Source organism: [Flexibacter] sp. ATCC 35208 (assembly GCF_001975825.1).
In the GTDB taxonomy this organism is placed as follows: domain Bacteria; phylum Bacteroidota; class Bacteroidia; order Chitinophagales; family Chitinophagaceae; genus Chitinophaga.
Map to the genome: position 1 here is coordinate 11,931 of NZ_MTKN01000007.1, position 57,671 is coordinate 69,601.

At 46.1% G+C, this 57,671-nt stretch carries 29 protein-coding genes (1 of these 29 only partly in view); 14 read left to right on the top strand and 15 right to left on the bottom strand.

The genetic code is table 11. The annotated features are described in order from the left end of the window. Window positions 1–137 precede the first annotated feature (137 nt). From uxaC to BW716_RS06715, 7 genes are all read right to left on the bottom strand, one after another. The gene (gene uxaC / locus BW716_RS06685) at window positions 138–1,541 is read right to left on the bottom strand and encodes a glucuronate isomerase (protein ID WP_083721757.1); all 1,404 of its coding nucleotides are present in this window, start codon (window positions 1,539–1,541) and stop codon (window positions 138–140) included. Window positions 1,542–1,562: 21 nt separating this feature from the next. Continuing rightward, on the bottom strand, window positions 1,563–3,218 hold the full coding sequence (locus BW716_RS06690; RefSeq protein WP_083721758.1) for a UxaA family hydrolase: 1,656 nt from the start codon (window positions 3,216–3,218) through the stop codon (window positions 1,563–1,565). Then, a complete protein-coding gene (locus BW716_RS06695) occupies window positions 3,215–4,636 on the bottom strand; it encodes a tagaturonate reductase (protein WP_083721759.1) in 1,422 nt (473 codons plus the stop codon). Before BW716_RS06695 ends, BW716_RS06690 begins: the two co-directional genes overlap by 4 nt. 65 nt (window positions 4,637–4,701) lie before the next feature. Continuing rightward, entirely contained in the window at window positions 4,702–6,588 is a 1,887-nt protein-coding gene (locus BW716_RS06700; protein WP_083721760.1) for a glycoside hydrolase family 88 protein, read from the bottom strand. Window position 6,589: 1 nt separating this feature from the next. Then, window positions 6,590–8,776, bottom strand: a complete 2,187-nt coding sequence (locus BW716_RS06705) for a glycosyl hydrolase family 28 protein (protein WP_235643514.1) — start codon at window positions 8,774–8,776, stop codon at window positions 6,590–6,592. Window positions 8,777–8,786: 10 nt separating this feature from the next. Then, the gene (locus tag BW716_RS06710; protein ID WP_083721761.1) at window positions 8,787–10,421 is read right to left on the bottom strand and encodes a RagB/SusD family nutrient uptake outer membrane protein; all 1,635 of its coding nucleotides are present in this window, start codon (window positions 10,419–10,421) and stop codon (window positions 8,787–8,789) included. A gap of 17 nt (window positions 10,422–10,438) precedes the next feature. After that, entirely contained in the window at window positions 10,439–13,396 is a 2,958-nt protein-coding gene (locus BW716_RS06715; RefSeq protein ID WP_083721762.1) for a TonB-dependent receptor, read from the bottom strand. 282 nt (window positions 13,397–13,678) lie between these two features. Here BW716_RS06715 and BW716_RS06720 point away from each other — a divergent pair, with 282 nt between their 5' ends. Beyond that, window positions 13,679–14,458, top strand: a complete 780-nt coding sequence (locus BW716_RS06720) for a hypothetical protein (protein WP_143708761.1) — start codon at window positions 13,679–13,681, stop codon at window positions 14,456–14,458. Between the two features lie 58 nt (window positions 14,459–14,516). Here BW716_RS06720 and BW716_RS38025 read toward each other — a convergent pair whose 3' ends face one another. After that, window positions 14,517–16,244 carry a glycoside hydrolase 43 family protein gene (locus BW716_RS38025; protein WP_235643516.1) on the bottom strand — a complete coding sequence of 576 codons (1,728 nt, stop codon included), beginning with the start codon at window positions 16,242–16,244 and terminating at the stop codon, window positions 14,517–14,519. A gap of 111 nt (window positions 16,245–16,355) precedes the next feature. Between BW716_RS38025 and BW716_RS06730 the strand changes: the two genes are divergently transcribed. After that, window positions 16,356–17,378: a LacI family DNA-binding transcriptional regulator gene (locus BW716_RS06730; RefSeq protein ID WP_083721764.1), complete on the top strand. Its 1,023-nt coding sequence runs from the start codon at window positions 16,356–16,358 to the stop codon at window positions 17,376–17,378. Between the two features lie 113 nt (window positions 17,379–17,491). Here the strand turns inward: BW716_RS06730 and gap are convergent, their stop codons facing one another. After that, window positions 17,492–18,505, bottom strand: coding sequence for a type I glyceraldehyde-3-phosphate dehydrogenase (gene gap, locus BW716_RS06735; protein ID WP_083721765.1), 1,014 nt, complete (start codon window positions 18,503–18,505; stop codon window positions 17,492–17,494). A gap of 83 nt (window positions 18,506–18,588) precedes the next feature. Further along, entirely contained in the window at window positions 18,589–19,581 is a 993-nt protein-coding gene (locus tag BW716_RS06740) for a GlxA family transcriptional regulator (protein ID WP_143708762.1), read from the bottom strand. Between the two features lie 269 nt (window positions 19,582–19,850). Between BW716_RS06740 and BW716_RS06745 the strand changes: the two genes are divergently transcribed. The 3 genes from BW716_RS06745 (at window position 19,851) to BW716_RS06755 (ending at window position 24,893) form a co-directional block, all read left to right on the top strand. Then, window positions 19,851–22,208: an ABC transporter permease gene (locus tag BW716_RS06745; protein WP_083721767.1), complete on the top strand. Its 2,358-nt coding sequence runs from the start codon at window positions 19,851–19,853 to the stop codon at window positions 22,206–22,208. Window positions 22,209–22,211: 3 nt separating this feature from the next. Next, window positions 22,212–24,506 (top strand): ABC transporter permease, encoded by a 2,295-nt coding sequence (locus tag BW716_RS06750; RefSeq protein ID WP_083721768.1) that lies wholly within the window; start codon window positions 22,212–22,214, stop codon window positions 24,504–24,506. A 78-nt stretch (window positions 24,507–24,584) separates the two neighbouring features. Next, the gene (locus BW716_RS06755) at window positions 24,585–24,893 is read left to right on the top strand and encodes a hypothetical protein (RefSeq protein WP_083721769.1); all 309 of its coding nucleotides are present in this window, start codon (window positions 24,585–24,587) and stop codon (window positions 24,891–24,893) included. Here the strand turns inward: BW716_RS06755 and BW716_RS06760 are convergent. Then, window positions 24,890–27,379 carry a glycoside hydrolase N-terminal domain-containing protein gene (locus BW716_RS06760; protein WP_083721770.1) on the bottom strand — a complete coding sequence of 830 codons (2,490 nt, stop codon included), beginning with the start codon at window positions 27,377–27,379 and terminating at the stop codon, window positions 24,890–24,892. The genes BW716_RS06755 and BW716_RS06760 overlap by 4 nt on opposite strands. A 491-nt stretch (window positions 27,380–27,870) precedes the next feature. Here BW716_RS06760 and BW716_RS06770 point away from each other — a divergent pair, with 491 nt between their 5' ends. The 8 genes from BW716_RS06770 to BW716_RS06805 all read left to right on the top strand — a co-directional run bounded on the left by BW716_RS06770 (window position 27,871) and on the right by BW716_RS06805 (window position 43,298). Beyond that, window positions 27,871–31,884 carry a two-component regulator propeller domain-containing protein gene (locus BW716_RS06770; RefSeq protein WP_220388719.1) on the top strand — a complete coding sequence of 1,338 codons (4,014 nt, stop codon included), beginning with the start codon at window positions 27,871–27,873 and terminating at the stop codon, window positions 31,882–31,884. Between the two features lie 135 nt (window positions 31,885–32,019). Further along, entirely contained in the window at window positions 32,020–32,604 is a 585-nt protein-coding gene (locus tag BW716_RS06775) for a YceI family protein (RefSeq protein ID WP_083721772.1), read from the top strand. A gap of 59 nt (window positions 32,605–32,663) precedes the next feature. Next, the gene (locus BW716_RS06780; RefSeq protein ID WP_235643518.1) at window positions 32,664–34,064 is read left to right on the top strand and encodes a hypothetical protein; all 1,401 of its coding nucleotides are present in this window, start codon (window positions 32,664–32,666) and stop codon (window positions 34,062–34,064) included. A gap of 85 nt (window positions 34,065–34,149) precedes the next feature. Further along, a complete protein-coding gene (locus tag BW716_RS06785) occupies window positions 34,150–34,743 on the top strand; it encodes a hypothetical protein (protein WP_083721773.1) in 594 nt (197 codons plus the stop codon). Window positions 34,744–34,906: 163 nt separating this feature from the next. After that, window positions 34,907–37,741, top strand: coding sequence for a TIM-barrel domain-containing protein (locus tag BW716_RS06790; RefSeq protein ID WP_083721774.1), 2,835 nt, complete (start codon window positions 34,907–34,909; stop codon window positions 37,739–37,741). 96 nt (window positions 37,742–37,837) lie between these two features. Continuing rightward, window positions 37,838–40,936 (top strand): TonB-dependent receptor, encoded by a 3,099-nt coding sequence (locus BW716_RS06795; protein ID WP_083721775.1) that lies wholly within the window; start codon window positions 37,838–37,840, stop codon window positions 40,934–40,936. A gap of 10 nt (window positions 40,937–40,946) precedes the next feature. Further along, a complete protein-coding gene (locus BW716_RS06800; RefSeq protein ID WP_083721776.1) occupies window positions 40,947–42,506 on the top strand; it encodes a RagB/SusD family nutrient uptake outer membrane protein in 1,560 nt (519 codons plus the stop codon). A 27-nt stretch (window positions 42,507–42,533) separates the two neighbouring features. Then, window positions 42,534–43,298, top strand: coding sequence for a hypothetical protein (locus tag BW716_RS06805; protein WP_083721777.1), 765 nt, complete (start codon window positions 42,534–42,536; stop codon window positions 43,296–43,298). A 46-nt stretch (window positions 43,299–43,344) separates the two neighbouring features. On the opposite strand, the gene BW716_RS06810 is transcribed toward BW716_RS06805, so the two are convergent. The 4 genes from BW716_RS06810 to BW716_RS06830 form a co-directional block, all read right to left on the bottom strand. Further along, window positions 43,345–44,817 carry a RagB/SusD family nutrient uptake outer membrane protein gene (locus tag BW716_RS06810; protein WP_083721778.1) on the bottom strand — a complete coding sequence of 491 codons (1,473 nt, stop codon included), beginning with the start codon at window positions 44,815–44,817 and terminating at the stop codon, window positions 43,345–43,347. 12 nt (window positions 44,818–44,829) lie between these two features. Next, entirely contained in the window at window positions 44,830–47,949 is a 3,120-nt protein-coding gene (locus BW716_RS06815; RefSeq protein ID WP_179091019.1) for a TonB-dependent receptor, read from the bottom strand. A 307-nt stretch (window positions 47,950–48,256) separates the two neighbouring features. Further along, on the bottom strand, window positions 48,257–52,540 hold the full coding sequence (locus BW716_RS06825; protein WP_083721781.1) for a sialate O-acetylesterase: 4,284 nt from the start codon (window positions 52,538–52,540) through the stop codon (window positions 48,257–48,259). Window position 52,541: 1 nt separating this feature from the next. Continuing rightward, complete coding sequence (locus BW716_RS06830) at window positions 52,542–54,863, bottom strand: TIM-barrel domain-containing protein (RefSeq protein ID WP_083721782.1); 2,322 nt, start codon at window positions 54,861–54,863, stop codon at window positions 52,542–52,544. Window positions 54,864–55,104: 241 nt separating this feature from the next. Here BW716_RS06830 and BW716_RS06835 point away from each other — a divergent pair, with 241 nt between their 5' ends. Then, window positions 55,105–57,671 carry the 5' portion of a two-component regulator propeller domain-containing protein gene (locus BW716_RS06835; protein WP_083721783.1) on the top strand. The gene runs 1,639 nt beyond the window's last position, so 2,567 of the gene's 4,206 nt are visible here — the first part of the coding sequence; the start codon lies at window positions 55,105–55,107; its stop codon lies off the right edge, out of view.

The following is a 57,671-nucleotide window of genomic DNA, read 5'->3' on the forward strand; positions in this document are numbered from 1 at the left end:
GCGCGGGTTGTTATCATAAAATAAGATTGCTTGCAGCGAAGGAGAATCCCGGTGACGCCCTGTTGTCACCGGGATGTGTTTTTTTCCCTAAAAACAGGGTTCATCCTCGTTGGTGAATTCCCCTTTTCATGAATGTTTTATTTCCAATTGAAATATTGCTGTGCATTGTAAAAACAAATATCCTGTATCACCTTCCCTACCCACTCCACATCATTCGGTAATTCCCCATTCTCTATCTCCTGCCCAAACAACTCGCAAACGATACGACGGAAATATTCATGTCTTGGATAAGAAAGGAAACTCCTCGAATCAGTTAGCATCCCTACAAAACGGCTTAGTAACCCCATATTGGACAATGCATTGATTTGCCTGATCATTCCATCCTTCTGATCTAAGAACCACCATGCAGAACCAAACTGCACCTTCCCTGCTACTGACCCATCATTGAAGTTTCCAATCATGGTAGCCAGCAATTCATTATCTGAAGGATTCAGGTTATAGAGAATTGTTTTTGCCAACTGATCCTGGCTATCCAATCTATCCAGGAATTTAGCCAACGCCCTCGCCTGGGAGAAATCGCCGATGGAATCCCAACCAGTATCAGGACCTAACTGGCGCATCATGCGGGAATTGTTATTGCGCAACGCACCGAGATGATATTGCTGTACCCAGCCTTTCTCCCAATCCCAGATAGCCAGTTGTACTAATAAGGCAGATTTGATCTGACGGATTTCGGACAAGGTCAGTTGTTGACCACTTCTTACTTTCGTAAAGATGTTATTGATCTCTGTATCTGAATAATCATCTGCATAGATTTCCTCTATACCATGGTCTGACACAGAACACCCCATCCCTGCAAAGAAATCGTGCCTGCTTTTAAGCGCTGTAAGCAGATCCTGGTAAGTGGAAATACTTGTATCCGCAGCCTGTTCCAGCTTTTGGAGATACGCATTATATTTTGCAGGATCATCTACATTCATTGCCTGATCCGGACGGAACGCAGGCAGAATAGGAATTTCAAAACCGTCCTCTTTTAGTTGTCTGTGATATTCCAGTGTATCTGCAGGATCATCTGTCGTACATACCAGCGCTACTTTCATTTTGCGTAGCAGGTTGCGGGTGGTATATTCTTTTGTTTGCAACAGCTCATTGCAGGTAGCATAAATAGCTGGTGCCGATGATGTATTCAATATTTCATTGACGCCGAAATAACGTTGTAATTCCAGGTGCGTCCAGTGATACAGGGGATTACGTAAGGTATAAGGCACTGTTGCCGCCCACTTTTCAAATTTCTCCCAGTCCGAACGGTCACCTGTACAATAGCTCTCATGCACGCCATTCGTACGCATGGCCCTCCACTTATAGTGATCGCCATACAGCCATGCCTGTGTAATATTTTCAAAAGCGGTATCGGCTGCAATCTGCGCCGGTGGCAGGTGACAATGATAATCAATCACGGGCATCTCCTTTGCATAGTCGTGATACAATTTCCTGGATGTCGCAGTACTCAACAGGAAATGTTCATCTAAAAACTGCTTCATTATTACTGATTAAAATGTTGTTTATAATGAGACTCCTCTCTTCCAGGGAATGAAATCATCCTGTCCGTTCAGGACTGATTTTGCGGGCAATGTACCGCTGGCCACCTGGATCACATGTTCCAGGATCCGCTCCCCTGCCTGTTGGATCGTCTCGTCCCCATCTATGATCGTACCGGTATTGATGTCTATGATGTCCGGCATTTTTTCAAACAACTTTGTATTGCTACTTAATTTGATCACAGGGGTGACAGGGTTGCCGGTAGGTGTACCCAAACCTGTGGTGAACAAAACGATGGTAGCGCCGGCGCCTACTTCGGCTGTGGTAGATTCTACGTCATTGCCGGGGGTGCATAAGAGGTTGAGGCCCGGTTTCTTTACCTGTTGGGGATAATCCAGTACTTCTACTACAGGCGATGTACCACCTTTCTTAGCGGCGCCTGCACTCTTGATGGCATCAGTGATGAGGCCATCCTTGATATTGCCGGGTGAAGGGTTCATGTCAAAACCAGAACCGGCATCTTCTGCCCTGCGTTCGTAAGTACGCATCAGGTCTATGAAGCGCAGTGCATCTGTCTCCTGTACACAACGATCACTCATCTCCTGTTCTACCCCACAAAGCTCAGGGAACTCTGACAGGATCACACTACCGCCTAAGGCAACCAGCAGATCGGAAGTATAGCCGATGGCAGGATTCGCAGAAATACCTGAGAAGCCATCGGAGCCACCGCATTCAAGACCGATGGTCAGTTTGCTTAAAGGCGCCGGCTTTCTTTCTATTGTATTTGCTGCTATCAAACCCGCAAAGGTTTGTTTGATGGCAGCAGATACCAATGCCTGTTCTGTACCAATGGTTTGCTGATCGAGGATGTATAAAGGTTTACTGAAGTCCGGAGAACGCTTATTGATCTCATCCTGCAGCATAGTGATCTGTGCATTCTGGCACCCCAGGCTTAATACTGTGGCACCTGCTACATTTGCATGGGTGATATACCCTGCCAACAGGCCACAAAGGGTTTGTGCATCCTGACGGATACCACCGCAACCACCTTCGTGTGTGAGGAATTTAATGCCATCTACATTTGGAAAAACCTTTGGTTGCTGATAAGCGGGTTCGTTTTCTGTGAAGATGGTTTCGATAATGCTTTCTTTACTGGCACCCTGCTGGAATTGTGTAGCCAGTTGTTTTGCAAAGGCGGCGTATTTTTTAGGCCGGCCATAACCCAAAGCATCTGTGAGGGCTTCTTTCAGTACTTCCACATTCCTGTTTTCGCAGAATACCATGGGGATCACGAGCCAGTAATTGCCCGTGCCCACGCTACCATCTGCACGATGATACCCCTGGAAAGTACGATCTTTCCAATGTGCAATATCAGGTTGATGCCAGGCAATCTTGCGCTGTGACGCCAGCTGAAAATCACTGGCAGCATGTTGTACATTGCTGGTGCCTATCCTGGCGCCCGCAGGCAGATCTTGTTTTGCCTTGCCTACCAGTACGCCATACATGGTGATAGGATCACCTGTTTTAAGGGCTGCTTCCGTAAATTTATGTTTGGCAGGTACGTCATCATACAGCGTGTACGACTGACCATTATCCTGTACGGTTTCTCCTTTCTTCAGGTCGGTTAGTGCCACCACTACATTATCGTGTGGGTGGACTTTTAAAATACTTCTTTTCATATCACGGTTGTTTCTGCTGCTACCCGTTTGATTAATGTAGCGGCTCCTTCATTTATTAAATTATTCAACATGACGGTAACAGCCTGTGCGAAGCCTTTGTATCGGGTTAAGTCTTCGCCCCATAAGGCTTCATTTTTCAGCACTTCCTGTACCAGCGCTTCAGGAGATAATTGCGCCCATTTTTCTTTGAAGTACGCAGCATGATCATCCTGAATATCCTGCTTCATGGTGAGCAGATATGCAGCAAAACCCATGGCCAGTAATGCAGGCACTTCATGTACATGCTGGTAGTATTTTTTCAGAATGGGAATGACACGCATTTTCATTTTGCTCGTATACTGCATGGTGATGCTGAGCCAGCGATGTTGGATGTATGGATTGCGGAAGCGGTCCAATACGCTGATAGCAAAGCGATGCGCAGCATCTTCACGGATATTGATATCCGTAATAGCAGGCACGATTTCATGTTGCATGAGGGCTGCAATCACTGCTTCAAAAGCGGTATCCTCCATTGCTTCGCGCACGGTTTCAAACCCGGCCAGATGTGCTAACCCACAGGTGAGCGTGTGCGTACCATTCAATAAGCGCAACTTCAGTTCACGGAATACATTGATGTTTGGTGCGAGTACCACACCTTCATCTGCTTTAGCAAAAGAAAGTATCTTTTTTACTTTTTCACTATTGGTCTCTATAGCCCATAGCCGATAGACTTCAGACATGATCATGAGTTGGTCTTCATAACCAAGTTGTTTCTCTGTCGCCGCCTGTTCTTCTTTTGGCAATGCACCGGGTACAATGCGGTCTACGAGCGAATTACAGAAGTCGTTTTCTGTTTCCAGCCAGTGGATGAAAGGTTGTTCTAAATGATGCCGTTTCGCCTGTTCAAGGACGATATTTTTCAGTTTCGTACCATTGTCCGGAATGAGTTCTGTAGGGATGATGACCATGCCTTGCTGGTTAAACTGGTAGCGTTTCAATAAGAACGCGAGCAATTTTCCGGGGAAAGAAGATGGCGGGTTTGCATGAATATCATCATCTGTAAGACTAATACCGACTTCGGTTGTATTGGATATAATGATCTCCATATCGGGGTTCTCTGCGCAGGCAAGGATCTCAGCCCATTGCGATGCAGCGGAGAGTACCCGGCTGATAGAAGTATTAATGACATGTTCTGAAATACGCTGTCCGGCATGGATCCCCTGTATACATTGAGTATAGAGATGATCCTGAGCAGCAAAGGTATCCGTACCACCTTTGTCAGTTGATTTGATCACGACAATACGGCCGTTGAAAATACCGGCTTTGTTGGCTTTATCTATGAAATAATCAGGGAGACCACGGAGAAGCACGCCGGTACCAAATTGCAGTACCTTTTCAGGAAGCTCCGGGAGGGCTACGTGATTTTTTGACAATTGCATATAATGAGTTTGATAATTTGAAGTATGGATTGAAATGCAGATAAAATTTCAGGTTACCAGGATGATTATTTCTTTGCCTCCCGAATCATCCAATCTGCCAGATCAGCTGCTGCCTGATAATTTTCAAAATCGGGTGAGAGCCTGCGACCATCAAGGTATTCATTGTAGAACCAGGGATCGCCTACGGCAAATACTGCACCCTTGACTACTTTGGCCACCGCCATGATCACATCTCCTTTATTATTGAAGATGGAGGTAGCGGGTGGCGAGAGTTTCAGCGTCGAGATCTCTTTGATGTAGATTTTCTTTGTGTGGGCAAAAACAGGATTCCCTGCAGGCAGGTATAGAGCGCCCTGTTCAAATTGCTTTCCTTCTACATGGTTGCGGCTATCTTCATTGAAGTGAATACCGAAGCGCTCTGTAAGGATGTTGAATTTTTCTATTTCAGAATTACCTTTGTCGTTTTGCAGGATGACTAAGACACCACCTTTCTTTACCCAGTCATAGATCACATCAGCATAAGCAGGCGTCATGAAATTGGGTTTCGCAGTTTCCTTTTCAGTATCAGGATCTACGATCAGGAAGATATTGGTCTTTGCCAGATTTGCAGCAGTGGGTGCTGCAGGCAGCATGGCGGTACGCACACCTTTGTTGTGGAAAATTTCGCCCCAGAGAGAGTAACCACCATTATCCATCTCATCCCATACATAATGCCAGGTGGTACCATTGCTTCTTACTTCATGGTTGAAGAAATTATCGATGGTGATGGTGAGCCCTTTACCTGTTTTAGGAATGGCCAGCAGGTCTATTTCATTGGCTGCCTGCATGTAGGCGCCGACTCCTTTGGGATCGTTCTGGATCACCTTTTCACTCAGGTAGTATTCATAGCTGCCATCGCGGTAAGGGTCGCCCCCCAGGCCCCCGACGTTAACAGTACCTTCGAGGTTTACGCCACCTTCGGCAGCAGGACGAATGAATTGTTTATTGATCCCGGTGAATCCCTTTTTTGCGATGGATAAATAGGATTCAGGCAGGTAACCTAAGCGGATCCCTTTGGCCAGTGTGTATACAAACATACTGCTTACAGAGGCTTCAAGGTAATTCCCTTTCCTGCCTGCTTTGTCTAAGATCTGGTACCAAACACCGCTGGCAGGGTCCTGGAATTTCTTTACAGCTGCTGCGTAGCGTTGTAAGATCTGTAACAGGCTGTCTCTGCCCGGATGACCGGCAGGATAATATTCCAATACATCTACGAGCGCCATGCCATACCAACCCATGGCCCTACCCCAGAAATTTGGGGAGCGCCCGGTGGTCTTATCCGCCCATTTCTGTTGGCGGGATTCATCATAGGCATGATAGAGTAATCCTGTTTTTGCATCCCGGCTGTTTGTTTCCATGAGCACGAATTGTCTCGTGATATCACGGAAGGCAGTATCCTCATGGAATAAAGCCGCGTATTCTGCATAGAAAGGTTCACCCATATATAAACCATCTAACCACATCTGGTAAGGGTAGCGCTTCTTGTGCCAGAAACCACCGGCATTTGTACGCGGTTGTTTGCGTAACTGTTCCCTTAGTTTTTCAGCAGCCAGTTTATATTTCTCTTCATTCGTCACTTTGTACAGCAACAATAAAGCGCGGCCGTTTTTGATGTTATCGATGTTGTAATCATCCTGTTTGTAAGTACGGATGTTGCCTTCTTTGTCAATGTACGTATCAATGCCCTCCTGGATAAACTGGAAATACTTTCCATCACCTGTGTTTTTCCAGAGGCCTGCAAAGCCTTCCAGTACTACACCCTGGTCGTAAGTCCAGTTAGGCGTTTTGCCGGTTTCCTGTAATGAGTCTTTCCATAATCGCATGACAGTAGTGGCCATCGGGGCAGCAGATTGCGCATTGCCCTGCATGGTGGCAGCTACAGCTAATAGAAAAATTAAGCCTGTTCTTTTCATTTTAGTCTCCCATTTTTATTGCTTTGCTATCCTGCACGTTCATTTTGCCATTGTCGGCAGTGAGCAGTTTTACGTTGGTCAGTTGGATGTTTTTACCTTCTATGCAATCACCGGCTTTGTCTGCTTTGATGGTGATATTATTCAGGTAGATATCACTGATAGGCATTTCTGGTAAGCCCCGGATAAAGATCGCCTTTGCCGCACCATTACACACCACATTATTGATATGAAAATCCCGGAAGCGGGGCGTGCCGTCTGTAACAGGAATCGTCTCCACCTTAGGTGTTTCTCTTTTCTCACCTACCAGTACCACAGGGTCTTTCGCCATGTAGTACATATCAAAGAGGATGGCTTCCGCAGGAATGTTTTCCATATTGATATTACTCACGTAGATCTTTTCTACGATACCACCACGACCACGGGTTGTTTTGAAACGCAATCCGATATCGGTGCCTAAGAAAGAACAATCAGATACATATAAATTGTTCGCTCCGCCTGACATTTCGCTACCGATCACGAAGCCACCGTGAGCATGGTACACCGTACAATTATTCACGATCACATCGGCCGTAGGCACCCCTCTTTTTCTACCCTGTTCATCTCTGCCGGATTTGATACAGATGCCATCATCACCTACATCGAAGGTACAACCTTCGATGCGCGCAAAACGGCAGGATTCAAGATCAAGTCCATCGCCATTCTGTGCATACCATGGGTTCTTTGCATATACATTTCTCAGGGTGATGTGTTCACACAATAATGGGTGCAAACACCACGCCGGAGAGTTCTGAAAAGTTACGCCTTCCAGCAATACATATTTACAGGACGCGATGCTGATCATGTTAGGGCGCAGGAAGTCTTTGATATCATTGTAATCAGCAGCGGTTTTGCCGGGAGCGATCACGCCCGCTTGCTGGGTTTTCGAACCTTTCAGTGATTTCTCAGACGGGTACCACGTTTTCTGGTCATCGCCGGTGATACCGCCGGAAGTGGTCAGTCTCTTCCATTGGCTTTCTGTCAGCTTATCTTTCTTGACGATGCGCCATGCATCGCCGCCGCCATCGAGAATACCTTTGCCGGTGATCGCAATGTTTTCTGCATTGAGTGCAGAAAGAGGGGCCTGGCAGCGCATGGCTTTCAGCCCTTCGTAGGTTGTTTCTATTAAAGGGTATTGGGAAAAATCGGTCGTAAACTGTAAGATGGAATTAGGCGCCAGATAAAGGTTCACATTGCTTTTTAATACGATCGGACCAGTGAGCCATAAGCCGGAAGGAATCATTACCACCCCTCCCCCCCTGTTGCTACAGGTATCGATAGCGGCGTTGATGCTCTGACTATTGAGGGTCACACCATCAGATTTGGCACCAAAGGACAGGATATTCAGCGTATCTCTTCTGAAATGAGGTTCATATATCTCTGGCAGATCAAAGCGGTATTTGCCTTCAAAAGCGGTCTTTTTCAGGAAAGGATCCAGCCCAATGTGTTTCTCATGAATTTCCTTTGCCACCAGCCCTGCAATGAGGGTAGCGCCGTAGGTGTTAAAGTGGGTATTGTCTGTGACGCCATCGGGCAATTTGGTATAGTGCCCTGCCGGTGTGGTTTTAAATAGCTTTTCAGAACCCTGAACACCATGTTGTACAATGAGGGCTTCACTGCTTTTGTGCAGGTCGATGAGGGGCACTTTGTACTGAGCGGCCAGTGCCCTCACTACACCGGGATATTCCCCATGCTGGTCCACGAAATTGCCTTTGTCGTCAAACTTACGCCGCATCACGGGTGTGATGAGTACGGGGTTGGCACCTTTGGCGCGGGCTTCTTTTACAAAGCGCAACAGGTTGTCTTTGTATGCGCCGTTCGGAGCTGCATAACGGGTGGAATCTTCTTTCTTCTGGTCATTGTGGCCAAACTGGATGAGCACCCAGTCACCCTGTTTTAATTGTGCTAAAACAGAATCCCAGCGATGTTCATTGATGAAGCTTTTGGTGCTTCTGCCATTCACGGCATAGTTCTTTACTTCAATGCCATCCAGGAATTGCGGGAACAGTTGACCCCAACCTCTTTCGGGATTATCTTCCAGTGGTTTGTTGGACATGGTGGAATCGCCAATCAGGAAAATACGGGGTTGATCAGCCGGCATCCAGCTGATCAACGGTAACAATAATACCAGTAAATAACGTCTTATAATCATCTGTAACAGTTTATTGGTAGCCAGGATTTTGAGTGAATTCAGCTTTGTTGGTCACGGCATCTATCTGATCCTGCGGAATCGGGCGCAGGTTGTGATAAGACTGGAAGTAGGTGGCCGGATCAGGGCTGTAGTTTTTAATACGTTCTTCCAGTTTGCCGGTACGTTTCAGATCGAACCATCTTAACTGTTCGCCAGCCAGTTCACGTGCTCTTTCATCGAGGATGAAGTCGAGTGTGATGTCGGCATCGGTGATGAGCATATCGGCTTCATGACCGGCGATGGCGGCTCTTTTACGAATCACATTGATGTAGTCGGCAGCTTTGCCATTGTTGCCCAGTTTGAACTGTGCTTCAGCTGCGATCAGGTACATCTCGGCCAGCCGAATGATGAATGCATCGCGGGCGCTTTCTTCTTCATTCATGGAGGCACGGGTAGGATCATCGAATTTCTGTAGAGAAATATAGTGCGTACGGTCTTTACCGCCGCCGTTTGTAGCATATACTATATTCCTGTCGTACGTTCTGTATTTTTTGCCGGCGGTATCTGCGTTGGTGACTGCATATTTAGTGACTACAATCGCGGTATCCCCCAGTTTCATACCAGCTGGCGCTGTATTCAGGTTATTGCAATACCATACCTGTTTGAAGGTAGCTGCATAACGGGCATCAGCATTTTCGTTGAACAGGTTCAGCAGGAAGAGCGATGGCATATACCTGTTGAAAGGACGGCCATTGGTTACATCGCGCTGCATACCGGGCAGGTCATCGTACTTCATGATGAACATGAGGTGACCATTGTTGGCACCGCGGGAATGACCGTTGGGATAAAGGGTGGCATCAACCCGGTCATCGTAGACCAGGTTTTTCATATAGTTCACAGCCCACACCACTTCCTTATTCTGCAGGTTGCTCATGCTCCAAAGGTCGGCATATTTTGCCTGTAAGCTATATCCATAATTGTTAATAACAGAGTCAGCGAGTACAGCTGCTCTTTCGTTGAGATTGCGGGTCAGGCACATCCTGGCCAGAAAAGCCTGGGCTACAGGTTTGGTAGCACGGCCATAGTCTGTTGTAGTGAGTGGCAGGTCGTTGACAGCGACATCCAGGTCACGGAATATCTGGGCGTAAAAGGTATCTACGGGAGTACGATTAGCTGTCGTCTGGACACCTGTGGTTTCATCCACCGTAAAGTGTACGCCGCCCCACATTTCTACGATGTGCCAGTAGTAGAATGCACGCATAAAGTGGAGTTCTGCGTTGCGCTTCTTTTTGACATCATCGGTATAACCTGCTTTGCCGATGCGGCCAATGCCGCTATTGCACAGGTTGATGGCGGCATAGAGTTGTTTCCAGAGTCCACTCATCACGGTATTGCTGGCCTGTAAATTTATGTATTGGGTGATGTCTGGGTATTTATCACCGGTACCGCTGGTCCAGAGGTCGGTCCCCATTTCAGAGATGCTGTACCCTTCTTCTTTGCCGTACCACCAGCGATTGTAGGTGTAGACGGCATTTACCAGGGTTTCAAAACCTTCGGGGGTACTGAATACCTGATCGGTGGTGAGGCCCGATGGATTGTATTCTTCCAGCTGCTTGTTACAAGCGAAGCTGGTTAATAATATGAGGAGGAAATAGTAGCGTTTCATGGTTTACTTTTTTAGGATCAGAATTCTACGTTTAAGCCAGCGACATACATTTTGGTGAGCGGGTTGCTGAGGTCCCCGCCTCTTTCCGGATCGTAGTCTTTCACCTTGCTGAAGGTGAAGAGGTTCTTGCCGGTGACGTACACTCTTACACTGCTGAGGTGTACCGTCTTCAATGCGCCTGCTGGCAAGGTATATCCCAGTGAGATATTCCTGATCTTTACAAAAGAGCCTTCCTGATAACCCAATGTTTTGATGAATGGCGTACCATCTTTTGACACGCTGGCATTGGGTCTTGGATAAGCATTGGTAGCATGGTCCGGCGTCCAGTAGTCCAAAGGAGCACTGTTTTCCAGACCCTGTGGATCGAATTTGGCAGCATATTCAGAGTAGATGTACTGACCGATACGTGCGAATACATAGACGTTCAGATCGAAATTAGCGTAGCGGATATCGTTGTTAAAACCACCGCTCCAGGTAGGTACCTGTCTGCCCAGTACTACTCTGTCCTGTGTGTTGAGCGCACCGTCGCCATTGATATCTTTTACTTTGATATTACCGGGTTTGTAGCCGTACTTAGCGGCTTCTGTGGCTTCATCCGTTTGCCAGATGCCTAGTTTCTGGTAGTCATAATATACTTTTACAGGGTAACCAATAAACCATCCATTGGCAACGTCGTTGGTGTTGGCGTCTGCCAGCGAAACGATTTCTTCTTTGTTTTTGGAGAAGACGATATTGGAAGTCCAGGTTAGTTTGCCGGTACTGATATTCGTCGTATTGATGCCTATTTCAATCCCTCTGTTGCGGGTCTTTCCGATGTTCTGGATCACGGTGGTCACACCGGAAGAAGAAGGTAGCGTCCTTTGCAGCAGCAGGTCTTTGGTATGAGTATCATAGTAATCGATAGTAGCGCCAATTCTGCCATTCAGCACACTAAAATCCAGGCCTACATCCGCAGTGGCAGAGAGTTCCCATTTCAGGTTCTTGTTGCCAACCTGGTTACCGATGCCATATGCAAGGGCAGCGTTGGTGTCATCGTAAGAGAATGGGATCTTGCTCAGGTAACTGGCGGTGGAGTATGGCGATACAGCATCGTTGCCTGCAATACCGTAGCTGGCGCGGAGTTTAAGATCGCTGAATACATTTTGTCCTTTCATGAACGATTCGTCACTGATCCTCCAGGCAGCGGCAGCTGATGGGAAGAACGCCCATTTATTGCCGGGGGCCAGTTTAGAAGAGCCATCAGAGCGGCCGGTGAGGGATAGCAGGTACTTACCTTTATAGTTGTAATTCACACGCCCAGTGAAGGAGATGAGTTTACTGGAAAGGTAGTTCGTACGAACCGCTATACCACTTACACTATTGGCAAGTGCATAGTAAAGCTGCGAGGGCAACAGTTGTCCTTCACCCTGCAGAAAGCTCGAGTCACGCTGGTCGGAGAGCAGGCTGGCTACACCGGTGATACCGATGGAGTGCTGTCCGAACTGGTGTGAATAGTTGGCTACGTTTTCCCAGCTCAGGTAGCGTTGTGCACCTGTGTTGTACTGGGAACGCGAGGTAGAGGCGGTAGACCTGTCGATGGAATTTTTAGCAGCAAAGATCCCCTGTCGGGCATTGTCCAGCGTAACGCCCAGGTTTGAGCGGAGAGACAAGCCTTTGAGTGGTGTAAGCTCTACGTAGGCATTGATGAATGTTCTCGTGACACGACTATTGTTCTGGTAGATATTAGGCTGTTCATCTGCCAGTGGGTTGATGGCAGAGCCATTGTTGGGGAACAGTACGAAATTACCGTCAGCATCGTACGGACCATTGAGGGGTACGATTTTGTTGGCCTGATTTAAAGGGTCGCGGCGCGCATCCTGGTCGTAGTAAGTGACCTGGCTTTGCATACCAGCTTTCAGGATGTTGCTGATGGTCTGATCGATGTTCAGGCGGGCGCTGTAGCGACGGGTACGATCGAGTTTGAATAAACCTTTTTCATCAAAGTAGTCGAGGGAAAAGTAAACCTTTGTTTTGTCGGAGCCACCGGTTACCCCCACCTGATAATCCTGCTGTAAGCCGTTATGAATAAGCAGGTCAGCATAGTTGGTCCAGAGGTTGTTTTGAATAGCATTCACTTCAGCAGCGTTAAAGATGAGTGCATCATCGGCATCGGAGTTCCAGCGGCCGGTGGTGTGGTAGGCTTCTCTTTTGAGGGCAACGTACTGAGGGCCCGTCATCATGGATGGATAGCCGGCTACTTCGTTGTTGCCCACGTAAGTGTTGAGACTTACCTTAGGCTTGCCCAGCGCGCCTTTGCGGGTGGTAATGATGATCACACCGTTTGCACCTCTGGAACCATAGATAGCGGTGGAGGAAGCGTCTTTGAGCACTTCCATGCTTTGAATATCGTTGGAGTTGATGTCCTGAATGTTTTGGTATTGTACACCGTCTACAATGTAGAGGGGGCCGTTGTCTGCGCGGATGGAGCGGTTACCTCTCACGGTGACGTTGATCTTTGCGCCGGAGGCACCGGAACTTTTGGTGATGTCTACGCCGGGGAGTTTACCCTGAACAGATTCCATCACATTGGTAGTAGGCACTTTTTTGAGTTCAGCGCCTTTGACAGAAACAACGGAGCCGGTGAGGTCTCTTTTCTTTACTTCACCATAGCCGATTACGACTACCTCATCCAGTTGTTTGTTATCTTTTGTCATTGCGATGCTCAGGCTTGTGTTTCCGTCAATATTGCGGGTGAGTGCTTCATACCCCATGTAGGTGAATGTGAGCACGCCCTGTGGATTGGGGACATTGATGGAGAAATTCCCAGAGGCATCGGTTTGAGTGCCGGTGGTAGTGCCTTTGAGTTGAACGCTCACCATGATGAGAGGTTCGCCGGTGGTAGCATCGGTCACCTTTCCTTTGATAACATGGGTTTGAGCGAACGCCCAACTGACAGTGCTGAGCACGAGGCAGCAAAACATCAGTAGTTTTTTCATAACGTATCGAATTGTTGTGTGTTTTTCAAATGGGTTATACAGACGTCATGGAATAAGCATTGCTACAGTTGCAATACAGGCAGGCACTGGTTTTGTATCAGATTGATGGGTTGTACCCGTATCCCTGAAACAATTCTACAGCTATAATTTTATTATTGGAAGGGAATGGGCGGATTTATTTACGCAAACGTTTGCGGGGAATATTATCATTAGAATTTTTATTATAAAAATCAAGGAGAAGACTGTATTTTAGTGAAGAAATCCTTAATACCTCATTTTATCATGAAGAAAATTCTTTTGTGTCTATTTATGGCAGGTAGTTTGCCTGCGTTAGCCCAGTATGACACGATATCTGTTGGTTACCTGGGAGTGGGAACGTACGTAAACAAAACTTTTAATTTGAATGTAGGTGGTAAATCCCGTTTTGCTAACCCTGCTCACTTTGGCGAGTCGTTTGATGATACCCCGTATGGTTATGGCATACAGGTTGCCAGACCAGCGAATCAGGGTGATACCCGTTTCCATTTATCGTTTGTAAGAGCTGGTCAATGGGTAGCTGGCATGGGCTTTCTACAGTCCAGCAATACCTTTGCGATTCAGAACTATGGAAACAACTCCGTTTCTACTGGTATCTTTATTACCTCCGCCAGTAATGTTGGTATTAATAACCGTACTCCCGCTACCGCGCTGGATGTGAATGGAACTGTCAGGGCTGAGACTGGCATGGTTGTAAATATGGCTTCTTTGCCTACTGGTTACACCCTGGCCGTGAATGGCACTATTGGCGGTACCAAGCTAAAGGTAACGCAGAGTTGGGCGGATTATGTGTTTGCTGCGGGTTATAAATTACCTTCATTAGCTGAAGTGGAAGCGCATATCAAAGAAAATCACAAATTACCTGATATTCCTTCAGAGAAACAGATTGCTGCAGAGGGGCTGGATGTGGGAGAAATGCAAAAATTACAGATGCAGAAGATCGAAGAGCTGACATTGTACATCATTGATTTGAAGAAACAGCTGGAAGCGCAGCAAAAAGAAATCGAAGCGTTGAAAGCGAAATAATATTTTTTTACAGGGGATTTTTTAAAAAGGGTTTGCCGCGCGGCAAACCCTTTTTAATTTATTCTACTCTAAACCAATCATAATCTGCATATCCTGCATCATTGATCTGGCCGGGTCGTATGCAGAAGAGCCCTACTTTGGCACCAATCCAACGTCCGGGTTTGGCAGTGAAAGTTTCTTTGATTGGGATAAAGTCATTGCCATCATTGCTGTAGCTAAACTGGCAGATGGCGCCTTCGGTGATTTTCACCCTGAAATAGCAGGTGCTGTCTTTTAGTGTAGTAATGAGCTGTTGGCTTTCTGCTTTGCCTTTGTCGGCGTTTTTGCAGGTGCTGTACAAGAGTTGTAATTCCTTTTCTTTTTTGAGGATGGATAGTGAAGCGTAGTCAGCACCCATGATGATGAGGCCCGTGCGTTCTCCTTCCAAATTGGGATTGGGTGTGAACTTGCAGACAGTAGTCACTGTGAAGGTATCGTTTGGAAATTTCTGTAAGAGTAAGTTTGGTACATCCCAGTAGTTGTGCAGGGAGTCAGGGAGTTTCGCGGAGAAGAGTCTCAATACACCTTTTGCAGGAGAAAGCATACCCCAGGTAGGAAGTGGGTTTGCCTGCCATTGCCATTGAAGTCCGAGTGTGCTGGTATTGAATTCATCGGAGGTGAGGGGCGTACTAAAAACATTGCCGGTGGGTGGTGTATTAAAAGTATTACCAGTGGTGGGAGGCGTCATAAAAGTATTGCCGGCAAGTGGCGTTTTAACACTATTGCCAGTGGTGGGTAGCGTTTTAACAGTATTGCCGGTAAGTGGCGTTTTAACACTATTCCCTATGAACGGCTTTTTGTAAGTGAGCACCGGCTCTCCTTTTCCATCCCCATCTTTATCTATCCCAATCACCGGCCAGTTATTCACCCACTTCATGGGTTGTAAATGTACTACACGACCATAGGCGTCTTTGTCCTGGAAGTGCAGGAACCAGTCAGTACCAGTAGTTGTGGTCACCCATGCGCCCTGATGAGGACCATTGATGGGAGTATTACCCTGATCCATGACGATCTTTTCTTCGTAAGGGCCTTCGATCTTTTTCGCTCTTAAAACCAGTTGCCAGCCAGTACTCACTCCGCCCGCAGGGGCGAAAATGTAGTAGTAGCCATTGCGCTTGTAGAGCTTTGGCCCTTCCAAAGTCGGATTGGATGGATGGCCATCCACGACAAGGATACCCGCATCTGTGACAGTAGTGCCTGCGGCATTCATATGATGCAGGGTAAGCACGCTCTTGATACCTGCACGACTCCCTGCGTAAGCATGAATGAGATACACCTGGCCATCCTCATCCCAGAAAGGACAGGGATCGATGATGCCCCTGCCTTCTTTTACGAGAACAGGGTCAGACCATGGACCTTTTGGAGACTTTGCTTTTATCATGTAAATACCAAAATCCGGATCCGGGTAGTAGATATAAAATTCCTTGTTGTGGTAACGGATAGCCGGCGCCCATACCCCACCCCCATGCTGCACTCTGGAAAAGTGATCGTAAGGTGGCAGGCGATGCAGCGCATGACCGATAAGCGACCAGTTGACCAGGTCTGTAGAATGTAAAATGGGCAACCCCGGGATGCAGTTAAAGCTGGAAGCTGTCATATAAAAATCGGAACCAGCTGCACAGACATCAGGGTCAGAATAATCAGCGTTGATGACAGGATTACGGTAGGTACCGTTCCCAGGATCCTGTGCAGTGGCGTAAGTACAGAACAGGCACAGGATGAGTGTACAAAGAGTGGATGGTGTCATTGTTTTTCAAATACGTGTGAATATGACAACTAAAGTAGGGGAATTTTTTCTATTGAATGTGATATACGGGTTTCAGGTAATGTTAAAATAAATTATATTTACGAAGACGTTATGAAATTCGAAGCAGCCACTATAAAAGATATTGCGAACGCACTGGGCCTTTCCACCTCCACCGTTTCACGCGCATTGCGCGACAGTCATGAAATCAGTATAGCTACTAAACAGCTGGTACTGGAATATGCAACCCGTATCAATTATCATCCAAATCCTATTGCACTGAGTCTGAAAGAGAAACGGAGCCGGTCCATTGGGGTGATTGTAGCAGAGATCGCCAATAGTTTCTTTTCTCAGGCCATTAACGGGATTGAATCCGTAGCAAAAGATAAAGGGTATAATGTAATTATTTCCCAGACGCATGAATCGTTTGAGAAAGAATTGATGACCTTACAATACCTGGCTTCCAGGTCTATAGATGGACTACTGATTTCAGTAAGTAGTGGCACGCAGAACCTGGAACACCTGAAGGCGCTGCATGACAGAGGATTTCCCATTGTGTTTTTTGACAGGATTGTGGAAGATCTGCAAACGCATAAGGTGATGGTGGATAATTTCAGGGGGGCGTATGATGCGACTTTACATTTGGTCAATAAGGGGTATAAACATATTGCAGTGCTGGCGGGACCGGAAAATCTGAGTATCAGCAGGGAAAGAGTAGCGGGATACCTGGAAGCGCTGGCACAATCGAGAATGAAGCCATCGAAATCGATGATCAGGTATAGTCAGTTTGCCGGGTTGTATATCGATGAGGTGGAGCAGACCATGAATCAGTTATTAAAGCTACGACCCAGACCGGATGCGATCTTTACAGCGTCGGACAAGTTGACGACGAATTGTATGCGGATATTAAAGGAAAAAGGGATCAGGATACCGGAGGAGATGGCGCTGGTAGGATTTTCGAATTCAGATCTGGTAGAGTTACTGAATCCGCCATTGACAGTTGTGAGGCAACCGGCGTTTGAGATGGGGCAGATAGCGACGGGAATGTTGTTACAGCTGGTGGAGAGTAAGAAGCCAGTGAAGGAGTTTGAACGAAAGATATTGGCGACGACACTGATTGTACAGGCATCGACATAATCCGGCCTGCGGCAGCAAGGAAGAGGTCTTTTATTTTTTACCGCAGGTATAGCCCCGATGGCATAAAATTAACTGGGGGCATGGCGGTACCCCCAGTGTTGAAATGTTTTATTTTAAGCGGTTTGTAAATCCTTCCGGGTCAGTTTCGCCAGCGCTACTGTCATTTCAGCTAAGCGATTAGAGATTCCCACTTCATTATCATACCACGCTACAACTTTCACCAGATTACCAATACTGCGGGTCAGCGTACCATCCATGATGGAGGAATGCGTATTCCCTAAGATATCAGCAGACACCAAGGGTTCTTCTGTATATTCCAGCACACCTTTGAGACTGGTGTCTGCATAGGATTTGAAGAGATCATTGATCTCCTGTGCAGTAGCAGGTTTGATCAGGTTCACAGACAACTCTGCAATGGAGCCATCTATAACAGGTACCCGATAAGAGAACCCATCCAGTTTACCTTTCAGACCAGGCAATACATCACCGATCGCTTTGGCAGCACCTGTGGTAGTAGGAATGATGGATTGGGTAGCGGCACGGGCTCTTCTAAAGTCTTTGTGCGGGCCATCCTGCAACATCTGGTCCATCGTGAACGCGTGGATGGTGCTCATGAAACCGGAGGTAATACCGTATTCTTTTTCCAGGATATATAATAATGGCGCGATACAGTTGGTAGTACAGGAGGCGGTGGAGAGGATCTGATCGTCTTTGTCTATGATATCGTCATTCACGCCAACGACTACTGTTTTTACACCACCCGTAGCAGGTGCAGTGATCAGTACTTTAGCTGCACCGGCTGTAATGTGTGCCTGTGCTGCTTCTTTTTGGGTAAAGCGGCCAGTGGATTCGATGACTACATCTACCTGCAGCTCGCCCCATGGCAATTTTTGCGGATCTCTTTCACTGAGGAAAAGGATCTCCTGATCGTTTACGATTATTTTATCATCATGCTGTACGATAGTGCCGGGGAATTTTCCATGCGAAGTATCGTACCTGAGGAGATGCGCCAGTAGTTTTACATCTGTGAGGTCGTTGACAGCCACTATCTGAACATCATTTTTATCCTGTAATGCTCTTAAGGTCATTCTGCCTATTCTGCCGAAACCATTGATGGCTACTCTCATAACTTAAATTTTAAAGTGATAAATGTCCACCTCATCACATAAGATGTGATGCAGTAGTTATTTTAAAAAATTTCATTTTGCTTTTAGTCAGCGAAAGAGGTGCGGAAAGTGCGCCGGTAGTCGCTGGGGGTGACATTCATATGTCGCAGAAACACTCTTCTCATTGAGACCACACCTCCCAGCCCACATCTGGCGGCGATCTGCTCCATGCTGTAATCGCTGTCTTCCAGGTATTTTCTGGCTATTTCCACACGCAACTTTTCTACGAATTTGGCAGGTGTCATACCTGTTTCGCGGGTAAAGACGCGGGTGAAGTTGCGGAGACTCATGTTCAGGTGGTTTGCCAGTTCTTCCACGCCGAGTTCTTTGTCAAGGTGCTCCAGCATCCAGGGGCGCAATTTTCCGGCGAGGGAGTTAGCTACGCTATGGAGTTGGAGGAGGTTGGCAAACTGAGACTGAAAGCCGGGGCGTTTCAGGTACAATACCAGTTTGCGGGCAACCTGTATGGCGACTTCCCGGCCATAGTCTTCTTCGACGAGGGCCATGGAGAGGTCTACGCCGGAGGAAACACCACCAGAGGTATAGACATTGCCATCTTTGGTATAGAATGGGTTGGTGTCTACATGGATGGTGGGGTATTTTTCCTGGAAGGATCGGCTGTGTTCCCAGTGAGTGGTGGCATTTTTGCCTTCGAGTATGCCAGCTTCGGCGAGGGCGTAGGTGCCGACACAGATGGAGCCAATGCGACGGAGGCGTGGGTAGTTGTTTTTAATCCAGTTAATGAGCCTGCGGTCTCCTGATTGGAGGAAAGCCATGGGAAAACCGGCTACGATAAGGGTATCGATGGGTCGGGTGATTTCCGCAAGGGTGACGGGGCAGGTCATGGTGATGCCACTTTTGCTGACAACGGTTTTTTCATCTCCATAGGCAGCGAGCAGGATTTCGTAGCCGGTGCCTTCGGTGCCGAGTCCTTCGTGGAGGATGCTGTCGGCAGCGGCAAAGACGTCGCAGGGGGCTGCGACATCGAGCATGTAGGTACCGGGCATAGGTACGATGACTACTAGTTTTTTTGCCATGGAGGTGAATTGTGATATAAAGGTAAGGGGTTTTGATGGTGGCGGGAAGGTCATAAATGATACAATTCCGGCCAAAGAGGGTTTTAAGGCGCCCGTTACTATCTAATTGAAAATCAATACCATTAAATATTACCCTGTTCGCTTTCGAAACGTATCATGTACTGAAAACGGACAGTTTACATATTTTAATATATATATATTACTGATAAGACTCTTCTAAAAGTATGGCATTTGTTTCGTGCTGCAAGGTTAACCGCTAAAACGATCATATGTTCAAAAGTATCTTTACTATTGCCTGGCGCAATCTTCGCAAAGACCCCCTGTTTACACTACTCAACCTGTTGGGGCTTTCTACGGGCTTAGCCTGCGCGCTCCTGATCTTTTTATGGATCAGAGATGAAAAACAGATCAATCATTTTAATACGAAAGATGATCGCCTTTACCAGGTGCTCATCAACAATAATGATCATGGCCAGATAACCACACTGAGTCAGACACAGGGACTGCTGGCGCAATCTTTAAAAAACGAAGTATCGGGTATTGAATCTGCCACTTCTGTACTCCCCGCCTCCTGGTTTCAGAATGCCGGTGTATTGAGCTATGGAGAAGATCATCTCAAAGCCGGCGGACAATTCATCAGCAAAGATTTCTTCAATGTATTTACCTGCAAAATTCTGTATGGAAATGCACTTGCTGATAAACAAAGTATCCTGATTTCGGATAGAATGGCGCAAAAGTTATTTCCAAAAGAGCAGGATGCCATTGGAAAATCTATCCATTGGGAACAGGGTGACTTTAGCGGTGATTATGGCATTACAGGCGTGTTTCAGGCCCCGCCAGCCAATGCGACGGAACAGTATGACCTGCTACTTGATTACGATCTCTTACTCGAAAAAAGAAAGGAATTAACGCAGTGGTCCAACTTCGATCCCAATACTTTTATCATCGTTAGTAAAGATGCAGATGTTGCGGCATTGCAAACCCGCATCAAAGACTTTGTTAAAACAAAAGACAAAGAAAGCAATGCATCTTTACTACTCACAAAGTACGCCGACTATTATCTCTATAGCAAATATGAAAATGGTAAACAAAGCGGTGGCAGAATTGCCTATGTACAACTCTTCTCTATCATTGCACTGTTTATCCTGATCATTGCCTGCATCAACTTCATGAACCTCAGTACAGCAAAAGCTGCCACCAGGGTGAAAGAAGTAGGTGTAAAAAAAGTAATTGGCGCCGGCAGGGGCCTGCTCATTTTACAATACCTGAGTGAAAGTATCTTACTCTCCCTGCTGGCCTTATTCATTGCCATTGTATTGATCTTCCTGCTATTGCCTATGTTCAATCACATCACAGGCAAGCAATTGCAGATCTGGCCAAGTACTTCTCTGGTCTTTTCATTTTTAGGTATTACCCTATTGACAGGACTGGTAGCGGGCAGTTACCCTGCATTGTATTTATCCGGTTTTAAACCAGCTGTGGCATTGAAAGGAAAACTCCGTACCGCTTTTGGGGAAGTACTGACACGCAAGGGATTGGTGGTATTCCAGTTTGTTTTGTCCGTGAGCTTCATCATTGCTGTTCTCATTATTTACAGGCAGATGGCGTATATCCAAAATAGGAACCTTGGTTATAACAGGTCACATCTCGTACATTTCGAAGTACCTACCGAACATATTGAAAACATGGTCACCTTCCTTGAACTGGTCAAAACCCAACCGGGGGTACAGGACGCATCCAGCTATTACCATGACTTCACCGGCAATCATGGAGGCATGGGTGGCATGACATGGCCGGGAAAAACAGATAACACGGATGTAAATTTCAGCAACCTCGAGGTAGGATATGGTTATCCCGAAGTAATGGGAGTACAACTAAAAGCAGGCAGGTATTTTTCTAAAGACAGCCGTGCTAACAATGAGATTATTTTCAATGAAACTGCTATCCGTGATATGGGAATCAAAGACCCTATCGGCAAAACGGTTCGCTTTTGGGACATGGAAAAAGTGATCATTGGCATCGCAAAAGATTTCAACTACGAATCATTGTATCAACCTGTCAAACCTGCATTTTTTCAAAGTTATCCGGTAATGCCTAACTTCGTTGTAAAGATCGCACCGGGCAGAGATGAAGCGACCATCAGTCGGCTCAAAAAACTGTATGAACAACAATTTCAGGGACTTACTTTCGATTACAAATATTTAGATGAAGACTATCAGGCACTGTACGCATCCGAAAAAAGGGTGAGTGATCTATCCCGTTATTTTGGAGGACTGACGATCCTGATATCCTGCCTGGGATTGTTTGGCCTCGCGGCTTTCACGGCACAAAGAAGACAAAAAGAAATTGGTATCCGCAAAGCCATCGGTGCTTCTGCCGGGAATATCGTTACATTGTTATCAGCAGATTATCTGAAACTCATTGGTATTGCTATCATCATAGCTTTTCCACTCGCAGGCTGGATGATGTTACAATGGTTACAGACCTTTGCCTATCGTATTCATGTAGGTGCAGATGTTTATTGCATAGCAGGTATAGCGACCTTATTGATTACATTCACGACCATCAGTTATCAAAGTATAAAGGCTGCACTGACCAACCCGGTAAAGAGCCTGCAAACTGAATAAACTATGTTTAAAATGAACCTGCGCCGGCTGATGCACGACCGGCAATCAACCATCCTCAACCTCATTGGTCTCTCTACGGGGCTAGCCTGTGCATTGCTGATATGGTTATGGGTACATGACGAATTGCAAACGGATCGCTTCCATGCCAAGGGTGACCGGATCTACCAGGTGATGGTCACACAGCAGCAGGGAAACCTGAAGAATACCAATAGTGGTACTTCAGGGGGATTAGGTCAGGAACTGACACGTACTATTCCGGGTGTTGAACAATCCGTGACCATGGCTCCTCAAATATGGTTTGAGCCTTTTAGTCTCAGTATTGGGAATAATACACTCAGTGCTACAGGAAATTTTGTATCGAAAAATTTCTTCTCTGTTTTCTCTTTTGATTTATTAGAAGGAAATAAAAATACCGTGCTTACTGATAAGCATTCAGTGGTGATTTCAAAATCACTGGCACTGCGGTTATTCCATACTACTGAAAATGTAGTTGGTAAAACACTGACCTGGAAACTATTTGACTTTACGCACCCCGCCATCATCACCGGGGTGTATAATGACATGCCTGCAAATAGTACTATCCGGATGGATTTTGTTTTAAACTTTGGTGCTTGGGTAGACCAGATACCCGTATCTGGTGAGCTGGGAAACGGAACAGGTCCATTCGAAACATATGTTTTATTGAAACAGGGTGCCGATGTGCAGGCGGCGATGGGTAAATGGCCGTTTAAAACAGCACTCTCACTTCGCAAATTTACAGACAGATATTTACAGGAAGGCAGCAAAATGGCTTATGTACGTATGTTTAGCCTGATTGCTATTTTCATTTTAATCATCGCATGTATCAATTTTATGAACCTGAGCACGGCCAATGCCGCTGGCAGGATGAAGGAAGTGGGTATCAGGAAAGCCATCGGTGCTTCCAGAGCAAGACTGATCAGGCAGTTTCTCGGAGAGTCTTTGCTGCTTAGTTGTATGGCATTGCTATTGGCGCTTGGCATTGTGCTTCTTCTAATGCCTGCTTTTAATACGATTACCGGGAAGCAACTGTCTTTAAAATTAGACTATGTGGTGGTGGCGATCCCCCTGATCACGGGCCTTTTAGCAGGTAGTTATCCTGCATTTTATCTCACTGGTTTTCATCCTGTCGTTACTTTGAAGGGGAAATTTTTACAGACTTCCGGCAATGCATGGGCCAGAAAAGGATTGGTGATCTTTCAGTTTGTAATATCCGTCGTGTTTATCATTGCTGTATTGGTCATCTATCAGCAGATAAAATTTATTCAACAAAAAAGCCTTGGTTTTAATAGAGAAAATGTCATTTATTTCCAGGCCGATGGTCCTGCAATGGAGCGTAAAGATGCAATGATAGCCGGCATTAAGCAAATACCGGGAGTAGTGAATGCTTCCAGTATGATGCGCAATATCATCATGCCAGCGGGTATACCTGAGTCGCATATAGAGTGGGATGGTAAAAACAAAGATCAACAGATCCGGTTCACTCAGATGCTTGTCAATTATGACCTGCCAGAAACCCTGGGTATGACATTGCTAAAAGGCCGTTCTTTCAGCCGGGATTTCAGTACTGACCAGCAAGGTGTGGTGCTGAATGAAACGGCGGTGAAAGCCATGGAGCTCAAGGATCCCATTGGGAAGACGATTTATACAGAGAATGTGCCGGTACAGATTATTGGGGTCGTGAAGGACTTCCATTTCAATTCACTGCACGATGCTATTCAACCCTATATCTTCAGACTCTGGCCGGAATATGCCATCATCACCATGGTGCGTGTACACGATGTACAAACGATTGATCGCATTGCTGCTTATTATAAGCAGTTCAATCCAGGATATACTTTCAATTACAAATTTCTGGATGATGCCGTGCAGGCGCAATATAAATCAGAGCAGGTGATTGGTAGTCTATCCCGCTATTTTGCAGGATTGGCGATATTGATTTCCTGTTTAGGATTATTTGGACTGGTTGCATTTACTGCTGAGAAAAGAAAGAAGGAGATTAGTATCAGGAAGGTATTGGGCGCTTCTGTGAAGCAACTGGCGTTATTGTTATCCGGCGATTTTTTACAACTGGTGATGATCGCCATTGTGATTGCGTTTCCGCTGGCTGCATGGATGATGGAAAAGTGGTTGCAGGGATTTGCTTATCGCATTCACCTGCAACCCGGTATGTTTGTGCTGGCGGCAGTCGCTACTTTGCTTATTACCGTCTGTACAGTTAGTTTTCAATCTTTGAAGGCCGCGTTTTCAAATCCCGTGAAGGCTTTGAGTGCCGAGTAGTGTCTGGTGGGGTGTTGACATGCAGGAGGGGGTGTTTACGCAATCGGGGGGAAATAGAATTGAGTTTGATTTTCATAAATGAAAAAATCGCTTTCACCTTTGGTAAAAGCGATTTTTTCCGGGTGCGTCGAAGAGCAATCGAAGAACGATCGAAGAGCGATCGAAGAGCAATCGAAGAGCAATCGAAGAGCGATCGAAGAGCAATCGAAGAGCGATCGAAGAGCAATCGAAGAGCAATCGAAGAGCAATCGAAGAGCAATCGAAGAGCAATCGAAGAACGATCGAACACCAATCGAAGAAGCATCGAAGAACAGTCGAAGAGCAGTCGAACAACAGTCGAAGAACGATCGAACAACGATCGAACAACAGTCGAAGAAACCTTGTTAGCGTTGTACCCTATATAATGTATAAGACTGACCTGCCTTTGTTTGCAATGCATACACAAAACCATGATCTGCATCCTTTGGCTTTACAGGCGCTAATTGTGCATTTCCATCAGCTTTAATACGTTGCGGTACACGCAGCATACAGGTTCCATCTTTAGTGGCGTGAATAGTAACACTGGTGAGCTGACCATCTTTCCATTTCATATCTACAGTGTAACCACCTTGTGCCAATAAGCCACTAATCTCCCCTGTACTCCAGACATCAGGTAATGCCGGTAATAAGTGGAGCGTACCTGTCTGACTTTGCAGCAGCATTTGCGCGATGCCTGAGGTACCACCAAAGTTACCATCGATCTGGAATGGCGGATGCGCACAGAAGAGATTTGCATAAGTACCACCGGCATTATGCATATCTACACCTCCTTCACCTGTGAGGTGTATTAATTCTTTCAGGAGTTTGTGTGCATGGTTGCCATCCAGCAGTCTTGCCCATGTATTGATCTTCCATGCCTTACTCCAACCGGTACCTCCATCGCCACGAATTTCAAGGCTTTTTTTGGCGGCAGCTGCCAGCTCAGGTGTTGTAATGGGAGAGATCTGATTGCCCGGGAAAAGGCCAAATAAATGAGAAATATGACGATGTTGAGGGTCTTCATCCTCCCAGTCCTTATACCATTCCTGCAAATTGCCTTTTTTACCAATTTGTAATGGGTATAGTTTCGCTAATGCCTGTTTCAAAGAATCTGCAAAGACAGCATCTTTACCTAAAACATCAGCAGCAGCGATCACATTCGTGAATAGATCATGAATCACAGAAAGGTCCATGGTGGAAGCCATAGATACGGCGCCATGTTCTCCCTTTTCAGTAATAAAGATATTTTCCGGTGAAGTGGACGGTGCGGTCACGAGACGACCTTGTTTGTCAGGAACCAGCCAGCCCAAACTGAATTGTGCTGCTGCGCGCATTACAGGGTAAGCGGTATCTTTCAGAAAGGCCTTGCTGCCACTAAATTCATAGTGCTGCCAGAGGAACTGACAGAGCCAGTTTCCCCCCATCATCCAGTTGGCCCAGTTAGTATCACCTTTGCCAATATCGCCCACAGGATTGGAAATTGCCCAAATGTCTGTATTATGGTGCGCTACCCAGCCATTCATATGATAGAAGTTCTGTGCAGTATGTCTACCGGTCACGGCGAGTTCCATGAGCAGGTCATACAGCGGTTGCTGCATTTCCATCAGGTTACACTCTTCTGCTGGCCAGTAGTTCATTTCCGTATTGATATTAATGGTGTAGTTGGAGCTCCAGGGGGCACGCAGTTCCTTGTTCCAGATGCCCTGCAGATTGGCAGGAGCCCCTTTGGTGCGGGAACTTGAGATGAGTAGATAGCGACCGTACTGGAAATACAATGCTTCCAGAGAAGGGTCTTCCCCTCCTTCGCTATAGCGGCGCAAACGTTCATCAGTTGGCAGTGCTGCCACGGCTTCACTACCAGCTATTGCAAAGTGTACCCTGTTGAAAAATCTGGTGTAGTCCTTTATATGACGGGTACGTAAATCGCTCAGGGAACGGGCTGCGGCCTTTGCCAATTGTTCGGAAGCGATCTTATCTTCATTCAGTCCATCTTTGTCAGGACATTTGTCATAGCCATTGAAACTGGTTGCACCGGAAACGATTACAGTGACATCTGTTGCATTTTTGACAGTGATGCCAGCTGTATCTGTTTTAATTGTACCGTCGACACTGATAGCTCTCAGTCTGACTTCGAAGCGCATACCTTTGCAACTGCCGGGTTCCTCATATATAATAGGTTCCTTATTATAATTGATATAACTGGGATCAGCCTGAGAAGGTGCTTTGCCTTTGAGGACCAGGTCTTTGCCGTTTACAATGTTCTGATAATGCAGCTGACTGTTGGCGCTGAGGGTAAAGTTCAGCTTTCCTTTCTTACTGGCTTTCAGATGGTAAACGATTACCTGATCTGCTGCAGAGATGAACATTTCACGGGTATATTGTACGCCGTTGCTGGTAAAGCGGGTGTTCGACTGAGCTTTGTTCAGGTCCAGGTCGCGATAGTAATCCTTTACAGAGTTAGCATCGATCTGCTGGCGAAGGTGTAAGTCTCCCATGGGGAGGAATGACTGTGAGTAGACGCCCTGCATTTTGCGGAGCAGGCTGTCGGCCTGGTGGTAGTTTTCATTGAAGAGGGCCGCTCTTACCTGCGGGAGGTATTGAGGTGCATCAGGATTGACGTTGTCTTTTACCGGACCACCCGACCAGAGGGTGGCTTCATTGAGTTGAATCAGCTCGTCGCTGACTTTTCCAAATACCATTGCGCCAAGGCGTCCATTGCCGAGAGGCAGGGCCTGGGTCCACTCCCTGGCAGGAGTGTTGTACCAGAGCTTTAATGAATCGGCAAGCTGTTGAGACCTGACTGTTCCGGCTGATAAAAGGAGCACGGATAGCAGTCCTATTTTGTTTTGTTTCATAAAGAGTGTAAAATAAAACTATATTGATCTAAAAGCAAGGTAAAAGTAATGGAAAGAAACATGTCGCAAACGATTGCACAAAAAAGTTTGCTAAACCTTTGGTAATCATTTTAGCCCTCGTTACATTTGTTGTATAATTAAAAACAGCCACCCAAGGGGAAGTGAACAAGAAGAGAGAATGGTTGTTTCATGATGGAGATAAATTACCTTATTACATATAGCAAGCGCTGGAAGATTTTATGGACCTGAGTACCATAACGTGGAATTTTAGCACAAAGGTCGAATTCTTTCGACCTTTCTCTTTTTATATAGGTGATGGAATGTCCTGCGGCAGCAAGGAAGAGGGATCTTTCCCTGGCTGGCGCCAGATGGGCGGGATTGATAGTGAAGAAGCCTGATGCCTATTTTGATGCCTACATCCCTTTAACAGAAATTAAATTGTATTCCCGACATTTAATTATATTACACCACGTTTATGAAAATTTCTTAGTGTGACCATCCACAAATCGTTTTTATTCATCCTGCTGGTATTACCATTTACGTTACTTTGGGCACAAACACCACAGTCCCAATACCAATTCACCCGTATCGACATCACCCAGGGCCTATCCGCCAACCAGGTCAATTGCATTTATAAAGACAGCCAGGGCTTCATGTGGTTCGGCACCATGTCCGGCCTCAACAGATACGATGGTTACAACTTCCAGATCTTCAGACAAGATATCAGAGATACCACCACCATCGCCGACAACTTCGTCACCAGCATCATGGAAGGGCCCGAAGGCCTCCTCTGGATCACACATAGGAACGGACAAAACGTATTCAATCCGCAAATGGGAAACTTCCAGCGCGATCCGCGCCAGGCCCTCAGCAGATTTGGCGTACCTGTAGACAGCATCAATAATATTCTCAAAGACCTCGATGGCAACTTCTGGTTCGTCACACCCAAAGATGGCCTCTACCGCTACTCTCCTTCCAACAAAAAAACACTCCATCTCCTCCCGGGCACTCAAATATCGGATATGGCACAAGCCCCATCTGGCTTTTGCTGGATCATCCACACCAATGGCCTGCTGGAAAAAATGGATCCACATACCCAACAAATCGTTTCCAGAAATCAACTCCCTGCCTCCACTCCCAGCCCTTATCAGCTCATGGCTGACAAAGACGGCGACTGCTGGCTGTTCAGCAACAACGATGTGCAGGGTATTTACTGCTTTAACCAACGCTCAAAAACATTCACCCACTACGATCAGAACAATGGCCTGAATAACAACATCGTCCGCGGTGTTGTACAGGACAACCAGGGATTAATATGGGTTGGCACCGACCACGGTGGCCTCAACATTATCGATAAAAAACAACAAACCTTCCACTTCCTCACTAACAATAGCGAAGATCCTAAAAGCCTTAGTCAAAATAGTATTACCACCCTCTATAAGGATAACGCCGGTATCATCTGGATTGGTACCTACAAAAAAGGCCTCTGTTATTACCATGAAAACATGGTAAAATTCCCCCTGTACCAGCACCAGGCATTTGCATTAAACAGCCTCCCCTACGACGACGTAAATCGCTTCGCAGAAGACGCCAACGGCAATATCTGGATCGGTACCAACGGCGGTGGTCTCATTTACTTTGACAGAAATAAAAACACCTACAAACAATACCTGCATAACCCATCCAACCCTAACTCACCCAGTGGCAATGTGATCGTTAGTCTCTGGATCGATCACGAGCAAAAACTATGGGTAGGCTCTTACTTCGGTGGACTGGATTGCTTTGATGGAAAACGTTTTATTCACTACCGTCATGATGCCAATGATACCAACAGTCTAAGCGATAACAGCATCTGGGAAATATTTGAAGACAGTCAGCAAAGACTCTGGATCGGGACTTTAGGTGGAGGATTAAATCAGCTCGCAAACAACAAATTCATTCGCTACAACAATAAAGTACACTCACCCTACATCTCCGCATTTCTCCAGGATAAAAAAGGGAACCTGTGGATAGGCACCGCCGAAGGCGTAGATGTAATGGATCAAAAAGGAAATTTCACCCACTACGATGCCGATCCTAAACAACCCGGCAGCCTCAGTCATAAAAACGTCCTCTGCCTGTTTGAAGACAGCCAGGGACAAATATGGATCGGCACCAGGGAAGGATTAAACCTTTTTAATCCCAACACAAAGCAATTTAAAATTTTCAGAAGAGAAGATGGTCTCCCTGACAATACTGTACTAAACATTTTAGAAGATAATAACCACACGCTCTGGATGAGCACCGCCAATGGTTTATCCAATATGCGTGCACAACAACAGTTTAAAAATTACGATCAGTCAGACGGATTACAAGGTAGAGAATTCAACGAAAACGCAGCGCTAAAAACGCGCAATGGAGAACTCCTTTTCGGTGGTGGGAACGGCTTCAATTTATTCTATCCACACAATATCGCTGTCAACTCAAACATTCCACCAGTCGTACTCACAGACTTCCAGGTCTTCAACAAAAGCATGTCTCCCGGTGAGTCGCTGAATGGCAGAACACTCTTATCTGCAACCATCAATCAAACAAGACATATCACTTTAAAATATAAGGAAAACGAATTCTCTGTCAGCTTCGCTGCATTGAATTTCTTTCATCCTGAAAAGAACCAGTATTCCTACATGCTGGAAGGCTTTAACCACGAATGGCTCACGAGTGATGCAGGCGCACGCACTGCCACTTACACGAACCTCGATCCTGGTGAATATATCTTCAAAGTAAAAGCCTCTAACAACGATGGTATATGGACACCACAACCACTGGAATTACGCATCACCATCTTACCACCATTCTGGCGAACACCGCTGGCATTCATCATTTATGCCCTACTCATCATAGGCGCCTTAATCATTGGCAGGCGTGTAATTCTTGAAAGAGAAAGATTCCGTGCACGCATTGCACAGGAAAGACAGGAAGCACGGCGCATGCATGAATTAGATTCGCTGAAGATCCGTTTCTTCACAAATATAAGTCATGAATTCCGCACGCCGCTAAGCTTAATTATTACGCCTTTAGAAAGACTACTGAAAAAAGATATCGAAGGCAATGTACAGCAACAACTCGTGCTTGTACAGCGCAATGCACGCCGCTTACTCAACCTGGTAAATCAACTCCTCGACTTCCGTAAAATGGAAGTACAGGAAATCAAATTATACGCTACAGAAGGTGATATCATTGCGTTCATCAAAGAACTCACCACCTCTTTCTCGGACCTGTCCGAAAAGAAACAAATTCATCTCGACTTCCATAGCAATGTGCCAGTGCTGACCATGCTCTATGACCCTGACAAGATTGAAAAGATCCTGTTCAATTTACTCAGCAATGCATTTAAATTTACCCCTGACCAGGGCAATATTTCCATTGACTTACAACTGCAACAAAACGGTTTGCTGGCCATCATAGTAAAAGATACTGGTATTGGTATACCTCCCGATCAACAAGAACGTATTTTCGAACGTTTTTTCCAACACGACATACCCGGTTCACTCGTCAACCAGGGCAGTGGCATCGGCTTAAGCATCACCAAAGAATTTGTAAAACTCCATGGTGGCAGTATCAGTGTAGAAAGTGCCCCCGGCATGGGTAGCGCCTTCACGGTGTTACTGCCTGTGAATGGCATTCAGACCGCTACCAAAGGAGCTACACAACACACCTCCATTATGGAGCCGCAAATACCTGACGCCACACCTATCTATACAGGCAAAAAGCCCGTTATTCTCCTGATCGAAGACAGCGAAGATTTTCGTTTTTATCTCAAAGATAATCTTGGTCAGTACTTTCACATTGTCGATGCGCCAAACGGCCTGGCTGGCTGGAATATTTTACAAAATACCCTACCCTCGATCGTGGTCAGCGATGTAAGTATGCCCGAAATGGATGGTTTGGAGCTCTGCCGTAAGATCCGGCAACAGCCCCGTACGGCACACCTTCCTGTCATTCTCCTCACAGCCCGTGCTGCGGAGGAAGACCAGCTGGAAGCCCTTGACAATGGCGCGTCTGAGTACATTACCAAGCCATTCAACTTCGAAATGTTGTTATCACGCATAAGGAATATCATAAATCAGCAACAATCCCTCAAAAAGACCTTCCAACAGCACATAGAAGCACATCCGGAGGAAATTGCCATCTCCTCACAGGACGAACAGTTTATTCAGCAGGCATTACAGATAGTAGAGAAGAATATTTCCAACCCGGACTTCTCTGTAGAAGAGCTGAGCCGTGAACTTTTCATGAGCAGAGTCTCTGTTTACAAAAAGCTACTATCATTAACAGGTAAGCCCCCGATTGAATTTATCAGATCCATAAGACTCAAGCGGGCAGCCCAATTGCTCGAAAAAAGCCAGTTAACCATCGCCGAAATAGCCTACGAAGTCGGCTTTAATAACCCCAAATATTTTTCCCGCTATTTTAAGCTCGAGTACGGTGTTTTGCCCTCTGCCTACAAGGGCCGCAACGATTAAGATAACCACTGTCAGGCATACCCCAACTCCAATCAGTTACAGGAATGATGTCCATCATTTCCCGCCAACCTACTTATCACCAACTTGCACTCAGAACGGAACGATATCCGTCTAACGCTTTAAATCCAATTTACCATGTATCACTCAGCAATCATCAGAAAAGGAATCGCCACATTACTGTTCGTACAACTTATCGTAGCGGCAGCATTTGCACAGAATAAAACACTGGTAGTAAGCGGCATTAGTCTCAAAGTAAACGGTACATCTACCCTTCACGACTGGGAAATGAAAGCTACTTCCGGAACCTGTACAGCTGACCTTACCTTCAGCCCTGCCGGCCAGCTGACCGGTATTACTGCCCTCAGTTACACTGTAGGTGCAGAAACGCTGAAAAGTGAACACAGTGGCATGGATAGCAATGCATATAAAGCATTAAAGACTAAAAAGAATCCAAACATCACGTTCAAAATTACTACTTCAACTGTAGCTGCAGATGGTTCCATCAAAGCACAAGGTCAACTGACCATTGCTGGTGTAACCAAAGCAGTAGAACTGACAGCGAAGAGCACTGTAGCAGCCGGTGGTAAATCAGTAGTTATCAAAGGAAGCAAAGTTATCAATATGACTGACTTCCAAGTGGATCCTCCATCCTTCATGATGGGTGCCATGAAAACTGGTAACGCTGTAACTATCAGCTACGAGTTTACACTTCATCAATAAGTTACACTTCATCAATAATAAAACCACTAACCACTACACATTATTTTAAATCGATTGCCATGAAAACAAAAATGCGTCTGCAACATATAGTGTTGTTTTGCGTCGGCTTCTTCCCAATTACCTTGATGGCGCAGGACCGGAACATTCCAAACTGGAGACCATACGATAAAACTGGTATCAACGTATTCGAAGGAGCAAAGGATACTTCCACCTACTTCGACGGTATCAAACCTAGAATCGGTGCTGGTTTTACCATGCAGTTCCAAAATCTGAAACACGAAAATCCCACTGCACTAAACAATACAGTAGGTTCTTATTCCAGCTCTACAGGATCTGTAGCTGGTAACAAACTGAAAGATATCACCGCAGGGTTCCAGACAGCACAGGCTAACCTGTACTTCGATGTACCGCTGGCTCCTGGTATCACCATGAACTTAACTTTATACCTGTCTTCCAAACACCATAATGAAACATGGGTAAAAGGTGGATATATCCAGATCGACAGACTTCCATTCAGAAACGAAGTGCTTGATGGCATCATGAAATATGCAACCATCAAAGTGGGTCACATGGAAGTAGACTATGGTGATGCTCACTTCCGCAGAAGCGATTGTGGCCAGACCCTGTACAATCCTTTCATGGAAAGTAACATCATGGATGCTTATGCTACAGAAATTGGTGCTGAAGTTTACCTGAAACACAATGGCCTGTTCGGTATGGTTGGTGTAACCAACGGTATGATCAAAGGTAACGTAGACTCCCTCTACTACAAGAACAACGCTGATGGCAAACTGCACAAGTCTCCATCCCTGTTAGCTAAAGTAGGCTTTGACAAGAAACTGGCTGAGAAATTCCGTTTGCGTGCAAGCCTGAGCTACTATGGCAACCAGAGTAGCGGTAGCAACACACTGTATGGTGGCGACCGTTCCGGTTCTAACTACCAATACGTGATGGAAGAAGCTTCTTCTAACCCAAGCAGCACTACCGGTGCAGGTACTCCACTCGCATTCTCTGGTCGTTTCAATCCTGGTTTTACCAAGAAGATCAACGCAGGTATGTTCAACGTATTTGCTAAATATAGCGGCCTCGAAGTATTTGGTACTTACGAAAAATCAAGTGGCCGTAATGCTTCCGAAGCTAAAACAAGAGATGCAAGCCAATATGCAGTTGATGCAGTTTACCGTTTCTTCCCTAAAGAAAATGTTTTCCTGGGTGTAAGATATAACGAAGTGACTGCACGCCCTGCAAACAGCACAGCTGGTACCGGTGCAGGTGCAATCACCTACACTCAGGATGTGAAAATAAATCGTGTTGCTTTAGCTGCTGGCTGGTTCGTAACAAACAATATTCTGATGAAAGGTGAATATGTGGTACAGAAATACAAAGACTTCCCTACAGCAGATTATCGCTCTGGTGGTAAGTTCAATGGATACGTGATTGAAGCAGTGGTTGGGTTCTAATCTTTCAATGTCTGATAGTGTATCAATTTGAAAAAGGCCCTCCCCAAAAAGGAGGGCCTTTTTTACTTCCTTCTTCCTTTTAACAATGCGCACACTTACCTTCATACTGACAATTTTCTGCCTCCTGGCTTTCAAAGTGCCAGCCCCCCGGGGTGTAAAATGGGTAGTACTCAACAACATCCTCGTTCGGGTAAGCGGCAGTACCAACGTGAACAAATTCAGTTGCGAAATCAAAAACTATCCAAACCGGGATACCCTCATTTGCTACCAGAGCAACGGTTCCGAAGTAGTACGCCTCAGTGGTAAACTGGAAATGGCCGTATTTGACTTCGACTGCCTGGACAAGATGATGACCCACGACCTGCGGGAAACCCTCAAAGCCCGTCAACACCCAGCCCTTCGCATCGCCCTCTTATCCCTTCAGAAATACCCTGCCCTCAATGGCAACTCCGAACAATTGTGCGGGAACGTTGCGATCGAACTGGCCGGGGTGACTAAAGAAATGCACCTTTACCTGACCACTAATACCGACGATCAGAAAATGGTCCATATGACCGGTTCCAAAAATATCCACTTCTCCGACTTCGGCCTGGTACCCCCCCGGAAGTTTGGCGGCATGATCCGCGCCAAAGACGACCTGGTGGTGACCTTCCAATTCAACTTTAAAGTAATCGATTGATAATCAATACAAGGTTATCAAAACAGCCCCTTAAATTTTCTTTTTAGTTAACATTTTGACCCCTAATTGAAAACATTCGCCTACCCTCTGTCTGGCAGCAGTAGGCTACATTTGTCCGCACTCGAACATCGACCAACAACGAGTAAAGACAAATTCCACAGATATGAAGAAAATCCGATTCCTACCGATTGTGATTGTTTCCTGTTGCTTTCAATTTTGTCACACTGACCGTGTTGAAAAATTGAAAGATGGCTTACTGATCAGAACAGAAGGCGATGTAAAACAGGTAAGACTACAAGTGATCAATGACAAAATTATCAGGGTATCCGCCTCTCCTGAAGACAAAATTTCTACTACCCCCAGCCTGATATCGGTAGTAGGTAATAACCAGGATGTAAAATGGACATCCACAACAGAAGGAAATGTAGCTACATTGAAAACCAATGCCTTAACAGCTACCGTAGACATTACTACCGGTGAAGTGCAATTTAAAGACGCCCAGGGTAACACCATCATAAACGAAGGAGGGAAAGCTTTTACGCCTGTAACTATAGACGGTAAAAAGCTTTTCCGACTTCAACAACTCTTTGATTCTCCGGCTGATGAAGCTTTTTATGGACTGGGCCAGCCACAGACAGGTCTTATGAACTATAAAAACCAGGACGTAGACCTTACACAATATAATAGCCAGGTAGCAGTACCTTTTGTTTTGTCCAGCCGCCATTATGGTATTCTGTGGGATAATTATTCCATTACCCGCTTTGGAGACGACCGCCCATATGAAGAGCTGGCCACACTTGATCTGACCGATAAAAACGGCCAGAAAGGGGCTTTAACGGCTACTTATGGACTGCGCTATCAAAAAGACAGCGTATTCCTGCAACGGGGAGAGTCAAAAATTGACTATTCCTTTATCCCCTCCCTCAAAACGATCCCTGCCGGTTACCCAATGGCAAAAGGCATCGTAACCTGGGAAGGAAAGGTAAGCCCCAAAGAAGCGGGCGATCAGAAATTTTACATTTCGGCTTCCGGTTATATCAGAATTTGGATCGATGGAGTATTGATGCTAGACAAATGGCGGGAGGGCTGGAACCCTGGTCCTTCCGTCTTTAATAAGACCATGCAGACAGGTGAACAGCATGACCTGAAGGTAGAATGGATCCCTGAATCAGATCAGGCCTTTATTTCCCTGAAACACCTCTCTCCCACCCCGGAACGCCTGAAAGATAAAATGGCCTTTACCTCCGAAGCCGGTGAAAAGATCGATTACTATTTTATATACGGAGAACATCCTGATGAGATCATCAATGGCTACCGCACCATTACAGGCAAAGCCGCCATCCTGCCCAAATGGGCCATGGGTTTCTGGCAAAGCCGTGAAAGATACAAGACGCAAAGAGATGTGATCAGCACCGTTCAGGAATTCAGAAAACGACAGATACCGCTGGATAATATTGTGATGGACTGGTCTTACTGGGAAGAAAATGCCTGGGGAAGCCAGGACTTCGATCCTGCCCGGTTCCCGGATGCGAAGGGAATGATCGACTCCCTCCACGACCTGTATCATACCCACTTCATGATTTCAGTATGGCCTAAGTTCTACAAGGATATCCCGAACTACAAACTGATGAATGACAAGGGTTATCTCTACACCAAAAGTATCAAAGACACCATCCGCGACTGGATCGGCAAAGGCTATGTATCTACCTTCTACGATGCTTTCAATCCGGATGCCAGAAAAGAATTCTGGTCTATCATAAATACACACTTATTCAGCAAAGGGGTAGACGCCTGGTGGCTGGATGCGACCGAACCGGATATCTATTCCAACTCAACTATCGAATACCGCAAACAACTGATGAACCCTACTGCCTTAGGGTCATCCACACAATACTTTAATCCTTTCGCACTCATGAATGCAAAAGGCATCTATGAAGGTCAGAGAGCACAGAAACCTGATCAGCGTGTGTTTATCCTTACCCGCTCCGCGTTTGCCGGATTACAACGTTATAGTGCTGCAACATGGAGTGGCGACATCGCTGCCCGCTTCGATGAACTGGCCAGACAAATTCCGGCTGGTCTGAACTTTTGTATGTCTGGTTTACCCTATTGGACTACGGATATTGGGGGCTTCTATGTAGAGGATAAATATGACAAGCCTGATCCACAGGGGGATAATTTACAGGAATGGCGGGAACTGAACACCCGCTGGTATCAATACGGGGCCTTTTGTCCATTGTTCCGTGCACACGGACAGTATCCATACAGGGAAGTGTACAATATTGCACCTGATAACAGCCAGGAATATCAATCAATCGTTTATTACGACCGGCTTCGTTACAGGTTAATGCCTTACATCTACTCTCTTGCCGGACAGACTTATCATAACGGCTACACACTGATGCGTGGGCTGATCATGGATTTCGACCAGGATACTTCCGTTCGTCATATAGGAGACCAGTTCATGTTTGGTCCTGCCTTCCTGGTTAACCCGGTTTATGCTTACAAAGCCCGCTCCCGTGAGCTGTACCTACCAGCAGGACAGGGTTGGTACAACCTGTATGATGGTAAGTATACCGATGGCGGTCAGCACATCACAGCTGCTGCACCACTGAATCGTATTCCACTGTATGTAAAAGCGGGCAGCATTGTACCCTTTGGTCCGGAGCTGCAATACACCGGCCAGCAACCTGCTGATACCATTACCTTATATGTTTATGGCGGTAGCAATGGCACATTCAGCCTTTATGAGGATGAAGGGTTGAACTATAACTATGAAAAAGGCATGTTCAGTACTATCGCATTTACCTATAATGATGCCGACAATACGTTGCAGATTGGCAAGCGCGCAGGTGAATTCCCTGGCATGCTGCAACAGCGTAGTTTCCGTATTGTAAAGATAGATCCAACACATCCAACAGCATTTGACCTGGCGGCCAACAAAGGTCAGCTGGTACAGTATAATGGCAATGAACAAATGATCCATATAAAACTTTAAAACCTAAAACCACATCAACATTTAACACGTTGTGAACAACACAAAATTCGTCGACCATCAATTCTTACATCATCCAGAAACAAACATTCTAACATTATGAAAACTGCTTACAAAATCCACGATTTTGTGGCTGCATCCTGGGGGATCAGGGGCATACTGCTTATAGCAATGCTGCTGACCGGTACTATGACATTTGCACAGACCAACTCTCACCAGCTCGAAGGAAGAGTATCCACAGCTGGTAAAGATGAACCACTCACCGGCGCCAGTGTGCGCGTAAAAGGCACGAACAATGGTGCCATTTCTGATATCAACGGCCGCTTTCACCTGCAGACCAAAGATGGAGATACCCTGGAAATCACCCTCATGGGTTTCAACAAACAGGTGATCGCTGTAAAAGGACAAACAACCATCAACATCCAGTTAACCGAAGGCACAAAGACTATTGACGAAGTAGTAGTGATCGGTTATGGTACGGAGAAGAAAAAACTTGTAACAGGCGCCATCGACCATGTGAATACCAAACAACTGGAAGAAAACCACTCCCTGCGTGTAGACCAGGCCTTACAGGGTCAGACTGCCGGTGTGCAGATCGCTACCGTATCCGCACAACCCGGAGAATCCATGAAAGTACGCATACGCGGTACAGGTACTGTGGGTACTGCCGATCCTATTTACATTGTAGATGGTGTGCAGGTTACGGACCTTTCTTACCTGAACCCTTCTGACATTGCCAGTGTGGACGTTCTGAAAGATGCCGCTTCCTCTGCTATCTATGGTTCCCGTGGTGCGAACGGGGTGGTATTGATCACGACTGCAAAAGGTAAAAACACACCTACTAAATTGGCATACGATGCTTATTATGGTGTGCAGAACCCTTCTCACAAAATGGCGTTGCTGAATGCACACGACTATGGTGTGATCATGAATGAAACTGCGATCAACTCCGGCAACAATGCGTACTTCACCACCGAACAACTGAAAGCACTGGGCAAAGGTACCGACTGGCAGGAAGCGATGTACAACAAGAAGGCGCCGATGATGAACCATAGTATCTCCATGTCTGGAGGTAATGACCGCTCTGTATACTCTGCTTCCCTGTCTTATACCAAACAGGATGGTATCATTGGCTTCAAAGGACAATCCAAATATGAGCGTATCAACTTCCGCGTCAACTCTGAACATAAAGCCTACAAGGACCTGATCGTATTTGGTGAAAACCTCACTTACTCCCGCTCTGCAAAAAGTGGTGTAGGTGTGAGTGGTATTTATGACAATACGATGCACGGCGTACTGAATGTAAGTCCGCTCTTCGATGTGTATGACTCTACCGGGGCTTTCGGTAAGTCTACCTGGAACGTGGGCGAAGCCAACCCCGTAGCTGCCATGTACTATAAATACCAGAACAAGAATACCTACGACAACTTCATTGGTAATACTTACCTGCAGGCCACACCGATCAAGGGACTGAATATCCGTTCTGACTTCGGTATTAACCTGCAGTATGAAAATACCAATAGCTATAAACCCACTTACGACCTGTCTACCACTGAATATAATATTCACTCACAGGCCAACCAGGGTATGTCTCGTACTGCTATCTGGAACTGGGATAACACCATCAACTATGTGCGCCAGTTTGGCAAGCACAACATCAATGCACTGGTGGGTTTGAACTCCATGGAAAATACCACCTTTTATATCAATGGCTACAAACAGGACCTGACTAAATCAGGTCTGGACAATGCCATCATCAACAATGGTACGACAGACAGTACACAAAAGGTATATGGTTCCAAAGGTTCTTCTGCACTGCTTTCCTACTTTGGCCGTTTTGGCTATAACTATGCGGAAAAGTATATGTTCACTGCCGTATTCCGTATAGATGGTTCTACTGCATTTGGTGCAAACAACCGGTACGGTCGCTTCCCTTCCTTCTCTGCGGGCTGGGTACCTACCAACGAACCATGGCTGAAAAAATACTGGCTGGACTTCCTGAAGATCCGTGCCGGCTGGGGCCAAAACGGCAACCTGCCATCTGCTCAATACCAATACCTGTCCACCCTATCTACCCAATACCTGGGTTACTACTTCGGTAGTGGTGATGTAGCTTATGTAGGTGCGGCACCGATTAAAACTGCCAATCCTGATCTGAAATGGGAAACTTCCGAACAGACCAACTTTGGTATCGATGCGGTGCTCTTCAATGATTTCACGCTGACCATCGACCTGTATAATAAACTGACAAAAGACTGGCTGGTAAGTGTGAACACGCCTGCTATATCCGGTGCCACCACTGCACTCGTAAATGGTGGTGACGTGCGCAACAGAGGTATTGAAGTAGCTCTGGGATGGGATCACAAATTCAATGAGTTTTCTATAGGACTGAATGGTAACCTGACCGTGAACCGTAATAAGGTGACAGACATTCCTAACAAGGAAAAGATCATCAATGGTTCTACTGCCGTCACCTATGCCAGTATGCCAGAGTTCTACCGTGCACAGAAAGGTTTCCCAATGGGTTACTTCTATGGTTACAAAACGGATGGTCTCTTCCAGAATACAAGCGAAGTCGCTGCTTACAAAGGTAAAGACGGTTCTCCTATCCAGCCGAATGCACAACCCGGCGATGTACGCTTCAAAGACCTGAATGGCGATGGCGTGATCGATGCGAACGATGAAACCATGATCGGCAATCCATTCCCTAAGTTTACTTATGGTTTCAATGTGAACCTGGGTTACAAGGGTTTTGATTTTACTGTTGCGATCTATGGCTCACAGGGCAGCAATATCTGGGATGGTACACACGACTTCTCCAGCCCGCTCAATAACTATTCTGCTGAGATCCTGGGTCGCTGGACAGGCGAAGGTACCTCTAACAAAATACCTCGTGTTACAGATGGTGCTGAGTTGAACCAAAACTGGATCCGCTCTTCTGACCTGTATATTAAAAACGGTTCCTTCCTGCGCATAAAGAGTGTGAACCTGGGTTATGACTTCAAGAAGTTATTCCCGCAAATACCTATTCAACAATTAAGATTATACGTTTCCGGCACCAACCTGTTTACGTTCACAAAGTATAAAGGTATAGACCCTGAAATTGGTTATGGCTCTTCTTCCTGGGCTTCCGGTATTGACGTAGGTACCTATCCACAGCCTAAGACACTGTTACTGGGCCTGAACGTAAAATTCTAAAACATTCCACATGAAAAAAATATTCTTAGCAGCTATAGCAATCGCGTTCTTTGCCGCTTGTAGCAAGAGCTTCCTGGAACGCTCCCCTGTTGATGAACAGACGGAAGAATCTTTCTATAAAACGCCGGAACAGGCATTGCAGGCACTGGTATCCGTATACAATCAACTGGAAATCGGTGACTATGATAATATCCACCTCGTATCTGAAATAGCCAGCGACGACTGTTTTGGCGGCGGTGGTACCTCTGACCTGGTATGGAAACAATGGGACCGCTTCGAAGCGTCTTCCAATATGAACCTGAGCCTCTGGGAGAAATATTATACAGGTATTTACAGGGCCAATATCCTCCTGTCAAAAATAGATGGTGTAAGCTGGGGTAGCGATACCACACTGAAAGTACAGTATACTGCCGAAGCCCGTTTTCTGAGAGCGTACTTCTATTTTGACCTGGTAAGGTTGTTTGGAAACATCCCTATGACAACCACTCCGCTCACGCCCAGTGAACTGGGTCTGCCACAATCTGATCCTGCTGTAGTCTATGCGCAGATCGCAGAAGACCTGAAGTATGCAGCTGATCATCTGGCAGCTACCCCTTATGCCAGCATCTCTTCTTCCGATTATGGCAGGGTGACCAAATGGGCGGCTGAGTCCCTGATAGGCCGTGTATTTTTATACTACACCGGCTATTATAGTCAGACAGACCTGGCAGGTGTGATTACAAAAGCAGAAGCCATTACTTACCTTGACAACGTGATCAACACCGGCGGGTTCGGATTGGTAGATAACTTTGCGAACCTCTGGCAGTCAGCACTCACCAACTTTGTAGGAGAAGACAATAAAGAAACCGTATGGTCTATTAAATTCACATACAAAGGGCTGGGCAATTGGGATCAGCACAATGGTAACCGTATGCAGGTAGACATCGCTATTCGTAATCAGGTACTGGATCCTTATTACAAAGGATGGGGTGCCGGTACAGTGAGCACAAGTCTCTGGAATGCGTATGACAATAATGATACCCGCCGTGGTGGTTCTATCGTATCTATTGAAAATGAAAACCTCACGGCTTACTCAAAGGGCGATCAGGCACAATACACCGGTTACTTCTGGAAGAAATATACACCAATGAATGAAGGCAATGCCGTGGATATGGGTGGTGATTTCCAGATTGACAACTACTATGATGATGTAGTGATCCGCTATGCCGATGTATTGCTGATGGCAGCAGAGCTAAACCTCGAAAGCAACCTGTCTAAAGCACAGGATTACTATAACCAGGTACGCGACAGGGCCTTCTTAAGTACCAGCTATCGCAAAACGCTCACTGCCGATGCAACTGGCAAAGCCCTCATCATGAATGAGCGCAGACTGGAACTGGCACTGGAAGGACAACGCTACTGGGACTTACTGCGTCAGGGTATAGATGTAGCAAAGGCAGCGATTGACAATTCAGGTACTACATCTGATTTTACGGTGAGCTTCCCTTCTGCCACAAAAGGCCTGTTCAAAATTCCGGAGCAGGAGATCAGTTTGTCTAATGGCGTGTATCAGCAAAACGCTGGTTGGTGATTTTATAATTCCACAAAACTGTTAAAAATGAAAAACTATATTATACTGTCACTCCTGGTACTGGCTTGTGCTTTTACTGCCTGTACCAAAGAAGATGAGGAGAGCATGGGGTCTCCGACCATAGCACAGTCAGGCCTGAAATATTCTATTACACAGAAAGACGGGCACGATAATATTATCTATCTGAGTAGTGAAACCAGTGGCGGGTATATTCCTTTCTGGCAATATACCGGTGGGTTCTCCAGGAAAATGCAGGATACCATCAATTTACCTTTTGCAGGTGATTATTGGATCAAGTATACTATCTATACCCATGGCGGCCCTGTAGGCGATTCTACAAAGATCACCGTATCAGAGAACGACCCGGAATATTTCAGTAGTGCATTGTGGAACCTGCTGGCGAATGGTGCAGAAGGTAAGACATGGGTATGGGCGGTAGATGTACCGACTTTGTATTGCTATGGGAATGGCCCGGGCGATGCGACTACACCAGCATGGTGGACGAATGGAGAGAGTTACCTCGTGTCACAGGGCGTAGCTGCTGATGAAATGACTTTTGACCTGGATGGTGCGAAGAACTTTACTTTTAATCATAATGGCACGAAAACCAAGGCCATCTTTGATCTGGATACCACGGCGCAAACAGTAAAGATAACGGGTAGTGATATTAGTTTGGGTGCGAAAACGACGTATACGATTGTGAAGCTGAATGAGAATGAACTGACGCTGGTGCAACAGGGAGATGGATGGAGAAATATCTGGTTATTCAAAAGAAAAGGATATAATTATTAAGGGTGATATACAGGGGCTGGTTATTTAACCAGCCCCTTATTTGTGTTTATTCATAACCGGGATTCTGGTAATACAGGCCCGGTTTTATTTGCATTTCAGATTGAGGAATTGGATATAATTCCTGTGTCACATCTATCGTTTTTGAATAGTTTGTTTGTAACCATGGATTCATTACTTCCAAACATCTTCCTGTTCGTACTAAGTCTCCCCAATACAACCCTTCCCACGCCAGTTCATGTCTTCTTTCAGTTTCTAATATTAGCCTGAATTCAGATTGAGATACACCGGAGATACCTGCAAGTCCCGCTCTTGCTCTGATCCTGTTCACCAGATTCAGTGCTTCTGCTGTAGGACCACTTGTTTCATTCACTGCCTCGGCATACATGAGCATTACATCTTCCGGTCTTAAGATGGGGAAGTTGATGCCCCAGTCAGCGCTACTGAGAATAGAAGCGGCGGCAGAGGAGTCGAGGTATTTTTTGAAATAGTTCCGCTTCGTTAGTACACCAGATTTGTTTCTGTATATCGTATCCAGGATCACAAATTCCCGCTTATCCCCTGCTTCAAAACTACTGATCAGATCATCGGAAGGGAAGCCCTGCATGTAGTAGCTGCCGTAAGGAGTGATCTTTGTATCCATGTCCAGCGGAATCACTTCGCCCGGTACAGGATTGCCTAAGCCTTTTCCTCCTGACAGGTATTGTACTTCGAAAAGATAGTATTTATTATCACTGGCTGTTTTGAAGATCTCTGCATACGTGGAGGCAAAGGTCCAGCCGCTATTCTCTGCATCCAGCACCTGTTTGAGCACATTGACCGCGTTGGTATAGTTTTCTGTTTTGTAAAACGGATACCCTGCCATGAATAGGTATGCCCTGCCTAATAAACCTAAAGCAGCCAGCTTTGTAGCACGGCCTTTATCTGTGCCACTATAGCTGATGGGTAATAAAGTAGCAGCTGTTGTGAGTTCGCTGACAATGAAGTTGTAGATCGTATCTGCACCTACACGGGGATAGTTGAGCGCTTCTGCTGAAGAAACCGTTGTTTCGATCAAAGGCACTGCACCAAAGGTTTTTACCAGTTCAAAATAAGCGAGCGCACGGAGAAATTTACATTCTCCTTTCATCCTGCTACGTTTGGTGGTATCTGCGAAGGAGATATTATCTATCTTGTCCAATACCTGGTTCGCTCTTTCTATCATTTCATAATCATTCGTCCAGGCAGTTTGCAAAGTACCTAAGGCAGATGTGATTTCAAATGCAGAAAGGCTGAAGTAATCCCTCGCAGCATCCTGTCTGGCTACATAGTAGTTGTTGGAACGTACCTCTGACAGGTATAAATTATTCACGTCAGGGAAAGCGAGCAGCTTGTTGTACACCCCGCTTACAGCCTGCACAATATCGTTTTCCGTTTTGTAAAAACTGCTTTCATTCTGATTGGAGATGGGCGCTGTATCCAGGAAATCTTTATTACAGGCCGCTAATATGGTGATGCAAATGATTGCGATAATATATTTCATGTAACTTATTTTTTATAATCCGATATTAATACCCATGCTGTATGTGCGTGCGGTCGGGTAGCTGGACCAGTCACTCAGATAGTCGGACTGAAAGGCTTCAGGAGAATAACCACCGGAGTAGTTGTCATGCATCCAGAGGTTATCTGCGCTGAAATACAGCCGCGCATTACGGATACCTTTCACAAAACCCGGGCGGAAAGTATACCCGACGGTGAGGTTTTTGATCTTGTAAAAAGCACCTTTGTAGAGCCAGCGGGTATCGTACAAACTGGCGGTGGATGCATCGATGCGGGGTGTCTTTCCATCGCCGGGTTCACTCACGCTACGGAATCGGTTCACCCACACCTGCTTTGCATTGTAGTTACCCAGCCCGGTGGTCGGACGGTCGATATTACGGCCAAACATGCTGAAGATCTGGTTGCCCCATTGTCCCTGTAATAAAAGAGACAGGTCAAAGCGTTTGTAACTGAAGCGGTTGGTCATGCCCCAGGTGTAGTTGGGATCAGGATGGCCCACTTCTGTCATATCATTGGCGTTGATCGTACCGTCTTTGTTTACGTCTCTGTACACAGGGTCCCCAATGATCGTACTGCTTCTTTTAGGCAGGTTTTTCAGCTGTTCTTCCGTTTGATATACACCTATAGCATCGTAGAGCACATAGGTGTATAATGGCCTTCCTACGGCTATTTTAACGGTATTCTCCCAACCGGTGTAGATAGGGGTGTTGTCGTTGTTCAGTTGTACCACCTTGTTTTTGTTCCAGGAAAAGTTGAGGGCCGTTTCCCAGCTGAAGTCTTTACCACGGAGGTTCCTTGAGTTCAGGTTGATCTCATACCCCCAGTTCCTTACAGAACCGATATTGGAGTTTTCTTTTGTAAAGCCGGTAGCACGGGCCACGGGTACGCTTAGTAACAGGTCTCTGGTGATCTTGTCATAATAGTCAAAAGAGAGGGTGAACCGGTCATTCAGGATACTCGCATCGAAGCCGATATCGTTGGAGGTCGTCTTTTCCCAGCGAAGGTTAGGATTGGTGATACTGGTCACTGAGAAACCGGTGCTTTGTGCCTGTGTTTCTCCAAATACGTAGTTGGTGCTGGTCACCAGGCCGATGGAAGGATAATCCCCACCTATCCTGTCATTACCGGCAATCCCCCAGGAGTAGCGGATTTTGAGGTCACTAAAGATGTGTCGCAGGCCACTCATAAAGTTTTCATCACTGATCCTCCAACCGATAGAAGCGGCAGGGAAGGCGCCCCAGCGGGAGTCTTCGCCAAAGCGGGAACTACCATCCTGCCGGAAGCTCACTGATAATAAATACCGGCTGTTGAAGTTGTAATTGACACGACCAAAGAAGGATGCGAGTGTGCGCTTTGATTCTGTCGTGCTGGATGTAGTCACAGTAGAGGAACCCTGGTCAAAGGTGTACAGGTTATCATTGGCAAATACCTTGTTGGTTTGCGCCGTATTCGCCGCGTTGTTGTTTTCTGTACTTGCACCGGCTATGAAGTTAAAGCCGTGTTTGCCCAGTTGCTTATCGTAGGTGAGCAATGCCTGGAAGAGGTAGTATTGTGTACGGGCAGTCTTGCGGGTGGCCGTACTCTGAGAACCTTCGGTAGCAGTTCTTCTGGCGGAAGTCACGGAGGTAGGCTGGTAATATTTGTAATCACTGCTACTGCTGTTCCAGGCACCGGTCAGGTTCAGGCGAAGGCCTTTTGCTAATGCCGCATTGATATACATTTGTGAGAGCAACTTCGTCAGCTCTGTTTTGTTCATCGTCTTTTCCATCACTTCTACAGGGCTGATCTGGTCTGCTACCCAGCGATAAGCATCCGAGGTGATCGCACCGGAGTGTACACCGACGCCCTTCTCCTGTATGGGAGCCGTACCAGCTACAGATGGACCAATACCACTACGGCCATCGATGCCTGCACCAGTTGTCCATGAAATGGAAGGTGATAATTGCAGTCCGACTTTCACGCGTTCGCTTACCTTAATTTCCATGTTGGAACGGAAGGTGTAGCGTTTGTAACCGGTGTTCACAGCCATCCCATCCTGATCCATGTATTCGCCTGATAAGAGGTACGTTACATTTTCATTACCTCCTGAGGCAGAGAGGTTGTACTTCTGCATCCAGGCCGGCCGGAAAAATTCATCCTGCCAGTTCACGTAATCGAGACTATCTGTACCGTACGCCCAGTAAGGATCATACATATAGGTGGTGCTGGCCAGATCATGGGTGTTCGCAACGGTGCCCCCTAATTCGGAGGCACGAAAATCCATGTTATCACTGGCCGTATAGCTCTTTCCTTTTGTTCTGCCAAGAGCTACCCAGGAAGAGTCGATAATGTCTTTTTTGAATTGGATCCATTCTGTGGGCGACATCATGGCGACTAACTTTTCAGGTTCCTGTCTGGCATAGGTGGCGGAGAAAGCGATGATGGGTTTACCAGTCTGACCTCTTTTGGTAGTGATGAGCACTACACCGTTAGAACCTCTGGCACCGTATATCGCAGCAGCCGATGCATCTTTGAGCACATCTACAGATTGTATGGTAGCAGGATCGATATCGCCTAAGTCATCAACGGGTACCCCATCTACAATGTACAACGGATCATTGCTGCCGGATACGGAGGCGGCGCCTCTTACCCTGATCTGTAGCGCAGCACCGGGTGTACCTGTGATGGATTGTACCTGTACGCCGGGCATCTGAGCGGCGAGTGCCTGATCGATGCGGGTGATAGGCCGGTCTTTGATCTGGGTTTCACCGATGGAAGCGACGGCGCCTACCAGGTTCTTTTTAGCCACGCTGCCGTAACCAATTACGACGACTTCATTCAATCCTTTGTTTGCTTTTGATAAACGAATGGTGAGGTGTGGACCACTCACAGTAACTTCTTTCGGTTCATAGCCGACGTAAGAGATGACGAGTACGATATTGTCTGGTACGTCGAGTGTGAATTGTCCCTGCGCATTGGTGGTAGTCCCTTTATTGGTGTTTTTCACCTTTACACTCACACCAATTAATGGTGTCTGATCGGCATCGTCCACGATTTGTCCTGTGACCGGGGCGAATGCCGCATGGAGGCATTGCCCGAGGAGGAGCAAAGCTGCCAATAATAAAATTTGTTTCATAACGCTTTCGTTGGTTGATACTAATTGAAAAAGAATAGCCATGCTACCAGTGCGGTAGCCGATATGATAAGAATGAGCAATAGTTTTTCTAAACGTTTAAGACGCGCGAGCCGTTGTTGTTGGTAATGCGATTCCATTGGGTAAAAATAGAGTTGCAAGGAAGGGAGAACAATGGAGGATTGTACTATTTGATGGAAAATCTGTTATCTGTTGGCAAAAAAATAGCTTCCGCCTTCGGCGGAAGCTATTTTTTTGCGGACGGCGTGGCGGCGTTGGCCTGCGGCCGGCTAAAAGGCCAGACGCTGTATTAATCTGTTTTGAATGGACTAGCTGGTAGGCCTGCCTTGTTATATAAATTTACTGACGGATTGCCGGCCCATCCATATCTTACAATGGTAGGTTTTGTTATTTCTGGTGCTGATACGATCACCGTATTCCCATCTATACGTGCATTTGCAAATACAAAATGCTGATCTGCACCTGCTATCGCAAACCCTTTCAATGTATCACCTTTTGCCATCAATCCTCCATCTGTATGTTCAAAATATAACCTGATCTGTTTGCCTTGCACTTCCATTTTTGAAAATACCGGACCACTATAGGCGACCTCTTTATGATACACATTTGCATCAGCAATTAACCCTAACCGCAACCCTATCTCCTGCTTATTCTTTGGATGTATATTCCCCGGATCTTCAGGATTCGCATTATCTATCGCCACTGCCATCCCACTATTTGGAATGCTTAAATTTTCCAGCTGTGCCTGTCTGATCAACACCGTTCCATTTTCTCTCACCGGCAATGAATCTGGTTTACCATAGTTCGCTAACTGCACATAATAGAAAGGAAAATCTCCCTGATGCCACTCAGCTCTCCAACTGGCTACCAATGTCTCCATCAAAGAGCGGTATATGTTTGGATTGTTGGCATTAGACTCTCCCTGATACCAGATAGCCCCTTTAATGGTAAAAGGGATCAACGGTGCGACCATCCCATTGTACAATACAGCAGGACTATGCTGATCGTGCTCAGGATTAGGATCTTTTGGATTCCGGGGAGGATCTTTATGCTCCACCTTTGCGATAGCCGCATCTGCCACCCAGCGTTCCATCGCCGTTTTATATTTTGCACGCGCTGTAAAGCTGGTATCATACACAGCCTTTTTCTGCGCATACGCATCCAATAAAGACTGGAAGTTATGAGCGGCTAATTCTTTTCTACTTACCCATGCTTCCGCCGTACTGCCACCATAAGCAGTGGTGAGCAAACCTATTGGTACCTGCAACTGCTGTTGCAGATGCCTTGCAAAGAAATACGCGGCGGCAGAGAAGTGACCTACTGTAGCTGGTGAACAAATTTCCCACTTGCCTTTTACATCCGTTTGAATGGTATCAGTTGGTGTAAAGTCGGTATCAAAAACACGGATCAATGGGTAATTAGCTGACGCAACTTCTGCTGCTTCATTGTACACGCCACACCAGTAGCGATCTTCGCGTGCTACTGTCATATCCATATTTGATTGTCCGGAACACAACCACACTTCACCCAAATAAATATCAGATAAGCGGATATTATTTATCGCCAGTGTATACGGCCCACCTGCTTTGGCAGTAGGCAGCACCGCCTGCCAGCGGCCATCTTTACCCACTGTGGTCGCAATGGTTTTATTATCCCAGTTATTCCGGATCGTCACCTTCTCACCAGCTATACCCCATCCCCAGATGTTTACATCCGCATTTTGTTGTAATACCATATGATCGCCTACTACTGTAGGTAACCGTAAAGCAGTCGGCTTCAATTCATCCGGACTATCCTTCGTATACAGGTTTACTTTCTTTGATGCACCCGGTCTGAACAATTCCTGTATCACAGGCAGCTTCACATCTACAGCTGGTTTGAAGTTGGCAGACTGCATATACTTCAATAAACTATACTTCAACTGGCGGGTGACTATTCCTTCTTTATTCAGATCAATACTACTGATGATCAATCTTCCCTTCCCTACTTTCGCTTCCACGATCATTCCTAATCGTCTGTTCAGGAACCAGGTATCTATATTTTGTACCAATGGTGTCAAAGTAGCAGGGAAGTTGGACAGCTCCATGACCTGTGTATTATTCACCAGCTCCCACCATTGATAGTTGCTATAATAGTCTGTAGGAAAATCTGCAAATACAGGATGTGTAGGATTACATAAGATGCCTAATGTATGTGGCGGACGCATCTTAAACCAGGAGGTATTCCAGAATACAGGGGTAAAACTCTGTACGACTTCTTTTCCTTGTTGTACCTTTCCTGCTGCCAGCAACAGTACCTTCCCACCATCCTGCAATACCTTTTGTGCAGCGGCATCCAATGTATCGCATACATAAATACCTTTTTCAGAAATATCCAAAGTTGGCGCATATACCCACAGCTGCCAGCTGTTGCTGATATCCGTACCATCGAGACTAATTTCCACATTGATATTACCTGTAAATTTTAAAGGCAGGTGTAAGTCACCTAAAGGGATATTATCACCCAATGGAATATCTGTGACCGGGAATGTACCTTGTTGCAATATCTTACCGGTTTTGTCTTTTACCTTCCAGAGAGGGTGCATCGCCGATAAAGATTTCTCTCCAAAGTTCGTCACAGATATAGCTGCATGCAAAGTATCGTTACTGGTGTATACAAATTTCTTTATCCTCGCCAGCAGTACTGTCGGACTACAAAAGTGCCGCCATTCTTTGTCACTGATATAAGGCTTATCATTCCAGAACGGATCCAATACACCTACCAATGCAGTGCCCTGTCCCGGATAATCATTGATGGATAATAACTGAATACCCGCTAAACCCGGTGTACGTAGAGCTGCCTCTATTTCTGCTTTATAACATAATACCTGCAATTTTCCGGAAGCCATAAAGAAATCATGTGCCTGCGCACCCATATGATGCGCTATGAGCTGATCACGGAATATCTCAAAGTTCTTTGCTTTGTATACACCTGTATATTTAGGTATTTCAGTAAAGTCGGGATATACACACCACTGACCCATTTCATGACTCACATAAGGTACATGAAAATCTTTGATACGATCATAGTAATCAAAATCACTACCCGGCAACGTAGACCAACGTAGACCACGGGCGCCGGCTTTCACCATGTACTCATTATCCGGCACCAATGGCCAGCTATTGCCTACAGAAGCGCCTGTATATACCCGTCTGTTATCCTTCTCTTTCCAATAAGCAATAAACTGTGTGAGGTAATCTACCTGATGACCACCTTTGGGTTCATTGCCATATGCCAGCATACAAAAAGAGGCGTAGTTACCATATGCTTTTGCAATGCGGTTCGTCTCATCATAAATATATTGATCTACAGGTAAGCCATCTCCTAAAGATGTACCATGGTTCGCCCAGCTGGGGCCTTCCGGCTGCAGGTAAAAACCAACTTTGTCTGCTGCACTGAAAGCGGCTTCCGGTGGGCACCAGGAATGGAAGCGCATGTGATTGAGGCCGTATGATTTTGCTTTCTGAAAGATGCGTATCCAACTTGCTTCATCCATAGGTGGATAGCCTGTTAAAGGGAAGACGGCATTGTCTACTGTACCACGCAGAAATACAGGTTTACCGTTTATGAAAAACCGGGTATCAGCAATTTTGAATTCCCGCATACCAAAGGTGATCTTTTTAGTACTGGCCTCCCCTTCGGCTGGTATCATCTGAATCTTTAGCTCATACAAATCAGGATGGAACTCATCCCACAACAATACATCATTGCCCATTGGGTAATCAATCTCAATAGCAGTGGTATCTTTATTCAATTGAAAAGGAACTTCCTTTAAAGGGGCTTTAATATTTTCACAATTTGCCGTAATTAAAAACTTACCAACCACATTCGAATGACCCTTTTTGCCGACCAACAATTTCAATCTGGCAATTCGCCCCTTCACATCCGGATACACCTGCACATCTTCCATCCACATCATTCCCCCCGCATTCAACTCCAACTTCCCGATCGTACCATTCCAATTCCCCTGCGTATGATCCGTCAGACTATGTGAATCCGGCCCTACATTAATCTCCTTAATCCTATTATCAATCCGCACTAATATCGTATGCCTCCCCGGACTTAATAACCCGGACAGATCATACACATGCGGTGCACTCATACTATTCTGCATCCCGGCCCGCTGTCCATCTACATACACCACTGTTTCCCAGTGTGGCCTTTCCATCGTAAATGTAATTCTGCGATCCGCGTAGTCTGCCGGAATATCCACCACCTTCTTATACCATGCCGGCCCTACATACGTCTTTGCCGGTGTGAGCCAGAATGGAAACTTAATATTCCCCGGCACCCGGTATTTCGCCATTTCAGGATTGAAGTACCAGGAGCTATCATAGATACTCCCCGTCCACCTTGTATTCACCGACACCTCCTCTCCTTTATTATTTTCCAGCATAGAACCCGGCAATTTCACGGTGCTCCATTGTCCGGCAGAGTCGGTGGTGAACTGCCATTCTCCCTTCAGGGAGATCGTTTGTGCTTTTACAGACAGCATACAGCCAAGCAGCAGTGCTATCAATCCTGTTTGTTTCATATCAGTTGATGAGTATCGTATTTTCTTTGGTAGCATCGATGCCTTCAATCGTATATACCTGATTAGTAGCATCGTATTGCCCCTTGCCATTGGCAGGAGCTTTCTCTACATGTACCCTGAGGGTAAAGGTTTTGGTGGGAGCGTGGTATTTTCCTTCAGGTGCACTGATGTGTATGCGGCAACCGCCATTCTCTGTCCGCTGATCTATGTGGGTAATGGAATAAATACCCTGCTGGTATTGCAGGCTTTTACCATCATCGGTATATAGGTCAGTACTACCTATGCCCGGGTAAATTTCCAGTATTACATTGTCTATCACACGCTGGCCTACGTACTGAACAACCTGTTGTTTCGGGATAATACTGCCTGCTTTGATGAAGATAGGTACTTTGTCAAGCGGACATATGGCATTCAGGTAACTTTTACCATCGTAATGTTTGCCAGTCCAGTAGTCGATCCATTCGCCTTTGGGCAGGTAAACAACACGGGTCGCAGCGCCTTTTTCCGTAACCGGACATACCATGATATTTTCTCCTAAGAGGTACTGATCTGTGATGTTATACACATTCACATCATCCTGGTATGCCAGTACAAGGGCCTGCATAATGGGCGTACCTGTTTTATACTGATGATAGCTGGCGCTATAAAGGTAAGGCAGCAAACTATATCTCAGTTCATCATATTGCTTAAAAATATCTGTCGCCTCCTTACCATAACGCCAGGGTTCTTTATAACCAGGATGATCCATGCCGAACAATAAGGCCACAGGACTCAGCATACCAAACTGCACCCAGCGAACATACAACTCAGGATCTGCAGGTTGCTCAAAACCACCCATACAATGCGCCCAGTAACCTACACCAGATACACCTATATTCAACCCCGCTTTGATCACAGGACCAAAGTACTGCCATTGACTGGGCCAGTCACCCGCAAAGATGAAAGGGAATCGCTGAATACCTGCATACCCTTCGCGGGTCTGGTTCAAACCACGCAGCTGGTTGTAAGCCCCAAACTGTTCGTACGCCGCCTTCGCATATGCTATCGGAAATACATTATGTAATCGCTGTGCCTCAGGGCCAACAGGCCCCGTCTTCGCACTTTCATTGGCCAGCGCACCAAAGGCACTACCTTCATCTGTCTTGAAGAACCGTGCTCCTACAGCCGCCACTTTCATCGCTGCATGGTTCCACCACCAGCTCACAGCAGCAGTATCAAAGTAGTTGATAAACTCCCCGGGGTTATTGGCCTCCGGATAGGTATAATGCAGATCTCTGGCCGTGTCTAACAACTTAAACCGGGTGCCATTGTCTATTCTTGGACGAATGTGCAGCCCCACCATGTTATAATGCAAACTATACAGGGTGTCGAACATTGCCTTCGGGTTATGGAATGTCTCTCTCCATTCAAAAGAAGTAGCCCCCTTGCCCCCGTTCTTGCCAAACTGTCTCCATGTAGAATCCAGGAAGAGAATATCTACAGGAATACCCATTTTCCTAAACCGGCGGGCCAGTTCAATCACATACGCTGCAGAAGTCAGTTCCTCATGCCCCCATGTACCTCCACTATAAGTGCCCACATGCAAACCGAGGGCAAATTGTGGCAGTAAGGGCGACTTGCCGGTCAACTGGGTATACAGATCCAGTATTCCCGTAAACTGAGGTCCATATATAAAATAATATTCCAGCGGCCCCTGAGCTGCTGAAAAACTATATGCATCTGATTCCGTATTCCCCATATCCCAGGTGGAATTATAGGTGGTATGGAGGAAAATGCCGTATCCTTTCGTACTCATGAAGAAAGGTACCGGGCTATAATTCGCCTGCAGTACATTGTAAGCTCCCACGATATGTGGCTTCTCTTTTCCCCTGCCTACCTCCATTTGCACTTTCTTTCCGCGCTGATCAAGGAAGTCCATTCGCTCTCCAAAGCCAAAGAAGTGCTCATCGGATTGAAGCACCTTTTTCACCCCAAGGGAATCGGCGCTTTTTTCGGAAGAAATGAGCTGACCATTGGAGGAATAGACTTCCAGGTGGCCGGCAGCACTGATGATGAGCCGAAGACTGGCAGTGCTGAGTTCCAACCTGGGCCCCTCGCTTTTGACCCATACATCCACACTATCCCAATCGTACCTGTTCACCATCAACGGCTCTTTGAAGGGCGCCCCATAGCTGACCCTGAACATGGAAGATGTACAAAATTCCAGCTGAAAGGATTGCGTAGCGGTGTGGATTTGAAATGCATTCTGTTGCCGGGTAAATTGCTGTGCCCGGGCCGGCATTATCACATACAAACAAATAATCGTAACTATAGACCTGATCATACCCTCAAATCTATCTCCTATATCAATATTGTGCAATGGATAATTGTAGTAAACCCTGTAAATATGTGGTCAGTGGCATGGATAAATTGACAAAAGGATGGAAAAATGTGCGAAAAAGTGTTGCTAAGACACTATAGGATAATGAGTAGGGGTTATTTTTTTATATTGCTCATACGAACTGATTTCACGCTTTATAAATTCCATCCGGCGATTTCCACCAAGGCCGGCAAAGAAAAACGTTATGCGACTGCAACAATACTTCCTCATTTTATGCGGCTTTCTATGGCCGTCGTTAACCGGGCTATCCTTTTCGTCGGCCGGCCCGACACATCCCTATACAGATCCGTCCGGCAATATCAGGCTGGAACAATTAACCACTCATGACGGGTTGTCCCAGAATACCGTGCGATGCCTGCTCCAGGACAAAAAAGGGTTTATCTGGGTAGGGACACTGAATGGGTTGAACCGGTATGATGGCAGGAAATTTACCGTATACCGCACGAACCAGGGTGTACCCCTGCCTATTAGTGACAATCGGATCCGGTCATTGTATGAAGATCAATCAGGGATTATCTGGGTCAAGACAACCGAGGGACATTATCATTGTTTTGACCCCCAAAAGGAGAGTTTTGTCAATGTAATACCTGGCAGCGCAGACCTGACCTATGATCATCTGTACGAAGCCTCACAGGGAGTATGGCTATATAGTAAAAATAACGGATGCCTGCACAATGGCAAAAGATACGCACTGGGAGCTGTACACTTTGTATTTGAAGACCCGCAACATGAACAATGGATAGGTACGGATAAGAATTTATACAAACTGGATGCCCGGGGCAATGCTATAAAGATCTGTGAAGGGAACTTTATTAAAGCAATAGCGAAGGACCAACAGTTGTATTTTATTAAAAAACAGGGGATAATAATATATAACCTGTCTACAAAACAATCCCTGAAAAATGATTTAGCTTTCCTCCCTGCCGGCGTGACATTGACAGATGCTGCTATTTTAGCCAATAACAGGATCTTATTAGGTACCCAGCAGCATGGCCTGCAAATAGTAGATTTAAAATCAAACCAACTGAGTGCTATAACAAAACTCTTTGGGGAAGAAATACCCGGTCATATCGATATAGAAACTGACCAGGACCATGGCATCTGGGTCAATAACCATTCCGGCAATGTCTGGTACTTCGATCCTGAACAGGAATTCAGCCAGCGCATTTCCCTCATTCCTGCCAATGTCATGAAGGTCATAGACGATTGCAGGTTTGTCTTCGCAGCAGATCACAAAGGCAAGGTATGGATCACCACCTATGGAGGCGGTCTGTATTGCTTTGATAAACTCAACAGGCAGGTACAGCGCTTTGTATACGATCCTGACAATCCCAATGGGTTAAGTACAAATTACCTGCTCAGCGTAATCGCTGATCGTTCCGGTTTGATATGGGTAGGCGCGGAACATACCGGTCTGCAAAAACTAACCCCGCAATCCCTGCATGTCACCCATATTTTCCCGGAGACACAGACACCTGAAAGGTATACTGCCAATGGGGTAAAGACCATCTTCGAAGACAGCTATCACCGCATATGGGTAAGTACCCGCAATGGTGCGTTGTATCTGTATAATGATCACCTCGAAAAGACACGTTCTTTAGAACACCTGCTACCCGGACAATGCGCTAATATCTATTGTATCACAGAAGACGCCCGGGGATACCTCTGGATAGGTACCAAAGGCGATGGCGTGTACATTGTACATCGTGATTCACTACAACATAAGGCAAGACATTTTCTGTTGCCCACAGGTGACAACCGGCTCGTGTACACCATCATGCAGGACCGCCAGCAGCGAATGTGGGTAGGTACCTTTGGGAGTGGTTTATACCTCGCTACTTACAATGGTGGCAATTCACTGGATTGGAAGAGTTTCTTTCATGATGGGGTAAACCCCGTTTACATTCGTTGCTTAATGCAGGATCAACAAAACCAGATATGGGCAGGTACAAACAATGGTATACTCGTATTTAATCCTGACTATTTACTGTCGGGTCAAAATAAAGTGACCACCTACCAGGCAGGACTAGGGAGTAATGAAATCAAAAGCCTTTGCGAAGATCATACTGGTAGGATCTGGATAGGTACTACCGGCGGTGGTTTCAGCCAGTTTGTACGAAACAAAAGGAAGTTTATTAATTATACCACCGAACAGGGACTTTCTCATGATGTTGTAAATAGTATGCTCGAAGATGCACAGGGAAATCTATGGGTGAGTACCGAAAACGGCCTGACCCGGTTCAATCCTGAGAAGAGCACCTTCGAAGTATTTTATTTTGCCAATAATGCACTGGGCAATTTATTTTCTGAAGGTGCCTGTTTTAAAAGAGGAAACGGGCAGTTGCTATGGGGTAGCATGAATGGCTTTTACAGCTTCTTTCCTGAGCAATTGAAAAACGGCAATAGCGATGCCCCTGTATTCCTGACAGGACTCAGTGTGGCAGGCAATCCTGTGCCTTTAGAAGAATCTATCAGTACAGCCAAAGCGATCACTTTAGAACCCGGACAGAAAGTATTCAGCATTTCATTTGCCTCTCTGGCATTCAGAAATCCGCAGCAGAATAAGTACACCTATATCTTAGAGAATTATGAAGATGAATGGAATGCACCTTCCAGTTATAATGTGGCTACTTATCGTAATCTTCCTCCAGGAAAATATACATTCAAAGTAAGGGGTACGAATGATGATGGTACATGGAGTAGGCAGGTAGCACGTATACAACTCATCGTACTGCCCCCTTTCTGGCGTTC

What these genes read in the sequence shown, in the direction of transcription:
- BW716_RS06700 (WP_083721760.1), bottom strand. Translation starts at nt 6,588, where the DNA reads ATGAAAAGAACAGGCTTAATTTTTCTATTAGCTGTAGCTGCCACCATG.
- BW716_RS06785 (WP_083721773.1), top strand. Translation starts at nt 34,150, where the DNA reads ATGCGCACACTTACCTTCATACTGACAATTTTCTGCCTCCTGGCTTTC.
- BW716_RS06825 (WP_083721781.1), bottom strand. Translation starts at nt 52,540, where the DNA reads ATGAAACAAACAGGATTGATAGCACTGCTGCTTGGCTGTATGCTGTCT.
- BW716_RS06780 (WP_235643518.1), top strand. Translation starts at nt 32,664, where the DNA reads ATGAAAACAAAAATGCGTCTGCAACATATAGTGTTGTTTTGCGTCGGC.
- BW716_RS06705 (WP_235643514.1), bottom strand. Translation starts at nt 8,776, where the DNA reads ATGATTATAAGACGTTATTTACTGGTATTATTGTTACCGTTGATCAGC.
- BW716_RS06795 (WP_083721775.1), top strand. Translation starts at nt 37,838, where the DNA reads ATGAAAACTGCTTACAAAATCCACGATTTTGTGGCTGCATCCTGGGGG.
- BW716_RS06800 (WP_083721776.1), top strand. Translation starts at nt 40,947, where the DNA reads ATGAAAAAAATATTCTTAGCAGCTATAGCAATCGCGTTCTTTGCCGCT.
- BW716_RS06815 (WP_179091019.1), bottom strand. Translation starts at nt 47,949, where the DNA reads ATGAAACAAATTTTATTATTGGCAGCTTTGCTCCTCCTCGGGCAATGC.
- BW716_RS06710 (WP_083721761.1), bottom strand. Translation starts at nt 10,421, where the DNA reads ATGAAACGCTACTATTTCCTCCTCATATTATTAACCAGCTTCGCTTGT.
- uxaC (WP_083721757.1), bottom strand. Translation starts at nt 1,541, where the DNA reads ATGAAGCAGTTTTTAGATGAACATTTCCTGTTGAGTACTGCGACATCC.
- BW716_RS06690 (WP_083721758.1), bottom strand. Translation starts at nt 3,218, where the DNA reads ATGAAAAGAAGTATTTTAAAAGTCCACCCACACGATAATGTAGTGGTG.
- gap (WP_083721765.1), bottom strand. Translation starts at nt 18,505, where the DNA reads ATGAGAGTAGCCATCAATGGTTTCGGCAGAATAGGCAGAATGACCTTA.
- BW716_RS06810 (WP_083721778.1), bottom strand. Translation starts at nt 44,817, where the DNA reads ATGAAATATATTATCGCAATCATTTGCATCACCATATTAGCGGCCTGT.
- BW716_RS06750 (WP_083721768.1), top strand. Translation starts at nt 22,212, where the DNA reads ATGTTTAAAATGAACCTGCGCCGGCTGATGCACGACCGGCAATCAACC.
- BW716_RS06715 (WP_083721762.1), bottom strand. Translation starts at nt 13,396, where the DNA reads ATGAAAAAACTACTGATGTTTTGCTGCCTCGTGCTCAGCACTGTCAGT.
- BW716_RS06805 (WP_083721777.1), top strand. Translation starts at nt 42,534, where the DNA reads ATGAAAAACTATATTATACTGTCACTCCTGGTACTGGCTTGTGCTTTT.
- BW716_RS06760 (WP_083721770.1), bottom strand. Translation starts at nt 27,379, where the DNA reads ATGAAACAAAACAAAATAGGACTGCTATCCGTGCTCCTTTTATCAGCC.
- BW716_RS06720 (WP_143708761.1), top strand. Translation starts at nt 13,679, where the DNA reads ATGAAGAAAATTCTTTTGTGTCTATTTATGGCAGGTAGTTTGCCTGCG.
- BW716_RS06740 (WP_143708762.1), bottom strand. Translation starts at nt 19,581, where the DNA reads ATGGCAAAAAAACTAGTAGTCATCGTACCTATGCCCGGTACCTACATG.
- BW716_RS38025 (WP_235643516.1), bottom strand. Translation starts at nt 16,244, where the DNA reads ATGACACCATCCACTCTTTGTACACTCATCCTGTGCCTGTTCTGTACT.
- BW716_RS06830 (WP_083721782.1), bottom strand. Translation starts at nt 54,863, where the DNA reads ATGATCAGGTCTATAGTTACGATTATTTGTTTGTATGTGATAATGCCG.
- BW716_RS06775 (WP_083721772.1), top strand. Translation starts at nt 32,020, where the DNA reads ATGTATCACTCAGCAATCATCAGAAAAGGAATCGCCACATTACTGTTC.
- BW716_RS06695 (WP_083721759.1), bottom strand. Translation starts at nt 4,636, where the DNA reads ATGCAATTGTCAAAAAATCACGTAGCCCTCCCGGAGCTTCCTGAAAAG.
- BW716_RS06745 (WP_083721767.1), top strand. Translation starts at nt 19,851, where the DNA reads ATGTTCAAAAGTATCTTTACTATTGCCTGGCGCAATCTTCGCAAAGAC.
- BW716_RS06730 (WP_083721764.1), top strand. Translation starts at nt 16,356, where the DNA reads ATGAAATTCGAAGCAGCCACTATAAAAGATATTGCGAACGCACTGGGC.
- BW716_RS06790 (WP_083721774.1), top strand. Translation starts at nt 34,907, where the DNA reads ATGAAGAAAATCCGATTCCTACCGATTGTGATTGTTTCCTGTTGCTTT.
- BW716_RS06755 (WP_083721769.1), top strand. Translation starts at nt 24,585, where the DNA reads ATGAAAAAATCGCTTTCACCTTTGGTAAAAGCGATTTTTTCCGGGTGC.